The 57,007-nt window shown below is 54.9% G+C and carries 54 protein-coding genes (1 of these 54 running past the window's edge); 31 read left to right on the top strand and 23 right to left on the bottom strand.

Annotated features, from left to right (window positions below; all coding sequences use genetic code 11):
- The 3 genes from BCV73_RS21870 to BCV73_RS21860 all read right to left on the bottom strand — a co-directional run.
- A protein-coding gene (locus BCV73_RS21870) for an arsenite methyltransferase (RefSeq protein ID WP_076173624.1) crosses the window boundary here: on the bottom strand, nt 1-156 show its start. It extends 657 nt beyond the left edge of the window; the window shows 156 of its 813 coding nt (coding positions 1-156); its start codon is at nt 154-156; the stop codon falls past the left edge of the window.
- A gap of 52 nt (nt 157-208) precedes the next feature.
- Entirely contained in the window at nt 209-397 is a 189-nt protein-coding gene (locus tag BCV73_RS21865; protein WP_076173625.1) for a hypothetical protein, read from the bottom strand.
- 135 nt (nt 398-532) lie between these two features.
- A complete protein-coding gene (locus BCV73_RS21860; RefSeq protein ID WP_076173626.1) occupies nt 533-982 on the bottom strand; it encodes a MarR family winged helix-turn-helix transcriptional regulator in 450 nt (149 codons plus the stop codon).
- A 158-nt stretch (nt 983-1,140) separates the two neighbouring features.
- Here BCV73_RS21860 and BCV73_RS21855 point away from each other — a divergent pair, with 158 nt between their 5' ends.
- The 3 genes from BCV73_RS21855 (at nt 1,141) to arsC (ending at nt 3,300) form a co-directional block, all read left to right on the top strand.
- Nucleotides 1,141-1,467, top strand: a complete 327-nt coding sequence (locus tag BCV73_RS21855; protein WP_089548515.1) for an ArsR/SmtB family transcription factor — start codon at nt 1,141-1,143, stop codon at nt 1,465-1,467.
- Nucleotides 1,468-1,557: 90 nt separating this feature from the next.
- Nucleotides 1,558-2,853: an arsenic transporter gene (locus tag BCV73_RS21850; RefSeq protein ID WP_089548514.1), complete on the top strand. Its 1,296-nt coding sequence runs from the start codon at nt 1,558-1,560 to the stop codon at nt 2,851-2,853.
- 27 nt (nt 2,854-2,880) lie between these two features.
- A complete protein-coding gene (gene arsC, locus BCV73_RS21845) occupies nt 2,881-3,300 on the top strand; it encodes an arsenate reductase (thioredoxin) (protein WP_089548513.1) in 420 nt (139 codons plus the stop codon).
- A 143-nt stretch (nt 3,301-3,443) separates the two neighbouring features.
- Here arsC and BCV73_RS21840 read toward each other — a convergent pair whose 3' ends face one another.
- A complete protein-coding gene (locus tag BCV73_RS21840; RefSeq protein ID WP_256992944.1) occupies nt 3,444-4,943 on the bottom strand; it encodes an MDR family MFS transporter in 1,500 nt (499 codons plus the stop codon).
- An 81-nt stretch (nt 4,944-5,024) separates the two neighbouring features.
- Nucleotides 5,025-6,044, bottom strand: coding sequence for an aldo/keto reductase (locus BCV73_RS21835; protein ID WP_089548511.1), 1,020 nt, complete (start codon nt 6,042-6,044; stop codon nt 5,025-5,027).
- Between the two features lie 161 nt (nt 6,045-6,205).
- Here BCV73_RS21835 and BCV73_RS21830 point away from each other — a divergent pair, with 161 nt between their 5' ends.
- The gene (locus BCV73_RS21830; protein ID WP_218828168.1) at nt 6,206-7,120 is read left to right on the top strand and encodes a helix-turn-helix transcriptional regulator; all 915 of its coding nucleotides are present in this window, start codon (nt 6,206-6,208) and stop codon (nt 7,118-7,120) included.
- Nucleotides 7,121-7,176: 56 nt separating this feature from the next.
- Here the strand turns inward: BCV73_RS21830 and BCV73_RS21825 are convergent, their stop codons facing one another.
- Nucleotides 7,177-8,097, bottom strand: coding sequence for an AEC family transporter (locus tag BCV73_RS21825; protein ID WP_076173632.1), 921 nt, complete (start codon nt 8,095-8,097; stop codon nt 7,177-7,179).
- Between the two features lie 439 nt (nt 8,098-8,536).
- Here BCV73_RS21825 and BCV73_RS21815 point away from each other — a divergent pair, with 439 nt between their 5' ends.
- Complete coding sequence (locus tag BCV73_RS21815; RefSeq protein ID WP_089548509.1) at nt 8,537-9,001, top strand: hypothetical protein; 465 nt, start codon at nt 8,537-8,539, stop codon at nt 8,999-9,001.
- Between the two features lie 76 nt (nt 9,002-9,077).
- On the opposite strand, the gene BCV73_RS21810 is transcribed toward BCV73_RS21815, so the two are convergent.
- On the bottom strand, nt 9,078-9,716 hold the full coding sequence (locus BCV73_RS21810; protein WP_089548508.1) for an NAD(P)-dependent oxidoreductase: 639 nt from the start codon (nt 9,714-9,716) through the stop codon (nt 9,078-9,080).
- 143 nt (nt 9,717-9,859) lie between these two features.
- Nucleotides 9,860-10,288 (bottom strand): Rrf2 family transcriptional regulator, encoded by a 429-nt coding sequence (locus BCV73_RS21805; protein ID WP_076173635.1) that lies wholly within the window; start codon nt 10,286-10,288, stop codon nt 9,860-9,862.
- Between the two features lie 280 nt (nt 10,289-10,568).
- Between BCV73_RS21805 and BCV73_RS21800 the strand changes: the two genes are divergently transcribed.
- Both BCV73_RS21800 and BCV73_RS21795 read left to right on the top strand, forming a co-directional pair.
- Nucleotides 10,569-11,693, top strand: a complete 1,125-nt coding sequence (locus BCV73_RS21800; protein WP_256992943.1) for a glycosyltransferase family 2 protein — start codon at nt 10,569-10,571, stop codon at nt 11,691-11,693.
- Complete coding sequence (locus BCV73_RS21795; protein WP_343219917.1) at nt 11,690-12,307, top strand: glycerol-3-phosphate acyltransferase; 618 nt, start codon at nt 11,690-11,692, stop codon at nt 12,305-12,307. The genes BCV73_RS21800 and BCV73_RS21795 overlap by 4 nt, the downstream gene beginning before the upstream one ends.
- 135 nt (nt 12,308-12,442) lie before the next feature.
- On the opposite strand, the gene BCV73_RS21790 is transcribed toward BCV73_RS21795, so the two are convergent.
- Entirely contained in the window at nt 12,443-13,132 is a 690-nt protein-coding gene (locus tag BCV73_RS21790; RefSeq protein WP_256992942.1) for a FadR/GntR family transcriptional regulator, read from the bottom strand.
- Between the two features lie 244 nt (nt 13,133-13,376).
- Here BCV73_RS21790 and BCV73_RS21785 point away from each other — a divergent pair, with 244 nt between their 5' ends.
- The 4 genes from BCV73_RS21785 (at nt 13,377) to BCV73_RS21770 (ending at nt 19,404) form a co-directional block, all read left to right on the top strand.
- Complete coding sequence (locus BCV73_RS21785) at nt 13,377-14,792, top strand: FAD-binding oxidoreductase (RefSeq protein ID WP_076173638.1); 1,416 nt, start codon at nt 13,377-13,379, stop codon at nt 14,790-14,792.
- Nucleotides 14,785-16,152 carry a (Fe-S)-binding protein gene (locus BCV73_RS21780; protein ID WP_343219916.1) on the top strand — a complete coding sequence of 456 codons (1,368 nt, stop codon included), beginning with the start codon at nt 14,785-14,787 and terminating at the stop codon, nt 16,150-16,152. Before BCV73_RS21785 ends, BCV73_RS21780 begins: the two co-directional genes overlap by 8 nt.
- A gap of 208 nt (nt 16,153-16,360) precedes the next feature.
- Nucleotides 16,361-18,103 (top strand): beta-N-acetylhexosaminidase, encoded by a 1,743-nt coding sequence (gene nagZ / locus BCV73_RS21775; protein ID WP_089548506.1) that lies wholly within the window; start codon nt 16,361-16,363, stop codon nt 18,101-18,103.
- Between the two features lie 197 nt (nt 18,104-18,300).
- Nucleotides 18,301-19,404 carry a Leu/Phe/Val dehydrogenase gene (locus BCV73_RS21770; RefSeq protein WP_089548505.1) on the top strand — a complete coding sequence of 368 codons (1,104 nt, stop codon included), beginning with the start codon at nt 18,301-18,303 and terminating at the stop codon, nt 19,402-19,404.
- A gap of 207 nt (nt 19,405-19,611) precedes the next feature.
- On the opposite strand, the gene BCV73_RS21765 is transcribed toward BCV73_RS21770, so the two are convergent.
- The gene (locus BCV73_RS21765; protein ID WP_318672479.1) at nt 19,612-21,615 is read right to left on the bottom strand and encodes a methyl-accepting chemotaxis protein; all 2,004 of its coding nucleotides are present in this window, start codon (nt 21,613-21,615) and stop codon (nt 19,612-19,614) included.
- Between the two features lie 710 nt (nt 21,616-22,325).
- Here BCV73_RS21765 and BCV73_RS21760 point away from each other — a divergent pair.
- Nucleotides 22,326-22,973, top strand: a complete 648-nt coding sequence (locus BCV73_RS21760) for a GntR family transcriptional regulator (RefSeq protein WP_076173642.1) — start codon at nt 22,326-22,328, stop codon at nt 22,971-22,973.
- 46 nt (nt 22,974-23,019) lie between these two features.
- A complete protein-coding gene (locus BCV73_RS21755; RefSeq protein ID WP_089548504.1) occupies nt 23,020-24,189 on the top strand; it encodes a helix-turn-helix domain-containing protein in 1,170 nt (389 codons plus the stop codon).
- Nucleotides 24,190-24,249: 60 nt separating this feature from the next.
- Here BCV73_RS21755 and BCV73_RS21750 read toward each other — a convergent pair whose 3' ends face one another.
- Nucleotides 24,250-25,155 carry an RraA family protein gene (locus tag BCV73_RS21750; RefSeq protein ID WP_089548503.1) on the bottom strand — a complete coding sequence of 302 codons (906 nt, stop codon included), beginning with the start codon at nt 25,153-25,155 and terminating at the stop codon, nt 24,250-24,252.
- 960 nt (nt 25,156-26,115) lie between these two features.
- On the opposite strand from BCV73_RS21750, the gene BCV73_RS21745 reads away from it, so the two are divergent.
- The 4 genes from BCV73_RS21745 to BCV73_RS21730 all read left to right on the top strand — a co-directional run bounded on the left by BCV73_RS21745 (nt 26,116) and on the right by BCV73_RS21730 (nt 30,455).
- A complete protein-coding gene (locus tag BCV73_RS21745) occupies nt 26,116-27,081 on the top strand; it encodes a carbohydrate ABC transporter permease (RefSeq protein WP_084204072.1) in 966 nt (321 codons plus the stop codon).
- A 53-nt stretch (nt 27,082-27,134) separates the two neighbouring features.
- Nucleotides 27,135-27,905, top strand: coding sequence for a carbohydrate ABC transporter permease (locus BCV73_RS21740; RefSeq protein WP_076173753.1), 771 nt, complete (start codon nt 27,135-27,137; stop codon nt 27,903-27,905).
- Nucleotides 27,906-27,977: 72 nt separating this feature from the next.
- A complete protein-coding gene (locus tag BCV73_RS21735) occupies nt 27,978-29,246 on the top strand; it encodes an ABC transporter substrate-binding protein (RefSeq protein ID WP_256992941.1) in 1,269 nt (422 codons plus the stop codon).
- A 225-nt stretch (nt 29,247-29,471) separates the two neighbouring features.
- On the top strand, nt 29,472-30,455 hold the full coding sequence (locus BCV73_RS21730; protein ID WP_089548502.1) for a mannonate dehydratase: 984 nt from the start codon (nt 29,472-29,474) through the stop codon (nt 30,453-30,455).
- Nucleotides 30,456-30,676: 221 nt separating this feature from the next.
- Here BCV73_RS21730 and BCV73_RS21725 read toward each other — a convergent pair whose 3' ends face one another.
- The 4 genes from BCV73_RS21725 to BCV73_RS21710 form a co-directional block, all read right to left on the bottom strand.
- A complete protein-coding gene (locus tag BCV73_RS21725) occupies nt 30,677-32,065 on the bottom strand; it encodes a mandelate racemase/muconate lactonizing enzyme family protein (RefSeq protein ID WP_076173646.1) in 1,389 nt (462 codons plus the stop codon).
- A 28-nt stretch (nt 32,066-32,093) separates the two neighbouring features.
- The gene (locus BCV73_RS21720; RefSeq protein WP_089548501.1) at nt 32,094-32,870 is read right to left on the bottom strand and encodes an SDR family NAD(P)-dependent oxidoreductase; all 777 of its coding nucleotides are present in this window, start codon (nt 32,868-32,870) and stop codon (nt 32,094-32,096) included.
- Entirely contained in the window at nt 32,867-33,664 is a 798-nt protein-coding gene (locus BCV73_RS21715; protein WP_089548500.1) for an SDR family NAD(P)-dependent oxidoreductase, read from the bottom strand. The genes BCV73_RS21720 and BCV73_RS21715 overlap by 4 nt, the downstream gene beginning before the upstream one ends.
- 314 nt (nt 33,665-33,978) lie before the next feature.
- Nucleotides 33,979-35,175 (bottom strand): MalY/PatB family protein, encoded by a 1,197-nt coding sequence (locus tag BCV73_RS21710; protein ID WP_089548499.1) that lies wholly within the window; start codon nt 35,173-35,175, stop codon nt 33,979-33,981.
- Nucleotides 35,176-35,346: 171 nt separating this feature from the next.
- On the opposite strand from BCV73_RS21710, the gene BCV73_RS21705 reads away from it, so the two are divergent.
- The 4 genes from BCV73_RS21705 to BCV73_RS21690 all read left to right on the top strand — a co-directional run bounded on the left by BCV73_RS21705 (nt 35,347) and on the right by BCV73_RS21690 (nt 37,653).
- The gene (locus tag BCV73_RS21705) at nt 35,347-35,979 is read left to right on the top strand and encodes a TraX family protein (RefSeq protein WP_089548498.1); all 633 of its coding nucleotides are present in this window, start codon (nt 35,347-35,349) and stop codon (nt 35,977-35,979) included.
- Between the two features lie 104 nt (nt 35,980-36,083).
- Nucleotides 36,084-36,542 carry a DoxX family protein gene (locus BCV73_RS21700; RefSeq protein ID WP_089550351.1) on the top strand — a complete coding sequence of 153 codons (459 nt, stop codon included), beginning with the start codon at nt 36,084-36,086 and terminating at the stop codon, nt 36,540-36,542.
- Nucleotides 36,543-36,574: 32 nt separating this feature from the next.
- The gene (locus tag BCV73_RS21695) at nt 36,575-37,195 is read left to right on the top strand and encodes a TetR/AcrR family transcriptional regulator (protein WP_089548497.1); all 621 of its coding nucleotides are present in this window, start codon (nt 36,575-36,577) and stop codon (nt 37,193-37,195) included.
- Nucleotides 37,192-37,653 (top strand): DUF2269 family protein, encoded by a 462-nt coding sequence (locus tag BCV73_RS21690; protein ID WP_089548496.1) that lies wholly within the window; start codon nt 37,192-37,194, stop codon nt 37,651-37,653. Before BCV73_RS21695 ends, BCV73_RS21690 begins: the two co-directional genes overlap by 4 nt.
- Before the next feature lie 238 nt (nt 37,654-37,891).
- Here the strand turns inward: BCV73_RS21690 and BCV73_RS21685 are convergent, their stop codons facing one another.
- Nucleotides 37,892-38,263 (bottom strand): hypothetical protein, encoded by a 372-nt coding sequence (locus BCV73_RS21685; protein WP_076173757.1) that lies wholly within the window; start codon nt 38,261-38,263, stop codon nt 37,892-37,894.
- Nucleotides 38,264-38,406: 143 nt separating this feature from the next.
- Between BCV73_RS21685 and BCV73_RS21680 the strand changes: the two genes are divergently transcribed.
- A complete protein-coding gene (locus tag BCV73_RS21680; protein ID WP_089548495.1) occupies nt 38,407-39,780 on the top strand; it encodes an N-acyl-D-glucosamine 2-epimerase in 1,374 nt (457 codons plus the stop codon).
- 80 nt (nt 39,781-39,860) lie between these two features.
- Here the strand turns inward: BCV73_RS21680 and BCV73_RS21675 are convergent, their stop codons facing one another.
- Entirely contained in the window at nt 39,861-40,604 is a 744-nt protein-coding gene (locus BCV73_RS21675; RefSeq protein ID WP_089548494.1) for an SDR family NAD(P)-dependent oxidoreductase, read from the bottom strand.
- 314 nt (nt 40,605-40,918) lie between these two features.
- Here BCV73_RS21675 and BCV73_RS21670 point away from each other — a divergent pair, with 314 nt between their 5' ends.
- From BCV73_RS21670 to BCV73_RS21660, 3 genes are all read left to right on the top strand, one after another.
- On the top strand, nt 40,919-41,296 hold the full coding sequence (locus BCV73_RS21670; protein WP_089548493.1) for a MerR family transcriptional regulator: 378 nt from the start codon (nt 40,919-40,921) through the stop codon (nt 41,294-41,296).
- 280 nt (nt 41,297-41,576) lie between these two features.
- A complete protein-coding gene (locus BCV73_RS21665) occupies nt 41,577-42,320 on the top strand; it encodes an SDR family oxidoreductase (RefSeq protein WP_089548492.1) in 744 nt (247 codons plus the stop codon).
- 177 nt (nt 42,321-42,497) lie between these two features.
- Nucleotides 42,498-43,043 carry a glutathione peroxidase gene (locus BCV73_RS21660; protein WP_089548491.1) on the top strand — a complete coding sequence of 182 codons (546 nt, stop codon included), beginning with the start codon at nt 42,498-42,500 and terminating at the stop codon, nt 43,041-43,043.
- Nucleotides 43,044-43,326: 283 nt separating this feature from the next.
- On the opposite strand, the gene BCV73_RS21655 is transcribed toward BCV73_RS21660, so the two are convergent.
- The 3 genes from BCV73_RS21655 to fdhF all read right to left on the bottom strand — a co-directional run bounded on the left by BCV73_RS21655 (nt 43,327) and on the right by fdhF (nt 48,257).
- On the bottom strand, nt 43,327-44,244 hold the full coding sequence (locus BCV73_RS21655) for a polysaccharide deacetylase family protein (RefSeq protein ID WP_089548490.1): 918 nt from the start codon (nt 44,242-44,244) through the stop codon (nt 43,327-43,329).
- 557 nt (nt 44,245-44,801) lie between these two features.
- Entirely contained in the window at nt 44,802-45,296 is a 495-nt protein-coding gene (locus tag BCV73_RS21650; protein WP_089548489.1) for a helical membrane plugin domain-containing protein, read from the bottom strand.
- Between the two features lie 18 nt (nt 45,297-45,314).
- A complete protein-coding gene (gene fdhF, locus BCV73_RS21645; RefSeq protein WP_076173659.1) occupies nt 45,315-48,257 on the bottom strand; it encodes a formate dehydrogenase subunit alpha in 2,943 nt (980 codons plus the stop codon).
- A gap of 328 nt (nt 48,258-48,585) precedes the next feature.
- On the opposite strand from fdhF, the gene BCV73_RS21640 reads away from it, so the two are divergent.
- From BCV73_RS21640 to BCV73_RS21625, 4 genes are all read left to right on the top strand, one after another.
- On the top strand, nt 48,586-48,933 hold the full coding sequence (locus BCV73_RS21640; protein ID WP_076173660.1) for a Na-translocating system protein MpsC family protein: 348 nt from the start codon (nt 48,586-48,588) through the stop codon (nt 48,931-48,933).
- A gap of 7 nt (nt 48,934-48,940) precedes the next feature.
- Nucleotides 48,941-49,747 carry a formate dehydrogenase accessory sulfurtransferase FdhD gene (gene fdhD, locus BCV73_RS21635; protein ID WP_076173758.1) on the top strand — a complete coding sequence of 269 codons (807 nt, stop codon included), beginning with the start codon at nt 48,941-48,943 and terminating at the stop codon, nt 49,745-49,747.
- Between the two features lie 95 nt (nt 49,748-49,842).
- Nucleotides 49,843-50,856, top strand: coding sequence for a GTP 3',8-cyclase MoaA (gene moaA, locus BCV73_RS21630; protein ID WP_089548488.1), 1,014 nt, complete (start codon nt 49,843-49,845; stop codon nt 50,854-50,856).
- Between the two features lie 348 nt (nt 50,857-51,204).
- The gene (locus tag BCV73_RS21625; protein WP_089548487.1) at nt 51,205-52,020 is read left to right on the top strand and encodes a formate/nitrite transporter family protein; all 816 of its coding nucleotides are present in this window, start codon (nt 51,205-51,207) and stop codon (nt 52,018-52,020) included.
- Here the strand turns inward: BCV73_RS21625 and BCV73_RS21620 are convergent.
- A complete protein-coding gene (locus tag BCV73_RS21620; protein ID WP_089548486.1) occupies nt 52,005-52,907 on the bottom strand; it encodes a LysR family transcriptional regulator in 903 nt (300 codons plus the stop codon). The two genes, BCV73_RS21625 and BCV73_RS21620, sit on opposite strands and share 16 nt — an antisense overlap.
- Before the next feature lie 223 nt (nt 52,908-53,130).
- Between BCV73_RS21620 and BCV73_RS21615 the strand changes: the two genes are divergently transcribed.
- Nucleotides 53,131-54,165, top strand: a complete 1,035-nt coding sequence (locus BCV73_RS21615) for a YeiH family protein (RefSeq protein WP_089548485.1) — start codon at nt 53,131-53,133, stop codon at nt 54,163-54,165.
- Nucleotides 54,166-54,260: 95 nt separating this feature from the next.
- Here the strand turns inward: BCV73_RS21615 and BCV73_RS21610 are convergent, their stop codons facing one another.
- A complete protein-coding gene (locus tag BCV73_RS21610; protein WP_089548484.1) occupies nt 54,261-54,695 on the bottom strand; it encodes a hypothetical protein in 435 nt (144 codons plus the stop codon).
- 72 nt (nt 54,696-54,767) lie between these two features.
- Nucleotides 54,768-54,932 (bottom strand): hypothetical protein, encoded by a 165-nt coding sequence (locus BCV73_RS35130; protein WP_167372908.1) that lies wholly within the window; start codon nt 54,930-54,932, stop codon nt 54,768-54,770.
- Nucleotides 54,933-55,291: 359 nt separating this feature from the next.
- Here BCV73_RS35130 and BCV73_RS21605 point away from each other — a divergent pair.
- The coding region (locus tag BCV73_RS21605; RefSeq protein ID WP_256992940.1) for a sensor histidine kinase at nt 55,292-57,007 on the top strand (1,716 nt) is incomplete at its 3' end.

Below are 57,007 nucleotides of genomic sequence, written 5' to 3'. Positions count from 1 at the left end.
GCTCGAGATCGAATTAAAATCGGAAGGCGTGCTGCAGCAGCTGGCTTGGCTGTTGTCCGGTTGGCAGCAAGATCCAGCATTCATCTCAGCAACGGCAATCTGCTTATATCGGCTACGCACGTTTTGGCGGATTTCATCATTCGTTAACTTTGACATGGATAACACTCCTTAGAATAGGTTTGGATTCGATTCAATGGTCAGCAGCACTTTAGCAGCAAGCCTGAATGGGTGGAGAGCAGCAAGGAACTGTCTTCGCTTTACGGACAGAGTCCAGGAACTTATACCGGCCCATTTTTGGTTTTTCCGCGGACCATTTCCATGCCTGCCGAGCCGTTTTTTGCACTTGCTGTTCGTTCATTTTCATCAGGTACTCGGCGGTGTAAAAGTGATCGTACATCGAAGGACCTCCTTAAATGGTTGTGTATGTTGAATGACCCGCTGCTGGAAGCAGCAAAGCCATTTGACATCAGATCAAAGGATTGCACATGATGAAAATTGATTGCAAATTGCAAGTATTGAAAGGTAAAAAAAATTACCCTAGCATCGGTTTGCAGCAATAATCGGATTTGGCCATCGCTTCATTCATCAATTTAATGGACCGGAGAACGGTCTCTTTCTCAAACTCGGTCATAAAAGAAAATACATCATCCAAATAAGCGTTCATTTGATGGTCGATGGTGGCGGCGACGTACTTCCCTTCAACCGTTAGTGCGAGCGTTGAAACCCGGCGATCTGTGGGATCAGGCGTCTTTTTGATCAGGTTCATTTTGATCAGTGATTGTACCTGGCGGCTGAATGTTGTGATATCGGTGCCTAATGTTTCTGCGATCTGTTGGATCGAAGGATGATGCTGGCGGTCGACCTCAAACAAAATGTGGCTTTGAACCGGTGTGAGATCGTGCCCACCCACGGTACAGCAATTTTTATTGAGTAAGCCAAAGCGGCGGGTCATGATTTGGAATAGTTCGCGAGTGCTTTCCATGGCATTTTTTCACCTCGTGATTCATTTATACTGTATTTATTTGTAATATGCAAATGTTTTTTTGGGGGTAAGGATGCATTTCTATGGATTTGATATTTATTTCTCATCATCATATCATATAATCATCCGCTTATATATCACGAAAAGGAGGGACCCTTATGGAACAAATTCGCGAAATGTCGGATAAGCTAAAGCTGCTAAGCGATTACACCCGCCTTACCATATTATCCTTACTTAAGGAGCGGGAATTTTGCGTTTGTGAGCTTGTTGAGATCCTGGAGGTTTCCCAGCCTGCGGTAAGCCAGCATTTAAGAAAGCTGAAATCTCAGGGACTGGTGAAGGAAAGTAAGCGTGGACAATGGGTGTACTACTCCTTAAATGTAGATGATAAACCGTATATCAAGGCTGTATTGGATCACACGCCCGATTCCCAAAAGATATTATCCGCATTAAATAAACAGCATTTAACTTCCGCGTGCAAGTAAGTTTATCTGTTGATCATATAAGTACATAGTTATATAATGATTCGCGAATGTTTACAAACAAGATCAGCGACAGTTCGCACGGAGGTTGAAATGGTAACCGTTGTATTGGCTTGCGTCATATTTTTGATCACATTAGTTCTCGTCATCTGGCAGCCCAAAAACCTGTCGATCGGGTGGTCAGCCTGCGGAGGCGCAGTTCTTGCTCTGCTCCTTGGGGTGGTCCGGTTCCAGGACGTTTGGGATGTCACGCAAATCGTATGGAATGCTACGCTCGCTTTTGTAGCCATCATCCTTATTTCGCTTATTCTGGACAGCATCGGATTTTTCGAGTGGGCTGCGCTCCATATGGCAAGGGCCGCCCGCGGCAGCGGTCTGCGGATGTTTATTTATGTCTCGTTCCTCGGTGCTGTTGTGGCTGCATTTTTTGCAAATGACGGTGCTGCGCTGATCTTAACGCCGATCGTTCTCGCGATGATGCGGGCGCTCAGATTCGATGAAAAGAAGGTGTTCCCGTTCATTATCGCCAGCGGGTTTATTGCAGATACGACCTCACTGCCGCTGGTTGTCAGCAACCTCGTAAATATTGTGTCTGCGGACTTCTTCGGTATTTCCTTCATGGAATACGCCGGCCATATGATCATCCCGGATTTATTTGCTCTAGGAGCCAGCATCATCGTTCTCTACCTGTTCTTCCGAAAGAGCATCCCCGCGAAGTTTGATGCCGCCGATCTAAGGAACCCGGAGGATGCGATCAAGGATCCAGCAATGTTCAGATTGTCCTGGGTTGTGCTTGCCATTCTGCTGGCTGGATACTTTGCGAGCGAATTTTTAAACATACCGGTATCCATCGTCGCTGGTGTAATCGCGATCTTCTTTTTGCTAATGGCAAGAAAAAGTCCAATCGTTCCGGTCAAGGATGTGGTTAAGGGGGCCCCGTGGGCCATCGTCTTTTTCTCCATTGGCATGTACGTGGTGGTGTATGGCTTGCGGAATGCCGGGCTGACGGACTTATTAGCTCAAGTCATTCAGTCGGCAGCTGATCAGGGGTTGTTTGCGGCGACGATCTCAATGGGCTTTATATCTGCCGTGCTGTCATCTGTAATGAACAATTTGCCCACCGTCATGATTGATGCCCTGGCCATACAATCCACCCACACCACCGATGCCATCAAAGAGGCTCTGGCGTATGCCAATGTCATCGGTTCCGACTTAGGGCCGAAGATGACTCCCATTGGATCACTGGCGACGCTCCTATGGCTTCATGTGCTGTCCGCCAAAGGGGTCAAAATCTCCTGGGGGACGTATTTTAGAACCGGCATCATCCTGACAATTCCTACCCTTTTGATTACGCTGCTGGGCCTGTATTTGTGGTTAGCGATCTTATAATTTTCATATCTAAGGAGACATGCTCATATGAACAAGAAAACAATTTACTTTTTGTGCACAGGCAATTCCTGCCGGAGTCAAATGGCTGAAGGCTGGGCGAAAAAATACCTGGGTGACGACTGGAATGTGCACAGTGCGGGCATTGAAGCTCACGGGCTTAATCCCAATGCCGTCAAAGCCATGGAAGAAGCAGGGATTGATATTTCCGGTCAAACCTCTGATATCATTGATCCCACACTCCTTAACGAGGCTGATTTCGTGGTGACCCTCTGCGGCGATGCGGCTGACAAATGCCCCGTCACACCGCCGCAAGTCAGACGTGAGCATTGGGGATTTGACGATCCGGCGAAAGCCCAGGGTACAGAGGAAGAGAAGTGGGCCGTATTTCAACGTGTACGCGATCAGATTGGCGAAAGAATCGAGCGATTTGCCAAAACGGGGGAATAGAAGCAGGGGTTAGCTGGAAATGAAATAGCGACAGTCCGGGGAGATTTTTGATCCCAAGACTGTCGCTATTTATTTTGGATTGCCATGCATGACTAGAGAAGCGTTCAGCCACATTTATAAGTTTAGAACGACGGCCTGCCGGCTCAGCTGTGTCCCGACTCGGCCGTTGCTTCTTTGCTGGTGAGCACTCCCTTTTTCAAAAACCAGGTGATCACAAAGGAGACCAGGATAAACACGAACGCGATGCCGAACAAGTTTTGGAACGCGTCCACAAAGACGGTCTGCACCTTCAGCACCAAGTCCGGCGCCAGATTTGCCGGGATGCCTCCCGTAGCCAGGTGCTCTGCGCTTCCTTCAGGAAGCTGTCCGGCAATGGAGGAGACGCCATCCTTGATATGCTTGGCAAGCAGGCTGCCGAAGACGCTGAGACCGATCGTCGTGCCGAGCGACTGGATCAGCTGCACGGTGCCGAGCGCAATGCCGCTGTTTTCCTTGGACACCGATTCCTGCACGATCAGATTGTCGCCGCCGAACAGGGCGCCGAGGCCGAGGCCCAGAATAAAGAAGGAAGCGACGATATACACCACGGATGTGTGAATGCCAAGCTGCGTCAGCAGATAGATGCCGATGACCGGCAGGATGAAGCAGATGATAAACAGATTGCGGTATGGAACCCGGGTGATTAAAAATCCGTTAACGATGCTCGACGGGATGGCGCCGGCCATAAACGCCAACATCAGATACCCGGACTGCGTCGGTGTCAGCCCCATCACATTTTGGGCAAAGTACGGAAAGGTGGCGATGCCGCCCATCAGGCCCAGCATGAGAATAAAGACCAGCAGCGACAGCACGACCACATTGCGGTTACGGAACAAATGCAGCGGGATAATCGGCTCCTTGACCTTCGTCTCGATCCAGATAAACAGACCGAGCAGCAAGGCGCCGATAACCAGCAGCCCGATAATCGTTGGCGAAGACCAGGCCAGACCCTGGTTATCGACCAGAACCGGTGACATTAGCAGGGACAGCATGCTTAAGGTAAGCACCGATGAACCAAGCCAGTCGATCGGCTTCTTCTCGTCTCCGCGCGATTCCCGCATGCCGATTCCGAGCACCAGGGCGGCGATCAGGCCAACCGGAATGTTGATCAGGAACACCCAGTGCCAGTTGACGTGGCCGACCAAATATCCGCCCACCGTCGGACCCAGCAGCTGGGGAATGATCATCATGGGGCCGAACAGGCTCTGGATTTTGGCGCGTTTCTCCAGCGGGTACGAATCTCCGATGATGGCTAAGGCGATCGGCATGAGCCCCCCGGCTCCAATGCCCTGAATGCCCCGGCCGACAAGCAGCACCGTCATCGATGGGGCGAGGCCGCACACGATCGAGCCAGCGATAAAGAGTGCCATGCAGCTTAAATAAACGACTTTCCGGCCGTAAATGTCGGCCAGCTTGCCGAGGATCGGCATGAAAATGGTCGCAGCCAGCATATAAATGCCGGCGACCCAGCCGTACAGCGCCAGGCCGTGCAAATCGCGGATGATGGTAGGCATCGCCGTGGATACGACGGTTTCGTCCAGCTCCGCAAAAATCAGACCGATCATCAGTCCGATCAAAATCAGCGTGTTTCGATTTGATTTCACTCCAAACTCCCTCATTTCTCTATTTGCTTTTTTGGAATGAAACCAAAATACACGATGTTTATGAACTGAATATGAACGAACTTACCCCAGCACTTTCATGTGCTCCGCATCCAGCATCGAATCGGCAAACCAATTCGGGTAGAGCGGGCGCGGCTGTGTGGCTCGATCCAGCAGCAGCATCTCCTCAGCCGTCAGCTCCAGGTCGATGGCTTTCAAATTGTCCTCCAGCTGGCTCATTTTGCTGGCGCCCACCAGGACGCTGCTGACGCCGGCTTTGGACAGCAGCCAGGCAAGCGATACCTGTGCAGCCGTCACGCCATGCGCATCGGCGATGCTGTGAACGTGGTCCAGCACGGCAAAACCCCATTCCTTGTCAAACGGAATGATGTCAAAGCCGCTCAGCCGTCCGTCCGGATCCTGCAAATTGCTGCGGGAATACTTACCGCTTAGAAATCCGCCGGCCAGCGGGCTCCATACCGTCAGCCCGACGCCCGCGTCCTTCATGAACGGCAGGATATCGTACTCGACGTCCCTGCCGACCAGGGAATAATACATCTGTCCGCTAATGAAGGTGGCCCAGCCCCGTTCGCGCTGGATTTGCACCGCCTTGGCCGCCAGCCAGGCCGGCCAGTTGGAGAAGCCGATATAGCGGACTTTTCCCTGCCGGACCAAGTCGTTCAGCGCTTCGAGCGTTTCTTCCAGCGGCGTGAAGGGATCCGTCTTGTGAACGATGTACAAATCGATGTAATCGGTGCCGAGGCGTTTCAGGCTCGCCTCTGCGGCGGCAAACAAATGCTTGCGGGACAAGCCCGACTGAACAAGCGCAGGTCCCGCACGGAAGCCGCCTTTGGTGGCAATAACCACTTCCTGCCGCCTTGATCCTAGCAGCTGCCCCAGCATTTCCTCACTTTGCCCGTCGGCATAACCATCCGCGGTATCGAAGAAATTGATGCCTGCCGCCAGCGCCTCGTCCACAAGCTGCCGGGCAGCTGATGGGCCTACCTTATAGACGCTCGGGAGGTTTCCCGTGCCAAAAGTCATTGCTCCGAATGCCAGTTTGGACACGATCAGTCCCGAGTTTCCGAGTCTTGCATATTTCATGATTCAACGCCTCCATTCATGTTATAGGGTTGGTGCCCTTCTTGAACCCAAGTATACGGGGAATCCGGGGACGGTTTCTTGAACCGGTTGATCATCTTTTTTGAACAAAATGCTCATTTGGGCCGAAGTACCCTTTGTCAGGGAAGGAAGCAGCGTTTAGAATGGAAAAAAAAGCGTTTCATTTGCATCCAAGCGGCAGGGAGGAGAACGCATTGCCGATACGGCCAGCAGTGGGAAAGGGTGAAAACAGGATCGTGGAGAAGCCGGAGTATACGTTGTCCAGTCTGGAGCAAGTCCCCCCGCAGGAAGCCTTTGAGCCGGTATTAACGGGGCACCTCATGGTCATTCACCGTACCAAGGAGCCGGTCCGCGTGTTTGAGCGGTCCGACGGATACAGCGGGGAAGGGGTGGCCTGGCCGGGACATATCAACGTATTCTCTGCAGGCGACATGTCTCTGTGCCGGTGGGACAGGGAGCTGGATTTCTTCCGTCTCGACCTGAGCCCTGATCTGGTCCAAAAGGTAGCCGGTGAGCTGGAGCTCCCCGGAGGAGCCAGGCAGATCGATTTCGCCACACAGATCCGGCTGCAGGATGAACGGCTCGTCCAGCTGGTCCGCTGGCTCCACGAAGAGCAGCAGAGCGGGGGGGTGGGCGGCAGGCTCTACTCGGATTCCTTGATGCGCATGCTCACCGTCCATATGCTCGACCGCTACGGTTCAGGCACCAAAGCCGGGAGCCGGGCGGCCCCGCATAAGCTGGAGAAAAATCAGCTGGATCAAGCGCTGCAGTACATCGACGCATTTCTGGACCAGGATATCTCTCTCGAAGACCTGGCTGCAGCCGCTCATATCAGCTCGTCCCATCTGGTAAGGCTGTTTAAGCAGACTACAGGCCTGCCGCCGCACCAGTATATGATCCGGGAGCGGATCCGCAGGTCACAGCAGCTGCTGCTGTCCGGCCTTCCCGTTCACGAAGTGGCGGCAGTGCTTAACTTCAGCGACCAAAGCCATTTTCACCGGCATTTCAAGCGGGTGCTCGGCGTTACGCCGCGCCAATTCGTCCTTGGTTCCCGATAGGGCAGGAGCAGACTTGGCCGATATATACAAAAAAATAGAGGCATTTCGCCTCTATTTCAGAACATTTTCGCCAGTGAAATCAATCCCGTAATCGTAATAATGTTAAACAGCGTGGAAATCAGGACGGTTTGCGCCGCAAAATCGGGCTCGTTGTTGTACTCTTCCGCTAAAATCGACGTGTTGACCCCGGTCGGCATGCCGGATGCGATGAGCAACGCCTGGGCCGGAATCCCCTTCATTCCAAGCGCAAACACGAGTGTTACGCCGATGACCGGGCCGATGATGAGGCGGAGGAACAGGCTGATATATACGTCCACACGGTACAGTTTGAGCGGATACTTGACGATCTGGGCTCCCAGCGTGAGCAGGGCGACGGCCACCATCGACTGCTGGGCATAGGTGAGCGGCTGCGATACGAACAGGGGCAGCGGGGCATGCACAGCATGCAGCACGATTCCGAGCACGAGTGCATACGGGACCGGCATTTTCAGAAAGCCGATAATCATGCTGCGGTAATTGCCTTTCAGCTTGGCGCCCTGGATCGATATGACTCCATAAGTGAACGTCAGGAGGCTCTGCAGCGACATGATCAGCGCCTGCATGGAGCTGGCGAGGGGGTCTCCCTTGAACACCAGGGCATTGATCGGCATCCCGTAGTTGCCCGAGTTGTCCAGCATGATGCTGTTGTTGAACGCGGCGCGCATGCTTTTGGTGAATTTCAGCGGGCGGGCGACCAAGGTCCCTATCACGTATAGAATGAATACATATAATGCGTAAAAGAGTGTCACATTCCCGAGCAGCTCGCCCGACATATCCGAATGATACATGCTCATAAAGACGGCGGCAGGGGTTATGCAGTAAAAATTGATTTTGGCCAGTGTGTACAAATCCAGGCGGAACACGCGCTGCATCCATGAACCGATTCCAATCAGCACAAAGACGGGCAGCACCACTTCCAGAAGTATGTCTCCAATCATAGCTCAGCTTCCTTTTTCGAGATCATAGTCATGATGTATTTGAAACCAACCTCTTCATTATAGCACCGTACCCGGAGCCGTGATGAAAAAAATAGGGAGGAACCGGTGAGCGGGAGGGCATGCCTTGCCACTGCGTATCCCAAAACCGACAAATTGTTGGGGAAAACGTTTTAATATGGAAAACCCTTCATTTTGATGCAGAAAAAACCGAAATATACAACAAGGAGTGCCAGCAATTATCAAACCTAAAGCCCGCAGCGGTCAAGATGGGAACGTTCCCGTCTTGGATGGCCGATACAGGCGGCCGCAGGCGGCAAGCACTTTCGGCAGTCTATATGCCGACACTCAAGATGAGTATGCACCCCCTTACTTCGCGCCGGCAAGCCATACCGGCTTCAGTTCCTGCAGAAGTGCTGCTCCAAGGGAGGTATGAATGGGAATGAGTCCATACACAACAAACTCGAGCCTGGTGAAAGAAAGGGAACTTAACACGGATGGGGATTCCCTCCAGTCCGCCAAGACCCGCATTTGGAGTGAATTATCCAGGAGTCATATGAATCTGGCGATCCAGCTCAAAGACGAGGGACAGCTGCAGCCGGCACTGATTCTGGCCCATATGGCGGCGAAAACCAAGCTGAAGGAGATCGCTCTGCATCTTAGGCTCGATGTCCCTCCGGATCGCACGCCCTACGAGGATTTAATTGGCCGGGCACGGGAAATCGCGTTAATCGATTTGGAGACGGAGCTGTTCCTGAACACGCTCAGCTATATTGCCGAGCCGGAAAATATGTCGCTTCTCAAAGATATGCACGCCGAGCATGTGGACATGATGTTGGAGCGGGTTCGCGCCCTTTTGGAGGAGATGAGCTGGAAGGCCGCTCCTTCGATGATGGAATCGAAATAGCGTGAAACTGCCTTTTCCGGTAAATAAAAGAGACGGTCCCAAGGAAGGGGATCGTCTCTTTCGTCAATAAACCTAATTATTTGGCTTCGCCCACAACGGTGAACCGTTCGTTCCGATGCTGCGGATGTTCGATTTCATCAAGGACGGCAATCGCGTAGTCCGCGTAGCTGATATAGCTGCTGCCGGCTGAGTTGACAAGAAGCTGGTCCTTTCCGGCCTGGTAGGAGCCGGTTCTTGCCCCTTCGGGATCAAAAAAGGCCGACGGACTGATAAAGGTCCACTGAATCCCGCTGGACTGCTGCAGATCCTCGAGGTTTTTGCCCTGATTGGATGCCGTAGCGAAGTATTCCTTCGGAAAATCTGGCGTATCCATGACGCGGGTGGTCTGTGCTTCGTCGACAAACAGGCTGCCTGCGCCTCCCACGACGATCAGTCGGGTCGACGGTGCTTCCTTCAGGGCGGAAATCAGCGATCTTCCGGCTTCGACGTGAAGATGCTCGTCCCCGGGCTTGGCGCCGAAGGCGTTGACGACAACATCAAACGGCTTCACATCTTCAGCCGTCAGGTCAAACACATCTTTCTCCAGAACGCTGACGTTCCCCGTAACGCGGCCTGCATCACGAACGATCGCCGTTACCTGGTGTCCGCGGTTCAACGCTTCCTCTACAATAAGGCGTCCAGCCTTGCCGCTGGCTCCAATAACTCCGATATTCATAAAAAAGTTCCCTCCTGGTTATCATGTCTTTTTCCTGTAACTATTGTAGTTACATGTTGGGCGAATGTCAAATCAAAAAGGACGGCAAACCTTCAATACGAAAAAACCACGCCCCTCTTCCGGGTCGGGAGTCGGGGCGTGCGTTACATTTCAAGCGCTTCGATGTCTTGGATGATGTCCTGGAGCTTAACGGCAGCGAGCACGTTCTCCATCGCTTTCTGGGCGCTGGTGAACAACGGGACGATCACCCCCTGGATGTTGCGGCCCACCGTGCAATCCGGATTGGGAGAATCATGGACGCCGAACAGGCCGTTCTCCTCCACGACGTTAACCGCATTATAAATGTCCAGCAGCGTTATATCACTAGGATCCTTGGCCAGCTTGGCACCGGGGACCCCCGGCTTCACTTCGACCAATCCCGCCTTGCTGAGCATGCCTGTAATTCTCCGGATCACGACCGGGTTCGTGTTGACGCTTGAAGCTATAAAATCAGACGTATTGGTACCCGTCTTGTTGACTTCCAGAATCGAAAGGATATGAATAGCCACGGAAAACCGGCTGCTGATATTCATGGATTATGCCTCCTTGCCGCCGCCCTGTACTGGGAGTAATAAGATTATTTTATCATAAAAGGCGTTCTGCTGCGCAGCATGGCCCGAAGGGGCCAGAAAGTTTTCAGAAGGGATGGTACAATCCGCGAATCCTTGGCCAAGGGGCTGGAATATAATGTATTGAAAAGGGAGAAATGCTCGGCTACACTATGGTTGCATCATTCAGCGATAACGCTTCATGACAGATCCGTCAGACGCACGAAAGGCTCTAACCTTCCAAGGTTCCAGCTACTTTAGAGAGATGGGGTTGTTGGCTATGGGGCTTTACCTGTTTCTTTACCTGTTATTTGTTATCGGCATCCTTTCCGGGATTGTTTTGTTCCGCAAAAATCAGGTCCCTCGCAGCGATGGCGCAGGGCGGCAGGCGGGGGCTAAGCTCTCCGTGATCATTCCGGCAAGGAATGAGGAGAAGAATCTGGCTTTTCTCCTGGAATCGCTCCGGGCTCAAAGCTTGCAGCCGCATGAGATCATTGTCGTCGACGACGGCTCGCAGGACCGGACCCGGGACGTCGCCGCGGGCTTCGGGGTGACCATCGTGCAGAATCCGCCGCTTCCTCCCGGATGGACGGGAAAAACATGGGCCGTGTGGAACGGCTACCTTCATGCTTCCGGGGATACGTTCGTTTTTCTGGATGCCGACATCCGCTTGTCACCGCATGCGCTGGATTCGCTTCTGCAGCTTCGCTCCCGCACCGGTGGCGTCATTTCCGTCGTCCCCTTTCATCACACCGAGAAATTTTACGAACGCCTTGCACTCATTCCGAATATTTTGGGCGTATTTGCGTTTACCTCCCCTTTTGAACGCCGCAATCTCCGGAAAGGACTTTACGGCTCCTGCATTTTGACAACAAGGCAAGATTATGAGCAAGTCGGCGGCCACAGCAGCATCCGGTCGGAAATATTGGATGATTTAAACCTGGGCGCCAAGTACATGGAAGCCGGGATCGACGTAACGAATTTTATCGGCCGGGGGATGGTATCGTTCCGCATGTACCCGCACGGTATTAAAAGCGAGCTGCAGGGATTCGGCAAAGGGGCGGTGCTGAGCACGGCCAAGCTGAGTCCATGGACGATCGTACTGATTGCGCTCTGGTTTATCGGATTGGTCTGCTCCGCAGGGACGTACTTTCTATGGAACACGCCATGGGGAATCCCCTTGCTCGCGGGCTACTTGCTGTACATGGCACACATCGGCTATCTGATCAAAAATGTCGGCAAATTCGGCCTCGTGATGCCTGTTCTTCATATTTTATCCACGATCTTTTTCCTGGTGGTGATGCTGTATTCCGCTTACCAGGTCATGTTTCTGGGGCATGTCATGTGGAAGGACAGGGCCGTGGATGTTGGGGGGCATAGGGAACCATGATGATCCTGCTGCTGACGGCTGTGGAATTTCTGTGCGGCTCGCTGATGTTCTCGTATTGGCTGGGCCGGGCGGCGCACAAGGATTTGAAGGCGGTGGGAGACGGGAACCCGGGTGCGTTCAACCTCTGGAGCGCTGCGGGGTATAAGCTGGGTCTGGCGGGGGTGGCGCTGGACTTTTTGAAGGGATATGTGCCCCTGGTATGGATCGCCGGCAGCGGCACCGTGCACGGGTATGGCATGGTGGCTGTCGCCGCGGCCCCGGTTGCGGGGCATGCCTTCACGCCGTTCCTGAAGTTCAAGGGAGGCAAGGCGATCGCCGTCACCTTCGGGGTATGGAGCGCCTTGACCCGGTTTGAGGTATCGCTGGCGCTGGCCGTCATTCTCGCGCTGCTGCTGATCGCCTCCAAGCTGATGAGCCGGCGGCCCTTATCCACGGAAGCGAGCGGCTTCCAGGTGGTGGCCGGCTTCATGCTCGTCTCCGTCTATCTGATCGCCCGGGGCTTCCCGGGACCATATTTGTGCATATGGCTCGTAAATCTGCTGATTCTCGTCTATACGAATAAAAGGAAGCTGGAAGTATTTTTAAAAAGGTACGGCGGGCGGCGAGGAGGTTAACATGGTGTGCTGCCTATGCCTGGTAAATTGAAACGCGGGTGGGCAGGAGGCAAGGGCGGACGCTAAATGCGGGCTTGCCTCTTAGGGAGCGGCTTTGTACCTTCGCCGTCTGCAGATCCTGGCCAGGCCGTGAGGTCAAAGCGGCTGGTCGCCCGCGCCTTTTTCGCTGAGCACCTGCTCCACTTTGGTGATATGGGCCTCCATCCGGGCCAGGGCCTCCTTGGCATCCTGGGTCCGGATCGCCTCATAGATGGACGCATGCTCCTGCAGCAGCCGTTCGGCGGAGGAGCGCTCGGCATAGAACCACAAGGCGCGCATATCCTTCATGTTTTCATGCAGCTTGTTCGATAACGACTCCATCAAATCCAGCAGCAGCGGATTGTGCGTTGCCGCGGCGATTTGCTGATGGAATTTCACGTCCGCCTGCTCGCTGACCTGCTCATCGGCGGCGTTCTCCATTTCGCGCAGTATTTCCTCAAAAGCCGCCAGATCCGCCTCACTGCGGTTCGATGCGGCAACGGAGGCGCAGCCGGTCTCCAGCACGCGCCGGACCTCAAGCAGATGGCGCAGCGAAGCCGCGCGTCCCTCCCACAAGTCCGCGTAGAGCTGTCCGGGATGTACCGGCAGCGGATCGGCGGGCGGTGTACGCACAAACGTCCCTCCGCCCTGGCGGATATCCAGCAGCCCCATCGCTTTCAGAGCGCTGAGCGCCTCGCGGATGGTCGATCTGCCCACATTGTACTGGAGCGCCAGGTCAACGACCGAGGAGAGGCGGTCCCCCGGCTGAAGCGAGCCCTCGTCCATCTGCCGCTTCAAATCATTCATTACCCACTCATATTGTTTCAACGGCCGCTGCGGATTCATCGTTCAAGCGTCCCTCCGTTTAATTTTTTACTAGTCATTCCTTGATCTACGGGGAATAAATTGTGTCTAAAATGTGACTTTCTTGAATTCAATCTATATAGATTCATTTATTTTAGTGTATACTTGATCACAATAAAAGTCATCAGATGACCTGACTAATTTCTTCGCACTGATATCGATTATGGAATGTAAAGGAGTGTTTTCCTTGCTGCAGGAAGACGTAAAACGCGAGCTTGTTGCCATTTTGGGCAGCTCTTATGTAAAGGATGATCCCCAGTCGCTGGTCACGCATTCGTATGACGGCACGCCGATGCTGCAGTCGCTGCCGGATGCGGTCGTATACCCGGAAAATACCGGCCAGGTCTCCGAAGTGATGAAGGTGCTGAGCCGGCATAAAATCCCTGTCGTCGGCCGGGGTTCGGGAACGAACCTGTGCGGCGGCACGGTGCCCGTTCAAGGCGGCGTCGTCATGGTCATGCACCGGATGAACCGGATCCTCGAGATCGATATGGAAAATTTAACGGCAATCGTTCAGCCTGGGCTAAATACGAAACAGTTTATTACGCATGTGGAGGAGCTCGGCCTGTTCTACCCGCCGGACCCGAGCAGCATGTCGATCTCGACCCTCGGCGGCAATATCGCTGAATGCTCGGGCGGCCTGCGCGGGCTGAAATACGGAACGACCAAAGATTACGTGATCGGTTTGGAGGCGGTCTTGGCGAGCGGCGACATCATTCGAACCGGCGGCAAGCTGATGAAGGATGTGGCCGGTTACGATCTGACGAAACTGCTGGTCGGTTCGGAAGGCACGCTGGCCATCATCACGGAGGCGACGCTGAAGCTGATTCCGCCGCCGAAGTACAAGAAGACGATGCTGGCGATGTATAAGGATTTGTACGGCGCGGCCCGTACGGTATCCAAAATCATCGAGAACCGGATCATCCCGGCTACCCTGGAAATTCTCGACCGCTCCACGATCCGGGTCGTGGACGATTATGCGAAGCTGGGGCTGCCGCTCGACATGGAAGCAATCCTGCTGATCGAACAGGACGGCGACATGGAAACCGTGGAGCGGGATATTGCGCTTATCACGGACATCTGCCGCAGCGAGCAGGCCGATCAAGTGAGTATCGCGGCGAGCGCGGAGGAGGCCGAGAAGCTGCTGACCGCCCGGCGCAGCGCGTTTACCGCGCTGGCAAGACTGAAGCCGACGACGATTCTCGAGGACGCGACGGTGCCGCGTTCCAAGATCGCGGATATGGTGCTTGAGATCAACCGCATCGCGAAGAAATACGACGTCCAGATCTGCACCTTCGGCCATGCGGGAGACGGCAACCTTCATCCGACGGCAACGACCGATGCGCGCAATCAGGAGGAAATTCACCGGGTGGACGAAGCGTTCGAGGAAATCTTCGAAGCAGCGATCCGGCTCGGGGGAACGATTACCGGCGAGCATGGGGTCGGATTGGTGAAATCGCCGTTCCTCGAATGGAAAGTCGGGGCAGCGGGGATGGAGGTCATGAAGGCGATCAAGCAGTCCTTTGATCCGCAAAACCTGCTGAATCCGGGGAAAATGTTCGCAAAAGAAACAAGAAAACGGGTGGTGATCGATCGTGGGTAACACGGTGAACGTGAAGGAGCGGGCGAATCCGCTCGCCGAGACGCTCCGGCTGCGCCTCGATGAGGACCAGCTGACCAACTGCATGCGCTGCGGCTTCTGCCTTCCGGCGTGTCCAACCTTTGCCGAGACGGGCATCGAGGCCGAGTCGCCGCGGGGCCGGATCGCCCTGATGAAGGCCGTTGCAGATGGCATTATGGAGCCGGATGGGGCGTTCGAGGAGCAGATGAACCACTGCCTCGGCTGCCGCGCCTGCGAGCCGGCCTGTCCGGCGGGCGTCAAATACGGGCAGCTTATTGAACAGGCAAGGGACGCGATCGAGGATCACAAGCAGCATAAACCGCTGGTGAAGGCTGCCCGTCATGCGGCGTTCAAAACGGTATTTCCGCATCAGAAGCGGATGAAGCTGGTGGGCCGAGGCCTCGAGCTGTACCAGAAGTCGGGGCTGCGGAAGGCAGCGCGGTCCACCGGCATCATGAAGCTGTTTCCGAAGCATATCAGCGATATGGAGAAAATATTGCCCGAAGCTTCGGGCAAGGGCGTGCTGGAGAAGATCGGCGCGTATCACCCGGCAAAAGGCGAGAAAATCGCAACTGCAGCGCTCTTCAGAGGCTGCATTATGGATGTGCTGTTCACGGACACGAACATTCATACCGTGGATCTGCTTACCGCAGCCGGCTTCGATGTAGTGATTCCGGCGGCACAGAACTGCTGCGGCGCCCTGCATGCGCACAGCGGCGAGGCGGAAGGAGCGCGGGAGCTCGCCCGCAGCAACATCCGCGCCTTCAAGGAGGCGAATGTGGATTATATCGTCTCCAATGCGGGCGGCTGCGGGGCAATCCTGACCGAATACGACCATCTGCTGCATGAAGATCCGCAGTGGCGGGATGATGCAGCCTGGTTCGCCGGGCGTGTCGTCGACGTCAGCGAGCTGCTTGTCCGTGCGGGCCGAAGCTTAAACTTCGGCGTCCCTTCGGCAGTACCTGCTTCAGAAGGGGATTCGAAGGTGAGAATCACCTACCAGGATTCCTGCCATCTGCGCAATGTGATGAGATCGGCGGACGCCCCGCGCGTTTTGATGCGCCAAGTGGAGGGCGCCGAGTTTATCGAAATGAAAAACGCCGATCGCTGCTGCGGCTCAGCAGGCATCTACAACGTGACACAGCCGGAAATGGCCGGCAGCATTCTGGATCACAAGATGGAGCATGTGGAAGCGACGCAAGCCCAGTATCTGCTGACCAGCAATCCCGGCTGCCTGCTCCAGATGAAGCACGGCATAGAGAAGGAAGGCCTCAGCGGCAGCATGAAGGCCGTCCATATCGTCGATTTTCTGCATGAGCGGCTGCAGGAGCGGACGGAATAGGGAGAAGGAATCGCAGGGGGAACCGGATCCGGTATACCGAAATTGAAATCAGAGTGATGGATCATTGAAGATTCGAATCCTATCAGAATCGATATTTTAAATCATGCTGTCATGGATTTGGGAGCGATGATGGTATTTCGCAGATATTGGAATCAGATCGGAATCAGCAGCGCAATTGATACAGCATATGAGCTAGGGGGATATCACGATGAATCAGGAACGGAAGATCGATCAGCTGATCAAGAGCATGAGCCTGCGGCAAAAAATCGGGCAGATGTTCGTTTGCGGCTTTTGGGGGACGGAAATCAGCGAGGAGCTGCGGCAGTTCATCAGCACGCATCAGATCGGCGGCGTCATTTATTTCGCCCGCAACGTGAAGACGACGGAGCAGGTGGGTAGGCTGAGCCGGGATCTGCAGCAGGCGGCCGCAGCGTCGGGGACGCTGCCTCTGTGGATTTCCATTGATCAGGAAGGCGGAATGGTCGCCCGGATCACGGAAGGCGTCGCTCTGATGCCGGGAAATATGGCGCTGGCCGCCGCGGGCTCGGCGGACTGGGTGTACGAGTCCGCGCGCGTCAGCGGGGAGGAACTGCGTTCCCTTGGCATCAACCTGAACTTTGCGCCGGTGCTCGACGTGAACAACAATCCGCTGAATCCGGTCATCGGCGTCCGTTCCTATGGGGAGTCCCCGGAAGCGGTGGCGGAGTACGGGACGCTTGCTTTCCGCGGTCTGCAGGACGCGGGCGTCGCGGCCACGGCGAAGCATTTTCCCGGGCACGGGGATACCGCCGTGGACTCCCATCTGGACCTGCCGACGATTACACACGACCGGGAGCGGATGGATGAGGTGGAGCTCGTTCCGTTCAAAAAGGCGATCGCCGAAGGCATCGACGCGGTCATGTCGGCGCATATTTATTTTCCGGCGCTAGAGCCGTCCAAGCTGCCGGTAACGCTGTCGCATGCCGTGCTGACCGGCCTGCTGCGCGAGGAGCTCGGCTACGATGGCGTCGTCATGACCGACTGCATGGAAATGAAAGCGATCGCCGAGCATTACGGCACCGTCAAGGCTGCGGTGATGGCGGTCGAAGCGGGAGCGGACACCGTCCTGATTAGCCAGACCCCGCAGCTGCAGGTGGAGGCGATGGAGGCACTGGAGCAGGCGGTCCGCTCCGGCCGGATCGCGGAGAGCCGAATCGACGCCTCCGTGCGGAGGCTGCTTGCGCTGAAGGCGAAGCGCGGACTGCTCGGGAGCCCGGCGGAGCTGGGGACGCTGCGGCCGGAGCTGGACGGGCAGGTTGTCGAAGACTTGCATGGGCTGCATGACGAGCTGGCCCAGAATGGCAAACAGGCAGCGCCCGGACTGCGGGACAAGCTCCCCGGGAGCGCAGCCCACATGGATCTGGCCCGACGGATCAGCGAGGCAAGCATTACGCTGGTGCAAGCAAGGGATGGCATCCTGCCGCTGAAACGGGAGCGCACACTGGTCATCTCGGTCGCGGCTGCCGCGCTGACGATCGCCGACGAAGCGATCGCGAGGACGGAAAGCCTGGGCAGCGCCCTGGCCGCACAGGGGATCGACGTGAGCGACCGTCAGGTGCCGCTGGCCGAAGTGGCGGAACAGGCGGGCCGCCTTATGGAGGAAGCCGAAGGCGGGGAGGTGCGGCAGATCGTCGTGGGCACGTACAATGCGCAGTTTGACCCGGCGCAGATCAAGCTGGTCCAGGATTTGCTCGCGCTTGGCAAACCGGTCGTGGTGGCCGCGCTTCGCAATCCGTACGACCTGATGTGTTTTCCGGAAGCGTCTGCACTGGTTGCGGCCTACGAGAGCCGCCCGCTGGCGCTTGTGAGCACCGCCAAGGCGATAGCCGGCGCTATCCCTTTCAAAGGGAGCCTGCCGGTATCGCTCGGCGCATCGTATCCCGCCGGTTGGGGGTTGCAGACGAAAGCGTGAGAAGCAGGGACAAAGCATTTTAAGACGGCGTCAGCCGTCTTTTTTGTATTCATGCGTGCCTAGTCGGGTAAAGCCCGGAAAGTCGGATAACACGGGTGAAAACTTTACTTTCAAGTCAAATCATTACTATAATGATCCTGTTACGCTTATAAGCGTGAGTAGCATGAGGCATGAAGCACAATGGAGGGAACACCGATATGGAACTGTTTAGCGCAATGGAACAGTACGATTATGAGCAGCTGCTTTTTTGTCAGGACAAGTCATCCGGACTCAAAGCGATCATTGCGATTCACGATACGACGCTCGGGCCGGCACTGGGCGGGACCCGGATGTGGACTTACGCTTCCGAGGAAGCCGCAATCGAAGACGCATTGCGCCTGGCTAAGGGCATGACCTATAAGAACGCCATTTCAGGCCTGAACCTGGGCGGAGGCAAGACCGTCATCATCGGCGATCCGAAAAAGGACAAGAACGAAGCGATGTTCCGGGCTTTCGGAAGATACATACAAGGATTGAACGGCCGCTATATTACGGCAGAGGATGTCGGAACAACGGTGGCCGACATGGATATCATTCATCAGGAGACGGATTATGTGACCGGGATTTCCCCGACCTACGGCTCGTCCGGCAATCCGTCGCCGGCGACGGCCTACGGCGTATATCAAGGCATGAAGGCCGCCGCCAAGGAAGCCTTCGGCTCGGATTCGCTGGAAGGCCGGACGATTGCGGTGCAGGGCGTCGGCAGTGTGGCTTTCCACCTGTGCGAGTATTTGCATCAGGAGGGAGCCCGGCTGATCGTGACGGATATCAACGAGGAGGCAGTCAGCCGCGCGGTGGAGAAGTATAACGCCACTGCGGTGGCGCCAGGAGATATTGTCGGCGTTGATTGCGATATTTTCTCCCCCTGTGCGCTGGGCGCCATCATCAATGATGAGAGTATTCCGAAGCTGAAGGCAAAGGTTATTGCCGGCTCGGCCAATAACCAGCTGAAGGAAGCCCGGCACGGAGACCTGATTCACGAGCTGGGCATCGTCTACGCGCCGGATTACGTCATTAACGCCGGCGGCGTCATCAATATTGCCGACGAGCTAAACGGCTATAACAAGGACCGCGCCTGGAAGCAAATCAGCGGGATCTATAACAGCATCTCCCGCATCTTCGACATCTCCCGGGAAGCCGGCATCCCGACGTATGCCGCCGCGGACCGGCTAGCGCTTGAGCGCATTGAAACGCTCAAAAATACGCGCAGCCCGTTCCTGCAAAACCCGCATCATGTGCTGAGCCGCCGCTTTGGGCATTAAGCGAGCACTTGCTGGAATTGTGACTGGGAACCGCTCAGGTTAATGGGGAAACACATCAACCTGCAAGCACTAAAAGGCATACCGACGGGGACACACCCGTATACACACCAAAAAGCGTACCGCTCGGACTTAAACCGTACGGTACGCTTTTTAACATTTCTTAAACCTCCGGGGCCGGGAAATCAAGCGGGCTGCTGCCCGCCCCCATCAGCCCTCCAGCTTGAAGCGGTCGATTTTCTCCTGCATGTCCACCGCCATCTTCGACAGGCTGTTCGCCGAAGAGGAGATTTCTTCCATGGACGCCAGCTGCTCCTGGTTTGCGGCGCTTACGCGCTCGAACGATGCGACCGTGTTGCGCGAAATGCTGGCCACTTCCTGCACGGAGGCGGACACTTCTTCGCTGCTCGCGGACATCTGCTCGGTGACGGCGGAAATGTCCTGGATCTGGTCGGTAATCTGCTTGGCGGACTTTTCGATATTGGCAAAAGCTTCGAGCGCCTCTGCCGTAACTTCCATCCCCTGATCCACATCGGACTGCACTTTATGACGCATCACGTTATACGCGTCAGTGATCAGCATCGTCATCTCCTGGATCGTGTGCTGGATTTCCTCCGCCGTGAGATTCGACTGATCCGCCAGCTTGCGGACTTCCTCGGCGACGACGGCGAAGCCGCGTCCATGCTCGCCGGCCCGCGCCGCTTCGATCGCGGCGTTCAGGGAGAGCAGGTTGGTCTGCTTAGCCACTTCGGAGATCGCCGTGCTCATTGCGGCGATGCTTGCGCTGTGGTCGTTCAGCTTCTCGATCAGCGCAGCAGACTCGTGCGTGGACTTCTTGATCGTGTCCATTTGCGTGCTGACCAGCTGAACCTTCCGGCTGCCGGCGTGCACGTCTTCTTCCGTACGGTTCGACGAATCGACGATGGTGCTGGCCGATTCGGCAATACGCTGGATACCGCTGGCCATTTCCTCCATCGTGCGCGCGCTTTCCTGCGCGGCGATGGCCTGGTTGTTGGCCTCCTGGGCTGAATCCGTCATCAGATTGGAGACGAATTCGACGCTCTGCGCGTTCTGCTCCGTACTGGCGGTCAGCTCTTCGCTCGAGGCCGCCAGCTGGCTGGAGGTTTCCGACATGTCCAGTACCATCCGGCGCAGCGAGTCGACCATGGCGTTGTAGTTATGCGCCAGGTCTCCGATTTCGTCTCGCCGCTTCGTCACGACGCGATCGTTCAGATATCCTTCGCTCACGCGCTTCGCCGAACGGTTCAGCTGCTCGATCGGACGCGTCATACTGCGGATGATGAAGAACATCACGATCAGCGCGGCAATAACGGCGATCACAAGAACGATGGCCGATGTCCAGAAGATTGGCGTCGTCGCCTTTGTATATTCGCTCTCCGGAAGGATGCCGACGATTTTGAAGCCGGTCAGCTCGTTGGTCACGAAATAGCCGCGCTGGCCAACGCCATTGATCGGATTGGTGTAGTCGAGCAGCCCTTCATTTTTACCCTGCATCGTTTTGAGCTGGTCGCCGACAAACTTGGCACCCACCTTTTCGGTCGGGTGCGACATCAGCAGGCCATTGCGGTCCACTAAGTAGATGTAGCCCTCGTTGCCAAGGTGAACCTGCTTCACGATGTTGTTGATGTTCCCGATGCTCAGGCTGATGTTGATGACCCCTTTGCCGTCGGGCAGCGTTTTGGAAATGGCGACCGCATAGTTTTTCGTCGTAGCCGAAATCGCCGGATCGTCGACAACGGCCTGCCCCTTGTTGTTCATGGCCAGCTTGTACCAGTTGCGGGTCCGGGGATCGAACTGCTGCTGACCGGGGTCAGGAGATTTCATCCAGGACCCGTTGTCGGTGCCGATCGAGACGATTTCGATTTCCGGATGCTGCGCTTTAAAATCGTCAATCAGGATTCGGGTCTCCACCGAGTGGTTTTCGATGTCGGCATACGTAATCTGATTGCTGAGCTGTTTCACGTTGGACAGCTGCATTTCAACCATCGTGTTGATCAGTTTGTCGAGCAGCATGACGCTTGATTTCGTAGTGTCCTCCATTTTGTCCTGAAGCTGTGCTTTGGCGCTGTTCACGGCGAAGACGGCAAGCACAACGGTCGGGATAATGAGCATCAGACAGATGAAGAGCATCAGTCTGCTTCTGAGCTTTTTAATGTTGAAAAGCCCGGATATTTGCTTGAGTAGCTTGTTCAAACGAGATTCCCCCTGCAGTCGATATAGGTCTAAAGTTCCGGCAGCACCTGTGTGAACAGGCGCAGCGCTTAAAAGAGCAGCTCCGGGCGGGCCGTATGTGCCGATCCGTGAGAATCCGTCAATAGGTATGTAATATATTTGAATGGATTCATCCGTTTCGGCGGACGGCATGCCTGAGCGGAAAGGATTCCGACCGGTTTTAGTTCCTATTCTATATTTCGACAAGTACCCCCGATATTTTCATATCTTTATTTCATAAACCGGCATTTTTTTCTGAAAAAATGAAAGGAAGAACCATTCATTTCCTGTTTTTTTCCTGAATAGGTAGGACGAACTATACGGGTTACACCGAAAATAGGGTGCATGGGATTGGCTTTTATTGGATAACATTCGATTGTCCGATGGCGGATAGGGCTTGCGGCGGGAAGGGGCAGGGATGGAAGCCCCACGGAAACGGATTGTCGATATACGCGAAAAGATCATAAAAAATCAAACCCTTTTCGTCAAAATTCTCCGTTGTCAGAAGGCATCTGGCCCCCATATAATGATGGAAACAAATTATCGATAATCGATAATAGCGGGAGGGATGATGGAACGTAAGTCAGCGAACCTATCGACCGACCGTTTTGAAAACGGTTACCTGACTGCCGTTTCGTACGTGTTGGTCAAATCTGCGGTCATGGATGATCGGCGAATGGAGACTGAGAGTCATGTCAAACAGCAGTTACATCCCTTTGGGGAATTCCATCAGCGAACAGATTTATTTGACGCTTAAGCGGGAAATTATCGCAGGCGAGCTGCAGCCGGGAACGCGGCTCATCGTGCTGGACATCGCGGGTAAATTTCAGGTCAGTCAGGCGCCTGTGCGCGAAGCGTTGGAGAGGATGAAGCAGGAAGGATTAATTAACGGCATTCCGAATAAAGGGTCGGTCGTTTCCAATATTACGTCGAAGGAGATCAGAGATATTTTCGTGCTTCGCGAAATTATTGAGGGTTACGCCGTGCGAACGTCTATGCCAACTTTGTCGGAGGATGATTACGAGCAATTGGAAATGATTATCCGGTCGATGGAGGAAGCCGTCGAGCGCGATGACACGCTGGGCATCCTCGAGCTGGATATGGATTTTCACGGATTTTTCTACAAACGCTGCGACAATCAGGCTATTCTGGAGCTCTGGAACCAAATGAGGACGAAGGTGATGCGCTTTATGGCCATCTCCAATCGTCATCACACGACGGATTTGCTGGCCGAGTGGCATCGGCGGCTGATCACCGTCCTCCAGACAGGGGACGGGGATGCGGTTGAGGAGGCTTTTATCGAGCATATGCATGCCTATAAGTTCATCCATATGGACTAGAACCATGCCTCTCGTTCGTTATCCTTTCACAAAGGGGAAATGAAGCATGTTAAATGAACGTTTCTTGTTCGATGACCAGGATGTTATGACTTGGATGAGGGACCGCCTGCTAAGGCACCTCATTTCCGGCAAAGCGAATATGAAGGGGGAACTGAAGGAAAGCCTGTCCCGGCTTCGCCTGAACCCGTACTATACGTTTCCCGCCATTGCGTTATTGGAGCCGACCGCTCCTTATGACCATGAGCATGACCGCTTGGCATATCTTGAGAACATGCGCGCCGATCTTCAGGAGCGTGTGCCGGAAGGGAGCGTTGTCTTTCTGGACGAGGAAGGGAGGATCGGACTGCTGTTCTCCTGGGTTTCCAAAGAGGTGCTGGTCCGGGTGCAAGCGATGCTTCAACAGCGGTTTCCCCATCCGGTGAACATTGGAGTAGGGAAGCCATGCAGCCACTTGAGCGACATCCATCTTTCTTACCGGCAGGCTTCGGCTGCACTGAATAACAAGTTTTACCGCGGGACGGGCCAAATCATCCATTACAGCGAAATCCGCCGGATGGAGCCGGTCGGGCGCTACCCGGCCGAGAAGGAGAGAAAGCTGTACGCCGGCTTCCGCTCGGCCGCTACGGAGGCGGAGATCGCAGAAGCGGTGGACCAGTTTTATGCCGCGCTGCTGGAGAAAGGCCCGATCGACGTGACGAGCATGTATGAGCTGACAATCCGGATGCTGGTCGGTATCGAAAAAAGGGTGATTGCCGACGAAGGGAATGGAGGCGCTTACAAGCCGTTTGAAGCGACGTCGCTGGTGAAGATCGGCACGCTGGATGAACTGAAGCGCTACGTCACCCGGTTTCTGACCGGCCTGTGGGAAGTCTTTTCGCCCACGCTCAAAGAGAGCCACCGCAGCCTTATTAAAAAGACCATTCATTACATGGAGCAGGAATGCCAGTATGCTTCGCTGCAGAGTGTCGCACAGAAGGTGTTCATTACGCCGACTTATTTGAGCCTGCTCTTCAAGACGAACACCGGCAAGACGTTCATTGAGCACTTGACCGAAATCCGGATCGACAAGGCCAAGGATATGCTTCGGACCACTCATTACAAAAACTATGAGGTCGCCGAAAAGGTCGGATACCAGGATTCCCGCTACTTTAGCCAAATTTTTAAAAAGAAGGTCGGTGTCTCCCCCAGCGAGTATCGGGAGTCGATCTGCAAATAGGCAGCGAAAAAAAGGAAGCAGGCCATTCAGCCCGCTTCCTTTTTTGTTGTTGTGAGCCCGCTACAGCCGCACGTCGCTCCGCGGACCGTCGAGCTCGTTTTTTCGAGCCTCCTCAAGCTCGGCCTCCCAGGTCAGATGCCGATACTCGGCGGCAGCCTCGTCGCTCTCAAACCACTGGGTGAAGTCCTCCCACAGCGCCGTGGTCCAGGAGGCGTCGATCTGCGCAGTGGAGTAGACGCCTTCTTTGAGCCGGACGAAGCCGAAGATGTCCCGCACCTGCGATTTCTCCGCCTGCACGGCCGTCAGTTCGGCCAGATGGGGAGGGATGAAGATGACGCCGGCCGGCGTGCCCAGCACCACGTCACCCGGCAGGCAAATTGCCTTGCCGATCCGGGTCGGCACGTTCATGCCTACCATGGTGACTTCACCGATGGCCGTCGGGTCGCTTCCGCGGTAATAGACGTTGATGTTCTTGATTTCGGACACCTGCTGATTGTCGCGGATGCCGCCCCAGATCACGGCTCCGCCGCGCTTGGTGCGGGTGGAGATGGCCGTCGAGAGGTTGCCGCCGACATAGGTGCCGAGGTGGACCTTGTCGAACATATCGACCACGACGACGTCATCTTCAACGAGAGAATCGATCACCCACTGGTTAAAGAAACCGCTGCGACCTTCCTGTTCATGACCGTAGTTCAGCAGCGTCTCATGCAGATCCGGCCGCTGCGGTACCATGACCGCGGTGACCGCGCGTCCCACCATGACCTGGTCGGGATGCACGATTCTGAAGTCGCCTTCAAACTGGAATTTGTAACCCCGGTGCCAGAGCGGCCCCCACGCTTCTTCCAGCGTAATTTTGCGGATTCTTCTCAGCACGTCTTCGGGCACCTTCGGCCGTCCGTTCTCGAACCGCTCGCCCTTCCACTGCGGCGTCAACTGAATGATATCTTCCGGATTGTCAAATTTCATTCCAAAATCCCTCCTCGATCAATGGATGCTTTCGAACCTAGTGCTTGATTCCATTGTTAAGGACGGATTCCGATTTGTCGATGCGACTTTCTTAAGATGATCGACTTTATAAATTTTCAGCAGAGCTGATCCATCTGATCATCACACAGCCTATCTATGACACTCTCCAGATCTCAAACCAAACGGCTTATCTATGACACTCTCCAGTCTCAAACCAAACGGCCTTTCTATGACACTCTCCGGATCTTAAACCAATCAACTGCTCCCCGGCACTCCGTAAATCTCAAATCAATTGGTCTTTTCCCCGCACTGCCCATTTTTGAAATAGCCCTCGTACAACCTTCTCTGTCCTTATCCAATGGACATATTCTTGTTTTGTTTTATAAAAGATGGACACGGCACTATATCCTTCTACGGGCGGCTAAAATGCAGATGTCTCTACATCTTGTACTAACATATAGATTCCAACCTATATATGGGATGGAGATTGAGAGTAAAGATAGGGTGCGTTTGTCCACCTTTTGAAAGACAAAATCACAATCTGTTCGTTGTCAGTGAACAAACTCCTGGAACGACAAATCTAAAGTTTTATTCGTTATAAGTGAACAAACTCCTGGAACGACAAATCTAAAGTTTTATTCGTTATAAGTGAACAAACTCCTGGAACGATGCACATCTAAAGTTTTGTTCGTTATATGTGAACAAACTCCTGGAACGATACAAATCTAAATTTTGTCGTTATAAGTAACCCAACATCATTGAAATGTACATCGAAAGTTATTGGCGTAATGGAGCATATCTCATTTTTACCACCTGAAGTTGAAGGAGCGGGGGGAGACGCAGACGGATTTTAAAAAAACAAACATTATCGTAAAATCGTCGCCTTTAATCATGAAACCGCTTTCGAATAAAGTAGTACTACAATCATTTTTATGATGATGGAATGCAAGAGGGGAGGAAATGAAAAGGATGGTTGCAGAAACGAAAACGACAGCCGAAGCGGAAAAGACCCGACGCGCCGTCCGAAAGCGCGCAAAGACCGGGGACACCCATTTGGCGGGTTACATCTTTATTTCCCCGTGGCTCATCGGCTTTTTACTGCTTACGCTGTGGCCTATCGCCCAATCGTTTTATTTGTCCTTTACCGACTACTCGCTGCTGGAAGACCCGGTCTGGGTCGGAACCGAAAACTACGTCAACATTTTTACGAATGATTCGACCTTTACCAAATCGCTTGGCGTCACCTTTTTGTTCGTCCTGTTCTCCGTGCCGCTGAAGCTGTTCTTCTCGCTCCTCGTGGCTATGGCGCTGAACCAGAAGTTAAAAGGCATGAACCTGTACCGGACGGCCATCTATTTTCCTTCGCTGATCGGCGGAAGCATTGCGGTGGCAGCCCTGTGGCGCAACATGTTCGGCCTCGACGGCTATATCAACCAGGTGCTCGCCTGGTTCGGTATCCAGGGCGTAGGGTGGATTTCCAATCCCGACACTTCGCTGGGCACGCTCATTCTCCTGAACACCTGGCAGTTTGGCTCGACGATGGTTATTTTCCTGGCCGGCCTGAAGCAGATCCCGCAGGAACTGTACGAATCCGCAGCCGTGGACGGCGCCGCGAAGATCCGCCGGTTCATCAGCATTACGCTGCCGATGCTGTCTCCCGTCATGTTTTTTAACCTGATCCTCGGCGTCATCGGCTCCTTTCAGACCTTTACCTCCGCGTTTATCATTACGAAGGGCGGTCCGGTTAACTCCACTTACGTGTATGCCTTGTATTTATACGAGAAGGCGTTCAAGCATTACCAGATGGGATATGCCTCGGCGCTGGCCTGGATCCTGCTCGCCATTGTCGCACTCCTGACCATCGTGAACTTCGCCGCATCCCGCTACTGGGTATTCTACGAATCGGAAGGAGGGGGAACGAAGTGAAGCTGAAGTCCAAGGTAACGAGTCATCTGTTTCTCTCCTTGTTCTCGCTTCTTATGCTGTACCCGGTCATCTGGTGGGTCGGCGCTTCCCTGAAAAAGACCGAAGAGCTCAGCCTGCCGACGATCTGGCCCAAGACGCCGATGTGGGAAAATTACAGCAAAGGCTGGCATTTCTCCAGCGAGTACACGTTCGCCCACTTCTTCGGCAATTCGCTCCTGATGGAGGTCGGCAACGTCTTCGGCGGGGTGCTGACCGCCGCCATTGTCGCTTACGGCTTCGGCCGGCTGAGCTTCAAGCTGCGGGGCTTCTGGTTTTCCATCCTGCTGCTGACGATGATGCTGCCCGGACAGGTAACGATCGTTCCGCAGTATATCCTCTTTAACAAGCTGGGCTTTGTGGACAGTTACGTGCCGCTGGTGCTGCCGCATTTTTTTGGCGGCGGAGCGTTCTTCATCTTCCTGCTGGTCCAGTTTATCCGGGGCATTCCCCGGGACCTCGACGAGGCGGCGAAAATCGACGGCGCGTCGGTGTACGGCATCTTCCTCCGGATCATTTTCCCGCTGATCAAGCCGGCGCTCATGACGGTCGCGATATTTACCTTTATCTGGAGCTGGGACGATTTCTTCGCGCAGGTGCTGTACATCAGCTCGGTCGAAAAGTTTACGGTCGGCCTGGCGCTGCGGATGTTCATCGACCAGTTCGATATCCAATGGGGACAGCTGCTCGCCATGTCGCTGTTGTCCGTCCTCCCGTCCATGCTTATCTTTTTGTTTGCGCAAAAACATTTTGTCGAGGGGATTGCGACGACCGGCCTCAAAGGGTAGCTTGGCTGCGTAATAAGATTTCACGAAAAAATGGCTGATATAAAACGAAAGGGGAAACGGAAGATGATGAACATGAGACGAATGAGCCTGGTCTCGCTCCTGCTGGCGCTGCTCTTCGCGATCACGGCCTGCAGCGGCGGCGGAAAAGGAAGCGGCAGCGGAAAGACGCTGAGCATCATGTGGTGGGGACCAGACGAACGGCACGAAGCGACCAAAAAAGCGCTGGACCTGTACACGCAGCAGCATCCTGACGTAAAATTCAAGCCGGAATACATGGCTTGGGATGCCTATTGGCAAAAGCTGCCGACACTGGCGGCATCGAAAACGATTACCGATGTTCTTCAAATGGACGCCGCCTATTTGCAGGAGTACGTTAGCCGGGGGCAGCTGGAGGATTTGTCCGATATCGACTTGACCGGTATCGTGGATCCCGGCGTTCTCGAGAATTTGAAGATCGGCGGCAAGCTGTACGGCATTCCGCTCAGCCAGAACGCGCAGGGGATCGCCTTCAACAAGGAGGATCTGGCGAAATACGGCATCCCGCTGCCGCATAAAGACTGGACGTACGACGAGTTTTTCCAATGGGCGAAGGATGCGCGTGCCAAGCTGCCGGAAGGCAAGTATCCGATCGGCGACACGACGACATGGGACGGCTTCAACTACTACCAGACGGCGATGGGCAAGCCGCCGATCATGGCTGACGGAGGCAAGACGTTCACGCTGGATAAAGACCTGTTCATGAAGTTCTACCAAACCTATGAACAGTTCCGCAAGGACAAAATCGTGCCTCCGGCGGACCAGGCGGCCTCGTTCCTGGAGAACGACCCGCAGGCGGACCCGATGGCTTCCGGCGTCGTCATGACCCGGGGTGCGACGACCGGCTCGGTCAGCGCGCTGGAGCAGCTGATGCCGGGCAAAGTGGGTGTCGTCAATATGCCGACCGGTCCGGCCGGCGGGGGCTGGGCACAGTCGACTATTTTCCTCAGCGTCAGCGCCAATTCGAAGAACAAGGAAGAGGCAAAAAATTTCGTCAAATGGTTCGTGACGGATAAGGATGCGGGAAAAACACTCGGACTGACCCGCGGCATTCCGATCAACCCGGAAATTTACAAGGAGCTCGAGCCGAATTTGGAAGCGAAGGATAAGCTCGGCAAGGAAATTTACGATCAGTCCGTCGACAAAGCGCTGCCGTTCTACTCGCCGGCTCCCGGATTCACGGAATGGGTGGACGCCTACAAGAAAGAGATGGACGCGGTCACGTTCGGCCAGCAGAGCCTGGAGCAGGCCTTCGACAAGATCGACAAGCTCGGCAAGGAGCTGGCAGCCAAAGCAGGAAGCTGAGCCGGGGAAGCAGCGCCTTTCGGGAAGCGGAGCTCCCGAAAGGCGACCCTTGTGACGAATCTTCCTAATGTACCGTTAAGCCGGAAACAGCACGGGGCGGTGGCAATATCAATCGGCGGGGAGCCGCATGAAAAAGCTTCTCTGTTCATGAGACGGTGCTGCTGTTATCCTGAATTGATATCCTAATGTTTATGAGTAAGCTAATGAGAAAGAGGTGTTCATTCCATGCAATTGGCGGAATTTTTCTCTTCGCAGCCGAACCGGCTGTGGCATTTGGCGAAGCAGATGAACGTGAACTATGCGGTTGGCGGCCTGCCGTGGGAAGAGAAGTCGGAGAAGCCGTGGGATCTGATGCCGCTGATCCGGATGAAGCAGCGGTACGCCGACTTCGGACTGACGCTGTCCGTCATCGAATCGATGCCGCCGAGCAACAACATCAAGCTCGGGACGCCCGGCCGCGACGAGGAGATCGAGATTTTTCAGCAGTTCATCGTCAACATGGGCGCCGCCGGCATTCCTGTGCTCTGCTACAACTTCATGGCACAGTTTAACTGGTTCCGCACCTCGACGACAACCCGCACGCGCGGCGGGGCGCTCGTATCAAGCTACGATCACAGCCTGATGGCGGATGCCCCGCTGACGGAGGCCGGCATCGTCACTGAGGCGCAGCTGTGGGAGAACCTGCACTATTTCCTGGAAAAAATCGTGCCCGTCGCCGAATCCGCGCAGGTGAAGCTGGCGCTCCATCCGGACGATCCGCCGATCTCGCCGATCCGCGGCGTGTCGCGGATTCTGACGAGCGCGGCCGCGCTGCAGCGGGCAATCGATCTGGTGCCGAGCGCATACAGCGGCATGACGATGTGCCAAGGAACGCTGGCGACGGCGGGCGAGGACATTCCTGCGGTCATCCGCCAGTTCGCCGGCCAGAAGAAGCTGTTCTTCGTCCACTTCCGTGACGTGAAGGGCACGCCGGAGAAGTTCGAGGAGACCTTCCACGACGACGGCAAGACGGATATGCTCGAAGCGATGAAGACCTATTACGAGGTCGGCTTCGACGGGCCGGCGAGACCGGACCATGTCCCGACGATGGAAGGCGAGGACAATACGAACCCGGGATATGAGCTGCTCGGCCGCCTGTACGGCGTCGGCTATATCACCGGACTGATGGAAGCGGCGGCCAAGATGAGCCGGGCTTCGGTGACGTCTTAAGCTTCGTTAATTTCGAAACAGAAAGATCAATAAAAGGTACGGATCCCTCCTATCCGTGCCTTTTCGTTTTGACGAGGCATGCCTTTCGTCGACAAAGGGGGATCAAAAGAAAGGGGGGCGGAGATCAGCGCCCTATCACGCGTCTACCTGTCGTCATCCATACGAGAAAAAACCACCCGCACAGCGTTCCTCCGTGCGGGTGGTTCGTATTGCCGCAGCCGTCAGCTCCACAGCCGGTCGTTGGAATAAAACTTGTTCCACTGGTCGGTCGACTCCCAGATTCCGCCGATCTCCGGGTGGACATGTTCGGCCAGCACTTCGTCATTCAGATCGTCGATGCCGAGACCGGGCGCATCCGTCAGCGTGATGTACCCGTTCTGGACGAGTTTGTCCGGCAGCCTGCTGCCGATGACGATGTCATCCCACCAATCCACTTCGCAGGAATGGTATTCGAGCGCAAGGAAGTTTTCGGTCGCGGCGGCGACATGGGCGGCCGCAAGGCAGGCGATCGGACTCTCCGCCATATGGATCGCCATTGCGACGCCGTAGTCCTGGGCCATGTCGCCGATTTTCTTCGTCTCCAGAATGCCGCCGGTAGTCAGGACGTCGGGATGGATAACGGAGACGCCGCCCGCTTCGAGCAGCGGCTTGAAATTCTCCTTCAGATAGATGTCCTCGCCTGTGCAGATCGGAGTAGTGACGGCCCGGGACAGCTGGGCGTACTGCTGCGTGTACTGCCAAGGAATCATGTCTTCCATCCAGGCCAGGTTGAACTTGTCGATGCGCCGGCCCAGCTTGATGCAGTCCTGAAGCCCGATATGGCCGAAATGGTCGATGGCGAGGGGCACCTGGTAGCCGATGACGGAACGGACGTCCGCGACGTACTGCTCGAGCATGTCGAGTCCTTTTTCCGTGACATGAATGCCGGTTAAGGGATGGGGGATGTTGTAGATATCGTAGTGGCGGTTCGTAATTTCCCGCAGCTCGTCTTCCGACAATCCGTCGAAGTTCTGATTGTAGCGGCGCTTCGATTTTTCCCTCATCTCCTCCAGGAAACCGAGCGGGGCGCTCAGCGTGCCTGGCTCATTGATGATCTGTCCGATGCCGAGGTCCATCTTCAGGAAGGTGAAGCCGGCGTCCATCCGTTTCTTCAGCGCTTCGCCCATTGCCTTGCCGGTATCCTTGCCGACGACCTCCGTATCGCAGTACATGCGGATTTTATCGCGGAATTTGCCGCCAAGCATTTGATAGACCGGCACCCCGTAGGCTTTGCCGGCCAGGTCCCACAGCGCGAGTTCGATTCCGCTGACGCCGCCGCCCTGGCGGGCATGGCCGCCGAACTGCTTGATCCGCCGGAACAGCTTGTCGATGTTGCAGGGATTTTCGCCGAGCAGACGGCTCTTCAGCATGAGGGCATATACCTTGTCCGCACCGTCGCGGACCTCCCCGAAGCCGACGAGCCCCTGGTTGGTATACACCTTGATCAGGCTGCTGTGAAAAGGCCCCCCGACGATATCGGTGAAGCGGATGTCCGTAATCTTCAGCTCCGAGGGTCTCGAAGCGGTGCTTACATGGGCCAAAGTTTGCTCGTAAGACTCTTTGTTAATCATGAAATCACTCCCCCTATTGGATGGTTCGTTACAGCAGCATGCTCCCGCCGTCCAGACGGATGGCGGAGCCCGTCAAATATTCGCTCTCGTCCGAGGCGATGAAGGCGGCGAGCCTGGCGACATCGAGCGGGACGCCGACGCGGCCCATCGGGAATTTGGCCAGCTGGCGCTTGCGCCGCTCCTCGAGCTTCTTCTGCGCATCGGGATCGTCCGCTAATATGCGCTCATATTTGCCGACGTCGACGGCTCCCGGCTCGATCATGTTCACCGTGATGCCGTACGGGGCCAGCTCGATGGCGCTTTCCCTTCCCAGCATCCGGATCGCGCCTTTCGTCATCGCGTAGACGGGATCGAAATCGGTCGGCCGCTTCGCATGCACCGAAGAGATGAGAATGATGCGGCCGGCGCCTTTCTGCTTCATGGCCGGAACGACGGCCTGAATGCACTGCCAGTAGCCCTTCACGTTCGTATTCATCATGCGGCTGAACGTCTCCTCATCATGCTTGAACAGGTCGTAGTTCAGCTGCACGGCGGCATTGTTGACCAGAATGTCGATGCCCCCGCCGCGCTGCTCGACCTCCCTTACCATCGCGATAATCTCGTCCTGCCTGGCGACGTCCGCCTGAACGATGAAGCAGTCCCCGCCGGCCTCGTCGATCCGCCGCTTCGTTTCAAGGGCGCCTGCCTCGCTGCGGTTATAGTGGACCGCTACGCTTGCGCCTCTGCGTGCGAACTCCTGCGCAATCCCCTGGCCGATGCCGGTTCCCGCTCCCGTCACCAGGGCGACTTTGCCTGCCATGCTCATGGCGAATCGCCTCCCTTTGGCCGTTTCATTTTATGGTCCATGTAGTGCAGCAGGAAACCGCCGTCCAGCCGGAGATCTGCGCCGTTCAAGTAGCGGGCTTCCGCGGAGGCGAGAAAGCCTGCGGCATGGGCGATATCCTCAGCGCTTCCCAGCTGCCCGCTCGGCACCTTGGTTTCGTAGCTGTGATAGAGCGTCGTAAGCCTGCTGTGGAAGCGTTCATCATCGCCTTCTACCGGCCCCGCCTCAATCGTATTGACGCGGATGCCGTGCCGGCCGAGCTCCAGTGCCGCTTCCTTCGCCAGCATTTTGACGGCTCCCTTGGACGCGCTGTAGACAAAGGAAGATCCGGTCGGCTTCTCGGCATGGATCGACGAAACAAAGACGATGCAGCCCGACTGCCGGGATGCCATCGCCTTTCCTGCGGCCTGTGCGCACAGAAAGGCGGACTTCGCATTCGCATGCATCACTTCTTGAAACAGCGCCTCCGAACAGGTCTCGACGGAAGCGGGGGCGAGCAGATCGTTATTGTGGACCAGGACGTCCAGTCCGCCGAGTTCCCGCTCCGCGGTCTCGACCAACTGGTTCGCGTTAGCTCCGACGCTCAGGTCGAGGCTCGCCACGATGACGTTCGAGCCTGCGGCCCGGGCTGCAGCGATATCAGCCGCCGCCTCGGCGCCGCCGGATGCGCTGTTCAGCACGAGATGGGCGCCGCCGGCCGAAAAACGCCGGATCATGGCTCTGCCAACAGGAGTGTCTGCGTCCGTGATCAGGACAACTTGTGCAGAATGATTCATAAATCACCTCCGGATAGAGCGGTACTTATGGCTGTCGGTACGTTCAACTTCATCATAAAAGGTTGGCGCTGCCGGCTTCGAGATGTGAATCTTACGATTTTGTTTGATTTTTTTCAAAAGGGGAGGGAAGAGGGGATTGCGAAGCAGCCTGAGCGGCGGTTCTAAACCGGAAGCATGAAAAAAGCGGCTCCCGGAGCGAATGCTGCCCTGTACGGGAAGCCTACGCAAGCCGGTTGCCGCTTGTTCGGACCATGCTTTTAGCCTAGTCTAATGCCTAATTTGGGGAAGCATGACGCTTCTATTACACCAGTTGCTTATACCGGCTGCTGCTGTTGCTGCTCCTTGCGCCATTCCTGGACCGCCTGGTCAAGACGCTTCATCGCTTCCTCGACCAGGGAGCGGGAGCAGGCAATGTTCAGGCGCATGAAGCCTTCGCCTTCCTTGCCAAAAGCAGAACCCTTGTTCAGGGCAAGCTTGGCTTTGTTCAGCAGAAATTGTTCCAGGTCGTCGGGCGACATCTGCAGTGCGCGGAAATCGAGCCACATCAAGTACGTCGCTTCAGGCACCCGGGTTTTGATTTCCGGAATATGTTCACCCAAATATTCACTCACATACTCCATGTTCGCTTTCATGTACACTAGCGCTTCGTCCAGCCAAGCCTTGCCGTCATTGTAGGCGGCTTGGGTAGCTGCGCTGCCGAGCGTACTGATCGAATTGACATGATAGAGCTCAAGCGTCTTTTTGAACCGGCGCCGGATGGAATCGTTCGGAATGATGATATTGGAAGTATTCAGCCCGGCGATATTAAACGTTTTGCTCGGCGCAGTACAAATGATGCAGTTCTCCTGAATCTCCTTGGACAAGCTGGCGAACGGAATATGGGTCCCTTCTTCATAAACCAGGTCCGCATGGATTTCGTCGGACACCATCAGAATGCCGCGCTCCATGCAGAGCTTCGCAACCGCCTCCAGCTCTTCGCGCCGCCATACTCTGCCGACTGGATTGTGCGGGCTGCACAGGATGAACAGCTTGACCTGATCGTCCAGGCTCTGCTCAAGCGCTTCGAGGTCCATCGTGTAATACCCGTCTTGCTCCTTCAGCGGGTTCTGCACCAGCTCCCGGCCGTGATCGGTGACGACGCTGTAAAAAGGAGGGTACACCGGCGTCTGGATGGCAACCTTGTCTCCCGGCTCGGTAAAAGCCTGCACGATGAAGCTGAGGGCGGGCACGACGCCTGGGCAGAAGACGATCCATTCCTTGTCGATGGACCACCGATGGCGGCTCTTCATCCAGTCCGCGACGGCCTGATTATACGCATCAGACTGCATCGTATAACCGAATACCCCGTGTTCTACGCGGCTGTTCAGCGCGGAAATGACCGAGTCGGGTGCGGCAAAATCCATGTCAGCTACCCACATCGGAAGGACGTCGGACACGCCGAAGATCCGCTTCAGGTCGTCCCATTTAAAACTATCTGTATTTATACGTTCGATTGGTTGATGAAAGTTCAAGCTGTTCTCCTCCTTGGAAGGTCATTCAAAAGTTCGTCTATCCACGAATATAATCATAACAGATACAGGCAAGTTTTTGGGTACACATCAGCTTTGAAAACCATCCTGCATCTCAAGTACAATTAACGCATGAGGAATGAAGCCTACGGGTTATCCGAAAGGAGGAAGAACATGCAGCTGATCGCCATGCTGACCATGCTAATCGATCATGCAGGGATCGTGTTTTTTCCGGATCAAATTTGGCTGAGGGTGATCGGAAGGATCGCATTTCCGATTTACGCCTATGCACTCGTACAGGGACATTATTTTACCCGAAGCCGGACCAAATATTTATTCAGGCTGTTTATTCTGGCTCTGCTCTCCCAAATTCCATACCAGCTGGCTCTGGACCCGGACGGGCTGAACGTGGTCGTCACGCTGTTTGTGGCAGCCGCCGTCCTGCAAATTCTGGAGCGCAATCTGTCCATGGCAGCCAAAGCCGGGATCATTCTGGCCTTTTGCGTTCTGATGGAAGGGTTCCCGTTTGATTACGGAGCATACGGCCTGCTGCTGGTGCTTGCCTTCCGGTATGCTTCCTCCGAGAAACTGCTGGGTGCCCATCTGCTGCTGAACATACTGTATTTGATAGCATTCGGAGCAGGGGCTGTTCTGCAGATGCTGAGCATCGTACCGACCCTGATGATTGTATACGGGCCTTATTTATGGAAAAAGATCGAGCAGGCCAGAGTTAGGGCGTGGGTGTGGCGGTCGTTTTATCCGCTGCATCTGACCGTGCTGGCTGTGCTGCAGCGGCTGGATGCTTAATGCACCAGCCTTTTTTCGTTGAAAATATTTACAGTAACTCTATTTACAAACCGATGGTCGGTATTTATAATGGAGCTAACAAAACAAGAAAAAAGGTGAGGAAAATGGCTCCTTTGATTGGATTAATCGTTTCGCTGTTAGGGTTTCGCTTGATGGGATGGCTGGGCTGGGAGTATATGAATGACTGGATCATCAGTCTGCGGTTTGCGGTAGCCTTCATGTTTTTGCTGACCGCCTCGGCCCATTGGGGCAAACGCCGCGCGCAGCTGGTCGCCATGGTACCGCCGCGGTTCGCGCAGCCGGGTGCGTTGGTTACGCTGACGGGTTGGCTGGAAATCGCCGGCGCCGTCGGCATGATGATTCCGATCATGGCCGGGGCGGCATCCACCGGGCTCGCCCTGATGCTGCTGGCTATGTTTCCGGCCAACGTATACGCGGCGAATAACCGTCTGACTCTGGACGGCAGAGCGGTGATGCCGCTTGTCCCGCGAACCGTGCTTCAGGTCGTTTTTTTGGCTGCCGTACTCGCTGCGGGCTGGTTCCCTCCGGGAGCATGGGCATGACGGATTGGAACTAAATCAGGAGGAGGATGGAGATGAAACAGGAAGAAAGACGCGAGCAGACGATGAAACTGCTGCTGGATACAACTGAAGAGCTCATTTTGGAGAAGGGCTGCACCAAGACGACGCTCAGCGATATTATGGCAAGAACCGGCTTGTCCAAGGGGGCCATATTCCACTACGTATCCGGCAAGGATGAACTGTTTGTGAAGGTGCTCGAGGCTAAGCTGGAGGAGACGAATACGAGCTTCATGGACGCGGTGGATGCCCCTGCCGTAAAGGAATTTGACGGGCCCATGAATGCGATCGCGCAGAGTCTGCCCAAGCTGGAGAGCCGGGAAGATGTGAGCAACCTCATCATGATGTATTTGATCGGGAAAAGCGATCAGCCGGAAGCGGCCGGCATCGTCGCGGACTTTTACCGTCAGGCGGTCGCCACGTCCAAGAGGTGGATCGTCACAGGCCAGGAGTCCGGAGTCATCCCTTCATCGGTCAATGCCGACCAGGCGGCGGAGCTGTTTGAGCTGCTCTCCTTCGGGCTGCGGATGCGCAGCCTGATCGGAGTTCGCAGCACAGGGTTCGGCATTCAGGAGTTTTCGGAGCTGATTATGCGGACGCTGCTGCCGGACCGTCAAGGAGGTGCTCCGACGTCATGACGCTGCTCCTGTTTCTGCATATTGCCGGAAGCGTGCTTTTCTTGGGTAACATCATTACGGCTGCTTTTTGGAAAGTCCGCGCCGACGTCCGGGGCGATGCCGCGGAGATTCACCGCACCGCGAACAACGTGATGATCGCCGATTATGCGTTTACGCTGCCCGGGCTGCTGCTCTTGATCGTCACCGGGAGCCTGATGGCCGCCAAAGGCGGCTATTCGCTGGCAGGTCTGAACTGGCTTACGGCTTCGCTAATCCTGTTCGGGATCACCGGCGTGCTGTGGCTGGCCGTACTGATCCCGCTGCAGCGGGGAATGATCCGGCTCAGCCGGCAGGCGCTCGAAAACGGCGCGGTCTCCGCAGCTTACAAGAAGTTGTCGGCGTATTGGGCGGTTTTCGGCATCCTTGCCACCTTGCTGCCGCTTTTCATATTGTACTTCATGGTCAGCAAGCCTTTTTAAAATGAGGCGCAAACGACCGGCCGTTATGTATAACGGCCGGTTTTTGGTTTGCTGATAAGGGGAGTCAAGAGGCCGTCGTCTGCAGCTGCAGGGTCTGTAAAAATGAGGGTATAGGTGCGGTTTTTATGGAAAGAAATAGAGCATACCTTAAATAAAACGCCAAAATGGCTGGGCAGAACCCAAAGCGCAGTGTCTGGGCATTTTCCGGTTCAAAGATGTACAATAAGGTAAGCGCGGATCAGACCGGAAAGATTCCTTCGACTTGATTCAGGGGAAATAAAATTCGGGATGGCGATTTCCCTTTGGCCTGCACCTCGATGAAGTCGGAACCGATGAGCACCAGCTTCATGTTGGAAAAGGCTTTGCCGGACTGGAATACCGTCCGGATTCCGACGCGGCGGAATACCGCCGGCGGCTTAACGTCAAAGACGCGGATGGTCTGCAGGCTGAGCGGAACGAACAGCTCCCCCTGAACGCGGATAAAGCTGCTTTTATACACATGCTGCAGCCGCCCCGGCTCCAGACCCAGGCCTGCGCCGTTGATTTCCACCAGATGCCCGGTGAATTTGGCAAGACGCTCCTGCAGGGTTATATTTCTTTTAAACTTCATGAGCAGCACTTGGATCCCTCCGATGAACGTTTACTGCATTGTATGCCCTGAGCTGGGCGGGTGCTTCGATTTTTTGAAGAGAATCACAGGCCGTTTTACGCAGGTACAGCAAAGACGGCTTTAGATTTGCGAAAGGAGGAACCATGAACGAGAGCAGGGTGATATCAAGACCATGGGCGCTGGAAGGGCCCAGCATTCAAATCGACCCGCTGTTTCCTTATTATGCGGACCGCTCTGCCGAGAGCATCGCCGAAGAGATCGAGCTGTCCGGCTACCGGACGGTGCATTATTTTGTCGTGAACGAGAGCAGGGTACGAACGGACATCATTGAGGCTTTTCACGCCCGGGATATTGCCGTATGGGCGCTTGTAATCGGGAACGGAACGTTCGCCACTGAACATCTCCCACGGGAATGGCGTTCCTGGCGGATGGGGCTGTTGAAGGAGCTCAATGACGGCTTTGAACGGTTTTCTCCGTTCTCGGCATCTTACGTGGAATGGAAAAAGGAAGCGGTCGCCCGGGTCCTACTGGACCATCCGTTTGACGGCATTGAGATCGCCGAGCCCTATTTTCCGGAATGGGACGGCATCCGCAGAGGGGTATACGGCGACGTCGGCCCCCACGCGAAGCAAGCGTTCCGGGACAAGTACGGCCATGATATTCCTGAATTTCTGAACAAACGGGCGGCTAACTATTATAAAAAGATACCTGACATCTACGGCAAATGGATTACTTTCCGCGTGGACGCCGTGAACGGACTCATCGATGAAATTATAAACGGCAGCGGAGGCGCAAGAAGTGTCCGCCCGGATATTGCCGTAGCGACCTGGTCGCTGGCGGTTGACGGCGGAGCGGTATCCACCCTCCGGCTGAAGGAATGGCAGGGGCTTGATGCGATTTCGATGATCGGGAAGGTCCGGCCGAATATGCACGTGCTTCAAACCCACTGGCCGGACTGGATGAAGCGCCATTTGCCTCCGCAGTACGCGGGCGGATACGAGAGCTTCGCCGCACCGATCCGGGCCGCCTATCCCGGACTTCCCCTTGGCATTCAGGCTGACATCGGCTCCCGGAGCAGCATGGTGAAGAACCGGCGCTGGCTCAATGACTTCCAGAACACGGTTTACGAGCTCGGCTACGATACGTGGACGGCGTACGAATACCATCTCGGCGGGTATATGTATGACGAACCGCCTGTCCCTGTGAAAGCCGTCATGCGCGGAGAACAGGAGCTGACGGTTTCGTTCAACAAACGGATTGATCCGGATACGCTGGGAACGGTGCTGTTCTTTGCGGAGGAGAACACGGAGGCTGGACCGCTGGCCGGCATCACCATCGAGCAGAGGGCCGTCGACGGCAACCGTTTATGGCTGCGGGTGAGCGGGTTTCCCCGGCGGCCTGTGCTGGTCGAAGTCAGCGGGATGCGGGATACTCCGGGACTATGGCATGTGAAAGGCAAAAAGTCGGGCGAAACCCCGATCGGCCACAGGCTGAAAGTAGAGCAGGATCGTGGGTAATAGAGGAAGCTGAGCATGAAAAAAAGCGTCCCGGCGGCAGCGATGCCGCCAGGGCGCTTCTTTTATACATGCTGTAGTCATTATTGGGCGGTATATCCGCCGTCTACCATCAGGCTCGTTCCGATCACGAACGAGGAGTCGTCGCTGGCCAGGAACAGGACGGATTTGGCCACCTCTTCCGCGGTGCCGAGTCGTCCTATCGGGTGCAGCTCCACGAGCTGCTGCTTGGCTTCCGGCGGAAGCGCCTTTAGCAGCGGCGTATCGATATAACCCGGGCAGACGGCATTCACCCGGATGCCGTGCTTGGCGTATTCAATGCCGAGCGTCTGGGTGAGCAGCACGACGCCGCCTTTGGCCGAGCCGTAAGCGGTAACTCCCGCCTTGGCCGCATGGCCGTGGATCGAAGCGGAATTGATGATCGCACCCCCGGTGCCCTGTCTCAGCATTTGGACCACGGCGTGTTTATCCGACAGGAAGACGCCTGTCAGATTGACGTCGATCGTGCGCTGCCATTTGTCCAGCGACAGCTGATCGGCCGGCTCATCGTTGGCCACGCCCGCATTGGCAAACATAATGTCCAGTTTTCCGTATTCCTTCACGGTCCGTTCCACCAGCGCCTGGACTTCCTCCTCCTTGGTCACATCCACCCGGACGTAAATCGAGTCGTACCCTTTTTCTTTCAAATGGTCGGACACTTCCTGGCCCGCTTCCGAGCGGTCGGCCACGACGACCTTGGCGCCTTCCTGGGCAAACAGACGTGCGGTGGCTTGTCCGATCCCGCTGGCACCGCCCGTAATGATCGCTACTTTACCGGAAAGTTTCATACCTCGCGTCACTCCTTCTCACAGCAATTGTCCGTATCCGTCACCGGAATCGGGTTCATCTTTGTTAATTTACCCATTTTTCTGAAAATATTAGCCGAACGGCCCAAGCTTGTGAGATCGAAGCGCGGAATCTCCGTACTCCGGGATGAGGTTAAGGAGCTGGCTTGATCCTATCTTAAGTGGTACAGTAAACTCTAAATCAAAGCGTTCATGACATCTGCAACTCCAGAAAATTCATGAATGATAACGGGAATGTGGATGAGAACTACGGATAAATCATTATTTTTCAAATCGATCTCTAGGAGGAGAAAGACATGTCTACGATTAAAGAAATTTCGGAAGAAACCGGAATTAGCACATATACTCTCCGTTATTATGAACGGGAAGGAATTTTGCCGGGCGTCAAGCGCGATTCGAGTGGCAATCGGTTGTACGATGAAGAAAGTATGGAGTGGCTGAATTTTGTTTTGGCGCTGCGATCGACAGGCATGCCGCTTGCGGAGATCAAGCATTATGTAGACTTATATTGGGAAGGCGAGAGCACATTGAAGATCCGCAAACAAATGATGCTCAAGCATAAGGAAAAAGTAGAAAGGGATCTTAGAGAGACCTATAAAAATTTGGAACAGATCAATTACAAGCTGGCTTTGTACGACTTACAAGAAAAAGGGCTCAGCAAAATGCTGCCCTAAGGGGATAGACGGTTGCAGCAGATCTCTCTAAGCCGAGCGCGTTCTACGGAATGCGCTTTTTTGCCGTTTGCATTAGAGTGTACTAAAAGGATTTTCTCGTATTTTTACTGCTTCCTGTGGTGTTTGTATACTTGTTCCTTTCATAAAAGCCTGTAAATTCAGTGTTCTTTTGGCTTGTGTACTATTTTTTTATCGAGACTTGACTTACAGCAAACTCCACTTGTTACCCTGTTATCAAGCCAAAAATGACTGGCTAAAAACGGACAAAGGGGAATTCCATATGAATAAGAAAGTAGCGATCATCACAGGCGCGAGCAGCGGAATGGGAGCGGCGACAGCCAAGCTTCTCGCTCAAAATGGCATTCAAGTCATGCTTGCCGCTCGCCGGGAAGAACGTTTGCATCAGCTGCAGGAAGCCATTCGAAAGGCAGGAGGCGAAGCCAGCTACAAAGTGACTGACGTCACCTCGCGTTCCGACGTGGAAGCATTGGCAGATGAAACCATCAGAACCTTTGGACAAATCGACATCTTGATTAACAATGCCGGGATCATGCCGCTTTCGTTCTTCAGGAATTTAAAAGTTGATGAGTGGGAACGAATGATTGATGTGAACATTAAAGGCGTACTCTATGGGATGGCAGCAGTGTACAAGCATATGGAAGAACGCAATGAGGGGCATATTATTAACTTCTCCTCCATTGCAGGGCATATCCTCTTTCCATCGAGCTCCATTTATAGTGCAACCAAGCATGCCGTAAGGGTGTTAACAGAAGGCATGCGAACCGAACTGGGGGCCAAACAAAATATTCGGACGACCCTTATTTCTCCTGGAGCTGTGGAAACCGAGCTGTACGATACCATTACAGATCACACGATTTATCCCGCGCTCGAGAAATTGGGCAGTCAGGAATGGAACCAACTTGACCCGAACGATATTGCCCAAACCGTATTGTTTGCTATCCAGCAGCCGACTCACGTGACGATTAACGAGTTGATTGTCCGTCCTACGTCGCAAAGCTTGTAAAGCGGTCGCCGCCCAACTTCCCCAGTGGAACAGTTGGACGGCGATTTTATTTAAGAGATCAGAAAGTATAAATTTCGCAAAAAGAGCTTGCTTTCCGGAAAAGATGGTGGTACATTCGATATATAAATTGTGTACAATTTAATTTTATAAAATATAATTAAGGTGGAGGATGGGACCATGAGTATTTATTCTTTTACAGCAAACAGCATTCGCGGCGCGGAAAAGGAACTTTCGGAATATAGGGGGGACGTGCTTCTCATTGTGAACACGGCGAGCAAATGCGGGTTCACCCCGCAGTATGCCGACCTGCAGAAGCTGTACGAGAAATACGGTGACAAGGGATTCAAGGTGCTCGGATTTCCAAGCAACCAGTTCGCCGAGCAGGAGCCTGGAAGCAATGAGGAAGTCGATACGTTCTGCCAAATTAACTATGGCGTGAGCTTTCCGATGTTTGAGAAGGTGGATGTGCGCGGAGAAGACAAGCATCCGCTGTTTGCTTACTTGACGGAGAAGGCTCCGTTTAAGGGGATCAGTACGGACAATTCCGAAGGGAAAATGCTGCAATCGTTCCTTGAGAAGGAACAGCCTGAGCTGCTGGAAGGGGACGATATCAAGTGGAACTTCACCAAGTTCCTGATTGACCGGGAAGGACGGGTGGTGGAGCGGTTTGAGACACCGGTCGGTCCGCTGGAGCTGGAATCGGCCATTGATGCGCTGATCTAAAACTTAAGGATTGTTAGCGGCTATCCATTCCAGTGGCGGCGCCAGACGGCCATTTGGATAGAATTGCCTTGAATTTTAATGTATTCTGAAGGTAATTTTCAGGTGTTTTTAAGAAAACTCTCATATAATGCACTCATACCCCTTTTATATATGAATTGACCCTAGGCACGGGACTAGGGTCTATTTTTTTGTCCATTTTTCGTAAAAGGCTTCGTCCGGGGCGGATGAACGCCGTTTGTACGTCCCGTCTCCGCATAAACGCAAAGACAGCATCGCCCCGGACTTACGGATTCTGGCGCTGCCTGTGCAGCTGAAGCTGCTGCAGATTGCGCCAGGAGATTTGCCGGATGCGCTGGCTTCGCATCACTTCGCGGATCCAGGGATCGCGGAAAACTTGCAGCTCCATGCCGCGCTTCAGCCACTCATGATGGATGGCCATCAGCTCATCCGTAATGACGGCCGGATGGATATACAGCTCGCTGACTCCGGCCTGGAGCGAGCACAGCGCATCCGCCACGCTTTCCCTGAAGGCTTCGTAGGTTTCTCCCGGGCGCAGAGAAAAGGGCAGCTGGATTAAGTGATCCGGAATGACGACCCCTAAAGAGTCCGCTTCACGGACCCGTGCCTTATGGATGCGCCGGGCGGCGGAAGGCAGTTGGAGTGAAGAGGGAATATGCCTTGGCAGCCGAAACGGAAGACCGTTTCCCGCACAGACGCCAAGGACGAGTGAGAGGAAATCCCGTCCCGTTTCCAACCCGTACAGGCTACCCATATGATTATCGAGATGGGTCGGATTCAGCCCCATGCGCCGGGCGAGCCGGATTTGGCCAATGATTTCGGCGTGCACCTCGGTCGCCTGGGCTCTGGTCTCCACTGTGCGGCAGTCGCGAGGAAAGTACCCCTCATCCGTAATGAGGGAGGGCACCGTCTGCCGGCGGGTGACCGGTCCCCAGCGGTAGGTGTTCCACTCGCTGGTAAAGGTCAAGTGGACACCGACGTCCACGTCCGGGCGCGCCGCCGCCCACTGGGCAGCCTCCTTGGCCCAAGGGCACGGCATCATGATCGTTGCCGAGGAAATGGCCCTTTCGGCAAGCAGCAGCTGGATGCCCACGTTGGCCGAGTGGCACATGCCGTAGTCATCCGCATTGATGATCAGCAGCCGCTCATCCGGCGGGAAGCCCAAAGCTTGAGCGAGGTTCAAGGGACGTCACCTCCTAATTGAATACGTATTTCCATGCAGGGAGAGGATCATTATCGAACGAAGAGGGAACCAGCGGTTCAAGTTTAGGAGAATCAAGGCCGAGGGATTCGAATCACAATAAATAACAGCGAAGAAAAGAATAAAAACTGTGAAATTTTAACTACCAGTTTCATTTCTTCACCTAAATCTGCTAATCCAAATAAAATATGAACTACGGACACTAAATCGGTAATGATTAATATAATCCATGCGAGTAAATACACAATTTCCCCTCTTTTTATATGATGTGAACAATGGCTCTGGGTTGACGATCCTGTAGATCACGCACGCCATCAAGCATTTTTGGCAAAGGCGTTAAAACACTTATATTATCAATGATGTATTTATATTTGTAAATATATGTAATATTATACGAATGGCAAGATTAAGCTCGGCAACGAAAGAATTATCCTTTGAATTATTGAAACTTCAAAAACGAAAAGGACCCTTTGCGGTACTCCCGCAAAGGGTCTATTTCATCTTGCTACTTCTATCCGTTTGTTTTTATCGGCTTACGATCATCGATTGTTCTCACTTGACTCATTCCCCAGGCCTTTGCCCATGCCTTTCAGAAACCGCAGCCCGAAGCCGATCGCCCGGTTCACGTCAGGATCTTTCAGCGCATTCATGAGGGAGAAGACCGTCACCTTTTTGTCCTGCGGCTGATTGGCTTCCTCCAGGCCCTTGGCCACGCTGCCGAGCACCTTCGCCGTATGCTCCGGATCGATAGCGGCGAGGGCGCCGGCGGCGGCCATGCCGTTGTTGATCATGTTCGTCACTTCCGGCCGCGTGGCCTGGCCCAGGACGATTTCGGCCACTTTGGCTTTGGCCTTCAGCAGCGACTCAGCCGCTTCCAGAATGCCGCTGCCGTGCAGCTCGCTGAGCACCCCGATGGCTTTTTCCAGCGCCTGCTCATGCTCGGCGATCGAATCCGTCAGCTGGTCCAGCGACTGCTGCTTCAGCTCTTCTTCCGTCAGCTCGCGTTTTTTAATGTATGAAATCGGTTGTGCCATATGGATTCCACCTTTCCTTTAATCGACGAGCGATACATAATCCGGCCGGCTCCATTTCCGGTGCACTTCGACGCCATCCTGCGGGTAGCGCTTCTTGTTGCGCGGATTGGTTAGCGGCAGCGGATTGGTACCCTTCACGTTCAGAATCTGCATCCGCACGCGCGTCTGCTTATAAGCCGGCGTGTGCGTGCGCACATCGACCGCATTGCCGGTGAGCAGGTTGACCGCGTTTTCGTGGCTGACCGAGTGCATCGGCACGTACAGCTCGTTGCGGTGGACGCGGTCGGTAATGACCGCCTTCAGCTTGATCGCGCCGTAAGGCGATTCGAGCCGCACCAGGGACCCGTTCTCGACGCCCCGTTCGGCGGCCAGCTCAGGCGATACTTCCACGAACACTTCCGGCAGCTTCAGATTGATTCCGTGCGATTTGTTGGTCAGGTTGCCTTCATGGAACTGCTCCAGCAGGCGTCCGTTGTTCAGGACGAGATCGAATTCGGCCGGGTATTCCACCGGCGGCACGTAGCCGACCAGCGAGAAGCGCGCCTTTTTGTCGGGGAAGAAGAAGCCGTCCGTATAGAGCAGCGGCGTGTGTTCCCCGCTCGCCGAGCCCCAGATGAAGCTGCCCCAGCCTTCCAGCACCTCATAGCTGCATTGGGAGAAGAACGGGGTCAGGCTGGCCATTTCGGCGAAAATTTCGCTCGGATGGGTATAACCCCAGTCATACCCGAGACGCTTGGCGATCTGGGTCGTGATCCACCAGTCCGGCTTAGAGTCGCCGAGCGGCTCCAGCACCTGATACAGGCGCTGAACGCGCCGCTCCGTATTGGTAAAGGTGCCTTCTTTCTCCAGTGACGGCGCGGCAGGCAGAATGACGTCGGCGAACTGGGCCGTCTGCGACAGAAATACGTCCTGCACGACGAAGAAGTCGAGCTTCGCCAGCACCTCGTGCACGTGGTTGGCGTTGGAGTCGACCCAGGCCATATCCTCGCCGACGAGGTACATCGCCTTCATGTCGCCGCGGTCGATCGCATCGATCATCTGGATGTTGTCCATACCCGGCTGCGGCGAAATCGCCACGCCGTAAGCTTTTTCGAACCGCGTCCGCGCCTCGTCGTTCGAGACGTGCTGGTATCCCGGCAGCCAAGGCGGCAGCGTGCCCATGTCGCAAGCTCCTTGCACGTTGTTATGTCCGCGCAGCGGGTAAGCCCCGGCGCCGGGACGCATGTAGTTGCCCGTAGCGAGCAGCAGGTTGGAGATGGCCGCCGACGTGTGCGATCCGGCGATGTTTTGGGTGACGCCCATGCCCCAGCAGATGACAGTGCCGTCGGCGTCGCGGATCATCTCGGCGATCGAGATGAGCGTCTCCTTGGCAATGCCGGTTTCCTGCTCGGCGTACTCGAGCGTGAAGGTGTCCAGCAACTGCTGGTATTCGGCAAATTGATTGACATACTGGTCGATAAACGCCTGCTTGTGCCACCCTTGGTCAATCATGTATTTCGTGACCGCCGTCAGCCATACGAAGTCCGTACCCTGCTTCGGACGGATGAACAGGTCCGAGCGCTCGGCCATCTCATGCTTGCGCAGGTCGGCGACGATCAGCTTCTGGCCGTGCAGCTTGTGGGCCCGCTTGATCCGGGTCGCCAGGACCGGATGGCCTTCGGCCGGCGCGCAGCCGATCAAGATGACGAGGCCGGCTGCCGCGATGTCCTGGATCGTGCCGGCGTCGCCGCCGATGCCGACCGTGGACATCAGTCCGTCCGATGCCGGAGACTGGCAGTAGCGGGAGCAGTTGTCCACGTCATTGGTTTCAAACACCTGGCGGGCCAGCTTTTGGATCACATAGTTTTCTTCGTTCGTAATTTTCGAGGAAGAAATAAAGCCGACCGAATGGTTGCCGTACTCCTTACGGATGCCTCCGAGGCGTTCGGCAACCAGGTTCAGCGCCTCATCCCAGGTAGCTTCGACGAAGGCGTCTCCCTGCCGGATCAGCGGGGTCGTAATCCGCTCTTCGCTGTTGACGAAATCCCAGCCGAATTTGCCTTTGACGCAGGTGGAAATCGCGTTAACCGGCGCGTCGTGGGATGGCTGTACCTTCAAAATTTTCCGGCCTTTGGTCCACACCTCGAAGGAGCAGCCGACGCCGCAGAACGTGCATACCGTTTTGGTCTTGCGCGTGCGTGTGTCCCGCATCGCCGCTTCGATTTCCGAAACGGCGAAGATGCCGCTGTATCCCGGCTCCACTTCCTTGACGAGGTCGATCATCGGATTCAGCACTTCCTCGTTGATGCCTGTCATGAAGCCGGCCTCGCCCAGCATTGATTTTTCCATGAGGGCGTTGCACGGGCAGATGGTGACGCATTGGCCGCAGCTGACGCAGGACGAGTCGTTGATATCGACCCCGTTGTCCCACTTGACCCGCGGGATGTCCGCTTCCCAATCGATGGAAAGGGTTTCATTCACCTGCAGATTTTGGCAGACCTCGACACACTGTCCGCAGGCAATGCATTGATTCGGGTCATAACGGTAGAAAGGATGGGACATATCGACTTCCGAAGGTTCGACCTTCGGCCGGTACGGGTACTTCTGGTGCTCGATTTCCATCATTTCGGCGGTATTGTGCAGCTTGCAATTGCCGTTGTTGTTGTCGCATACGGTGCAGTAGAGCAGATGGTTTTCGAGAATCCGGTCCATCGCTTCCGTCTGTGCAGCCTTGGCGGATGCGGAAGACAGCTTGACGTTCATTCCCGAAACGGCAATGGTCGAGCAGGCGCGCGCAAGCTTCCCGTCGATTTCCACAATACATGTGTCGCACGTCTGGATCGGGTCTACCTCAGGGACATAACAAATTTGCGGATGCGACAGGCCGGCAAGATTGATCGCCTCGAGCACGGTCATGCCCGATGTGACTTCCACCGCCTGTCCGTCGAGCGTAATGTTAACAAGATTTTGGTTCACGAACATAAAACCCCTTTTCACCCCAATGTTAAATGGAGCCGCCAAGCGTCCAGGTGATTGCAGCGCTTCGGCGGGTGTCCATAAGCTAAAGAGCAGGCCATAAAAACAAAAAAACTCCACTAAACCCGTCTCCGCTAATCATTGTGCGCGGCAGGTTGTAGTGGAGTAACCGATTAGCATTGGCCTACTAATGGATCATTCCGGCGCCTGTATGGCATAAATGTATTCTCGTCATGATTATACTACGCCCGGACAGAAAAACAAGGTTGAATTATTCTGTACAATCCTACTAAGATTTAGTATAGTGTTAAACTTGTGATGAGGTGAGAATGGGATGAAGAAGGAAGTTGCGTTTAACGATATCATTCGCAAAGTGAGGAAAGATACGTTCGGAAAAGGTCCGGAACGCATTCATACCACGTTTGTCGAGAACATGGCGATCACCCGGATGCACGGCAATTTCACACCTACTGAAAAGTTTATCGCACAGTCCGAAGACGGCAAGAAGATGGTGCACAGCGCGAGAACACACATGATCAAGGAGCTGTACAAATCCCAGGTCCCGGAAGGGCTGGAGGAGCTGTGCGGATCGAAGCTGATCCATCTGTTTACGGATATCAAGGTGGAAGAAGACATGGCCGTTTCGGTCTTTATGTTCGAGAAAAATATAGAGCAGGGATGAAGCGATGATGGAGGCTGTGACGAGCAGGCCGGGCATGATCCGGTACGAGCAGGGAAAAATGGAGGAAAAGACCGACTTGGTCGTGAACGAGCATCCGGTAACGATCAAAATCAACGGCGAGGAATTTGCGACCCTCGTCTGTACGCCCGAATACATTGAAGATATGGCTGTCGGTTATCTCGCATCGGAAGGCGTCATTTCAAGCATTGAGGAAATCAAGGACTTATGGGTTCAGGAAGAGGAGGGGTTCGTTCACGCGTCTGTAAGCAAGTGGAGTCCTCTCCATCGCCAGCTATACAGCAAAAGGTACGTCACGTCCTGCTGCGGCGCCAGCCGGCAGGGCTTTGTATTTTTCAATGACGCGAAAACGGCCAAGGTGCTGGACCAGGCTCCGGTGGAGCTGTCCTTTGACGATTGCTTCCGGCTCGTGCGGGAGATGCAGGAGGGAGCCGAGACGTTTAACCGTACAGGCGGTGTGCATAACGCCGCTTTGTGCGACCGAAACGGGATTCTTCTGTCGAGAATGGATATCGGGCGGCATAACGCACTGGATAAAATTTATGGTTACTGCCTGAAGAACGACATCGCGGTGGATGATAAAATTATCGTGTTCAGCGGCAGAATTTCCTCGGAAATATTGCTGAAGGTGGCGAAAATCGGCTGTGCCGTCATCCTGTCCAAATCGGCGCCAACTGAGCTTGCGCTGGAGCTGGCGGACAATTTGGGCATTACCGCCGTCGGCTTTATCCGCGGCCAATCCTGCAACGTGTATACCCACCCGCACCGCATTGTGGAGTGCAGGCCGCAATCCTGAGCGGCCCCAGGCGCACCTGCTGCAGCAGCACGAATTGTTTTGGGCACCAGCCCACATCAAGGGAATTTGCAGCTTCAAATGAAGGAGGGATCATCATGGAAACCCATGATCAATACAACCGTATACTCAGAGATTTGAGGCTTTCCGTGACGGACCGCTGCAATTTCCGCTGCCGGTATTGCATGCCCGAGGAAATCTTCGGCAAGGATTACGCTTTTTTGTCCAGGGAACATATTCTCAGCGTCGAGGAAACGGTGCGGATTACGCGGATATTCACCCGCCTCGGGGCCCGCAAAATCCGCATCACCGGCGGCGAACCGCTGCTGCGCAAGGAGCTTCCGGATATTATTCGGGAGGTGTCCCGGATCCCTGGCGTGGAGGACGTTGCCTTGACGACGAACGGCAGCCTGCTCGCCCGGCACGCCCGGACGCTGCGTGAGGCGGGCTTGATGCGCGTCGCCGTCAGCCTGGATGCGCTCGATGACGACACTTTTTTGGCGATGAACGGCGGAAAGGCCAGGGTGGCGCAGGTGCTGGAGGGCATTGACGCCGCCGCCGAAGCAGGCCTGGCCGTGAAGGTTAACATGGTGGTGCAGAAGGGCGTCAACGAGCATGCCCTGCTGCCTATGGTCCGCTATTTCCGCGAGCGGGGCCATATTTTGCGCATGATCGAATATATGGATGTCGGCAATACGAACGGTTGGAACTGGGATCAGGTCGTCAGCAAGCGCGAGATGCTGGAGCGGATTCACGCCGAATTTCCGCTGGCGCCTGCCGATCCCAATTATGAGGGAGAGGTGGCTTCCCGCTTCCGGTTTCTTGACGGCCAAGGCGAAATCGGCGTCATTTCATCCGTCAGCGACGCCTTCTGCTCCACCTGTACGCGGGGCCGATTATCGGCGGACGGCATGTTCTACACCTGCCTGTTCGCGACGAAGGGGCATGACCTGAGGGAATGGCTGCGTTCAGGTGCAACCGACGACGAGATCGCGGAGCATATCATAGCCATTTGGGAAGGACGGCATGACCGGTATTCGCTGGACCGCGGTAAAGCCGGCACCGGTACGGGCCGGGAAGCCAAGGTGGAAATGTCCCGGATCGGCGGATGACGGCTTGTTCCGGTCTGGCTTCCTAGAATGTACATCGATCAACGTTTTCTTTAAAATTGTTGACAAATTTATGAACAGGTGTTTATCATATGTATGAAATGTCATAGACAAATGGGGTGGTTGTAGGGACTGCACCTGCCCTATTCGTTACGTGTCATGTGTGTTTGATCTCCCTATAGGAATCGGGTAGGGGAATTAACCGCTGTCAATCAACTTTCGGCTTCAGAGCCGGGGTTTGATTTGTGGCGGTTTTTTTGTTGTTGGAAAGAGCAAGGGAAAGTGGATCTGGTTGCGAATCACAGGCTTTTATCGAAGAAAGTTACGAAGAAAAATGGAAGGAATGGTACGATGTCGTCTTTTTATTCACCGCAGCAAATTCGTGATATTGCCATTGAAACAGGGGAGAAGAAAGCCAGACTGCCGCTGCCTGCGGTTCTCATTCTAGGCTTCCTGGCGGGTGCTTTTATTGCGCTTGGTTTTTTGCTGGATATCCGTGTCATCGGAACGGCTCCGAAGGAATGGGGCTCGGTCGCCGGATTTCTGGGTGCAGCGGTCTTCCCGGTAGGGCTGATCCTGACCGTCCTGGCCGGAGGGGAACTATTGACGGGGAACATGATGACGCTTCCAATGGCGTGGTTTTCCCGTAAAATCGGCTTTGGCGCCGTCCTCAAAAACTGGATTCTCGTTACGGTCGCCAACTTTATCGGGGCGGTGTTCGTCGCCTATTTCTTCGGGCATGTCGCCGGGCTGACGGAAGGGGCGTTTCTGGCCAAAACGGTAGCTGTGGCCGAAGCAAAGGTGCATGATTCGTTCCTGCAGGCTTTTGTCTCGGCCATCGGCTGCAATTGGCTCGTCTGCCTTGCAGTCTGGCTCGGTTACGGTGCGAAGGATGTTACCGGAAAAATCATCGGGATCTGGTTTCCGGTCATGGCGTTTGTCGCCATCGGCTTTCAGCACGTGGTCGCGAACATGTTCGTCATTCCGGCTGCGATCTTTGCCGGACAGATGAGCTGGAGCCAATACTTCCCGAACTTCGCGGCGGTGTTCCTGGGCAACCTGATCGGCGGAGCCGTCTTTGTGGCCCTCGCGTATTTCGCCGCTTACCGCCAGCCCGCCGGCTCCATGCTGCCTCTGGCCGAGAAGGCGAATCATAAATCGGCGTAATGCCGCTTGGCGTACTGCTCTAAAATATGCACGAATTTGAGCAGCGCCATGCCGGCTGGCTGATCTTTGCCTTGAACCATCAGCAGGTCCCGGCCGAGCTTCATTCCTTTCAGCTTGACCTCGCACAGCTCGCCGCTGCCAAGCTCCTTGCGGACGACCCAGCGGGACAGGACAGCGATGCCAAGGCCCGCGGCGGCCGCTTCCTTGACACCCTGGCTGCTGCTGAAGACGAAGCTACGCTTGACAGCAAGTCCTCCCTCCTCAATCAGCCGGTCGCTGTAGGCCCGCGTGCCCGAACCGCTTTCGCGCAAGACCCACACCTGGTCCTGCAGCATGCCGGGATCAATCGATTTGTAGGCGGTGAGGGGATGGTCAGGCGACATCACCAGCACCATTTCATCCTCCATGAACGTGGTCAGCTGCACGTCCCTGGCGGTCGTGCTGCCTTCAACCAGACCGATGTGAAACCGCCCTTCGCGGATATCATGCACGATGTTGTCGGTGTTGCTGATGTGAACCTGCACATCGACGTCGGGGTACTGGTGCGCGTATTCGGCGAGAACGGCCGGAAGGATGTATTCGCCGATCGTAAAGCTTGCACCGATGCTCAAGGAGCCGGTCACGACATCCCGCAGCAGATGGATCTCCTGCTGGGCCTCCTCGTACAGCGCCAGCATCTGCTTGGCCTTCCGGAATAAGATTTCGCCAGCCTCGGTCAATCTGACCTGCTTCGGGGACCGGAGCATCAGCTTCGCGCCCAGCTCATCTTCCAAGTTCCGGATGTGCAAGCTAACCCCCGGCTGGGATAGATGGAGCAGCTTGGCGGCGCGGGAGAAATTGCGCTCTTCGGCGACGGTGACGAAGACCTTTAGTGTGTCTGTGATCATGGCGTGGACTCCTGTTTATCGTTTTTTCAGCGGCAAGCGAGCTAAGGCTAAGGCGGCGCTGAAGATTACACTCAGTGTAACGTGGGGGAGGACCGCAATCAATCATAAGTTATCCTGATGATTGGGATAGCAAATCGGTATTTCCCTTCCGGAGCCGGACATTCTATAGTGAGCGTATCGATAGCCGCTTGAATGACCAGGCTACGGACGGGAGGAATGAATCATGATTGCATCTCAGGGATCGGCCCTGCCGCGCAAAAAGCGCAATTTGAACGCTTATATGCTGGGGCTCTGCCTCACGTTTGTATTATCACTGCTGGCCAAGGGGCTGGCGCTGCTGCCTTTTCTGGGCATCATGGGGCAGCTGGTGCTGGCCATCCTGCTTGGCATGGTTTACCGGGCATTCGCCGGCGTGCCGGAGTACGCGATGCCCGGCATCGCCTTTTCCAATAAAAAGCTGCTCAGGCTGGGCATTATTTTGCTCGGCATGCGGCTGAACCTGGCGGACATCGTTCATGCCGGGCCAAAGGTTCTGCTGCTGGCTGCGGTCAATATCAGCGTGACGCTGCTTGCGGTATACGGCATCGCCCGGCTGATGAAGGTCGATCCGGTCATGTCGCTGCTGGCCGCCTGCGGTTCGGCCATTTGCGGGGCGGCCGCTGTGGCCGCCATCGCGCCGCAGGTTCGGGCGAACGAGCAGGAGACGGCGGTCAGCGCCGCGGTAGTTGCCCTGCTCGGCACCTTGTTTACGCTGCTGTACGTCGGCCTGTATCCGCTGCTCGGCCTGTCGCCGGCCGGATACGGCGTGTTTGCGGGCGGCACGCTCCATGAAGTCGCCCATGCCATCGCGGCAGCAGCGCCAGGGGGCAAGGAGGCCGAAGATATGGCCGTCATCGTCAAGCTGACCCGGGTGGCGCTGCTCGTGCCCGTCGCCGTTCTCGTCGGCCTCTGGAGCAGCCGCAAGGGCGGGCGCACCGCACCGGGGGAAAGTAGCCGTATTCCCATCCCCTGGTTTGTGCTTGGCTTCCTAGTGATGAGCGGCATCCATACGCTGGGCATCCTGCCCGAATCGGCTGCCTCGCAGATCGTCACGGCAGCTTATATGCTGATGGCGATGGCCATGGCCGGTCTTGGCCTGAACGTCGACTTTGCCGTGTTCGGGCGCAAAGGGGGCCGTCCGTTCGCCGCAGCGCTGCTCGGCTCCTGCCTGCTTGCCGGCGTCGGATATGTGCTGGTCAAGGCGCTGGGATTAGCATAAACGCCGGAACGTACCGGCCAACACCTAAAGAAGGACTCCGGCCGGTAACGGCGGAGTCCTCCTCTTTTTTTTACAATCTTAAATGAACGTACCGGCTACAGTTCTTCGGAATCATCGCCGTCATATCCATTGATCAGGTCCGTTCCGTGCATATCCTCCACCATGGCGATCGCGGAAGGATCGACCGGACTGTTCGCCGAAATGTCGTCCGCATCCGGAACATCCGGCAGCTCTTCGTCCTCCGTCAGTTCGTTCACGGCCGAGGATTCACCGGCGTACGCGCCGGACGTCCCGGCAGAGGCTGGAGCCGAGTCCCGGCCCCCAAGCTCGGGACTCATGTCGGACCGGACATAGAATTCCACGTCCTCCGCTTCCGGCTCACGGCTGATGCTTTGCTTGGTGTATGTTCCCGTATCCTTGAAGTCATCCCGGGGCAGCTCAAACTCGGGCGGAAGCTCGCGCTGCTGGTCGTACCGTTCATAGGTCAAATCGGCATCGCTTTTCATATTCTTATTATACTCATCAGCCATGTCATCCATCTCCTTTGGCGTATTTTCTTTCCTTACCGTTACCCGAAATGAGCCCGTATATCCGCTCCCGGATTAAAACTTAGGAAATACGTATCGGATCAAGAAATAGAGGAAACCGAAAAAAATAATAATGTACGCGGCATATTTGATAAAAGTGGCTGCTACAAGACTGGAATCGGACTTCTGCTGAACTTCCTTATGCTCAACCTCAACGTTGTTCCGGCGGAATTCACTCATGGGTAATCCTCCTTTCAGCGCAGATCGGGAAGTCTGTGTCGTTTGCTACTTTAATAAACGTACCCGCTCAAGGTGAAACATCGTTACCATACTTAGGAAAAAGTGGTATGATTAAATAAGTCCCGGCTTGTATAGCCCCGAAGGCAGTTGTGCTAAGGTTGATGTCAACCCGGGGATTCTTATGTTTTCGAATGCATAAATATAAAGAATGGCGGCAGTATGCTCGAGGTTGTATGTATATTTATGCAAATGATATATTTTTTGACGATGCCCGAAAGAACAGGAAGGAGTGGACGATGATGATAGCGAATCTACATAGCAGTTGAAAATTTTACAAATATTAACTTTTGAGGTGTTTTATGAAGGGTTTCCCCAAATCCGTAATCACGAAGCTGGCTCTGATCGCTTGCCTGACCCTGCTGTTTGTGACGGTACCGGTATTTGCTGGAGCGATGCAGACGGGTGGAGAGCGTTGGATTACCGAGTGGGAGGTCAAATGGGCGGACAGCGCGGATCTTGCGGCAGTTCCCGGATCCGTAACGGCAAGCGAAGGCTGGAGCCCGAATCCATCCGGCATGGCTTTGCCGAAGAGGCCCGGAACATCATCGACATTATGGATCAGAACGAAGCTCCCTGCCTTGAACTGGGACATCCCCTCCATGCTTATCCCTAAGATATACGGACAGAACATTGCGATTTTTATCGGCACGACCCCCATCTACGAATCAAACCGCGACTATATTTACGATAACAACAAAGTGTTAACTCCCCTTCAGAGAAATGATTCCGATAAAATACTGTACATAGGCGTTCAATCCGCCAAGGACCGCATCGGACTGCGCCACGGCATTGAACTGGGCAACTATCCGGAATTGCTGGACAACTACGTCAAGAGAGATCTGATCGATATCATACTGGGCTGCGCGTTTGTCTTTATTGCGCTCGTCATGCTCATTTGCTCGGTTTTTTTGAAAAAGGAGCAGAACGCCTCCTGGATTTCACTGAGTCTGGTGATCGCCTCCGCCGGAGTGCTGGTCATCACGTATTCCCCGTTTCTTTATACCTTTTACAAGGATTACGGCAAGCTCTACACCCGCCTATGGGATGTCGCGCTGTTCGTGCTGCTTCCGTCACTAACCTATTTTATCGAACGGATCTTCGGCAGCGGGTACCGTTCGGTGATTAAGAAGCTGTTGTATTTTCAAATCGGATATTCGGCATTCTGCCTGCTCTTCATGCTGGCGAACATCGTGCTAAACGATAAATTATTCGGTATCCATTACTTTCTGTCGGTCCGTGTTTTGGGAATCGTTATGATCGTACAAGCCGTGCTGCTCGTCAGCAATTCGATCATCCATGCCGTGAAAGGGAACCGGAGCGCCGAGATTCTCACCATCGGCTTTGCGGTGTTCGGCCTGACGGTCATTGGCGAAATGGTCTGGTTCTATTTGAAGGACGGCAACTATGACCTGTTTCTGTGGAAGTGGGGGGCGGCTGTATTTATCATATCCCTGATGCTGATCCTCGGCCGGAACTATACCATCAATCACGAACAGATTGTAAAATATTCAAGGGAGCTGGAAATGTTCAACAACGAGCTGCAGCGCTCCGAGAAAATGGCCATCATCAGCGAATTGGCGGCATCCGTCGCCCATGAGGTCCGGAACCCGCTTCAGGTGACACGCGGTTTCCTGCAGGTGCTGACCAAGAAGTACAGAAACCAGGATAAACTCTATATGACGATGGCCCTGGAGGAGCTGGACCGGGCCGCAGGCATCATCACCGACTTCCTGACCTTTGCCAAGCCGCAGTTTGAACGAATTTCCGTTCTGAACGTCAAAGAGGAGCTGGGGCATGTAGAGGGCGTCATCGTACCGCTTGCGAACCTTCAGGGCGCCCAGATCGATATGCGTGTTCCGGACCATCTGCAGGTGAAAGGGAACTCTTCAAAATTTAAGCAGGCTTTTATCAATATGGTGAAGAACAGCATCGAGGCGCTTAACGGAGACGGTCAGATTAACGTATGGGCTTACGAAATGGACGAACGGGTTGTCATCCATATTCAGGACAATGGG

Source organism: Paenibacillus sp. SSG-1 (genome assembly GCF_002224835.1).
In the GTDB taxonomy this organism is placed as follows: domain Bacteria; phylum Bacillota; class Bacilli; order Paenibacillales; family Paenibacillaceae; genus Paenibacillus_AQ; species Paenibacillus_AQ favisporus.
The sequence above is the reverse complement of the archived record's forward strand: the minus strand, read 5'-3'. Positions and strand labels throughout refer to the sequence as shown.

What these genes read in the sequence shown, in the direction of transcription:
- BCV73_RS21735 (WP_256992941.1), top strand. Translation starts at nt 27,978, where the DNA reads ATGAGACGAATGAGCCTGGTCTCGCTCCTGCTGGCGCTGCTCTTCGCG.
- BCV73_RS21750 (WP_089548503.1), bottom strand. Translation starts at nt 25,155, where the DNA reads ATGAAATTTGACAATCCGGAAGATATCATTCAGTTGACGCCGCAGTGG.
- BCV73_RS35130 (WP_167372908.1), bottom strand. Translation starts at nt 54,932, where the DNA reads ATGAGTGAATTCCGCCGGAACAACGTTGAGGTTGAGCATAAGGAAGTT.
- arsC (WP_089548513.1), top strand. Translation starts at nt 2,881, where the DNA reads ATGAACAAGAAAACAATTTACTTTTTGTGCACAGGCAATTCCTGCCGG.
- BCV73_RS21790 (WP_256992942.1), bottom strand. Translation starts at nt 13,132, where the DNA reads ATGAATGATTTGAAGCGGCAGATGGACGAGGGCTCGCTTCAGCCGGGG.
- BCV73_RS21755 (WP_089548504.1), top strand. Translation starts at nt 23,020, where the DNA reads ATGTTAAATGAACGTTTCTTGTTCGATGACCAGGATGTTATGACTTGG.
- BCV73_RS21730 (WP_089548502.1), top strand. Translation starts at nt 29,472, where the DNA reads ATGCAATTGGCGGAATTTTTCTCTTCGCAGCCGAACCGGCTGTGGCAT.
- BCV73_RS21625 (WP_089548487.1), top strand. Translation starts at nt 51,205, where the DNA reads ATGTCGTCTTTTTATTCACCGCAGCAAATTCGTGATATTGCCATTGAA.
- BCV73_RS21650 (WP_089548489.1), bottom strand. Translation starts at nt 45,296, where the DNA reads ATGGCACAACCGATTTCATACATTAAAAAACGCGAGCTGACGGAAGAA.
- BCV73_RS21660 (WP_089548491.1), top strand. Translation starts at nt 42,498, where the DNA reads ATGAGTATTTATTCTTTTACAGCAAACAGCATTCGCGGCGCGGAAAAG.
- nagZ (WP_089548506.1), top strand. Translation starts at nt 16,361, where the DNA reads ATGAATCAGGAACGGAAGATCGATCAGCTGATCAAGAGCATGAGCCTG.
- moaA (WP_089548488.1), top strand. Translation starts at nt 49,843, where the DNA reads ATGGAAACCCATGATCAATACAACCGTATACTCAGAGATTTGAGGCTT.
- fdhF (WP_076173659.1), bottom strand. Translation starts at nt 48,257, where the DNA reads ATGTTCGTGAACCAAAATCTTGTTAACATTACGCTCGACGGACAGGCG.
- BCV73_RS21805 (WP_076173635.1), bottom strand. Translation starts at nt 10,288, where the DNA reads ATGAATATCAGCAGCCGGTTTTCCGTGGCTATTCATATCCTTTCGATT.
- BCV73_RS21685 (WP_076173757.1), bottom strand. Translation starts at nt 38,263, where the DNA reads ATGAAGTTTAAAAGAAATATAACCCTGCAGGAGCGTCTTGCCAAATTC.
- BCV73_RS21665 (WP_089548492.1), top strand. Translation starts at nt 41,577, where the DNA reads ATGAATAAGAAAGTAGCGATCATCACAGGCGCGAGCAGCGGAATGGGA.
- BCV73_RS21620 (WP_089548486.1), bottom strand. Translation starts at nt 52,907, where the DNA reads ATGATCACAGACACACTAAAGGTCTTCGTCACCGTCGCCGAAGAGCGC.
- BCV73_RS21610 (WP_089548484.1), bottom strand. Translation starts at nt 54,695, where the DNA reads ATGGCTGATGAGTATAATAAGAATATGAAAAGCGATGCCGATTTGACC.
- BCV73_RS21715 (WP_089548500.1), bottom strand. Translation starts at nt 33,664, where the DNA reads ATGAATCATTCTGCACAAGTTGTCCTGATCACGGACGCAGACACTCCT.
- BCV73_RS21795 (WP_343219917.1), top strand. Translation starts at nt 11,690, where the DNA reads ATGATGATCCTGCTGCTGACGGCTGTGGAATTTCTGTGCGGCTCGCTG.
- BCV73_RS21855 (WP_089548515.1), top strand. Translation starts at nt 1,141, where the DNA reads ATGGAACAAATTCGCGAAATGTCGGATAAGCTAAAGCTGCTAAGCGAT.
- BCV73_RS21680 (WP_089548495.1), top strand. Translation starts at nt 38,407, where the DNA reads ATGAACGAGAGCAGGGTGATATCAAGACCATGGGCGCTGGAAGGGCCC.
- BCV73_RS21675 (WP_089548494.1), bottom strand. Translation starts at nt 40,604, where the DNA reads ATGAAACTTTCCGGTAAAGTAGCGATCATTACGGGCGGTGCCAGCGGG.
- BCV73_RS21830 (WP_218828168.1), top strand. Translation starts at nt 6,206, where the DNA reads ATGGAAAAAAAAGCGTTTCATTTGCATCCAAGCGGCAGGGAGGAGAAC.
- BCV73_RS21760 (WP_076173642.1), top strand. Translation starts at nt 22,326, where the DNA reads ATGTCAAACAGCAGTTACATCCCTTTGGGGAATTCCATCAGCGAACAG.
- BCV73_RS21825 (WP_076173632.1), bottom strand. Translation starts at nt 8,097, where the DNA reads ATGATTGGAGACATACTTCTGGAAGTGGTGCTGCCCGTCTTTGTGCTG.
- BCV73_RS21810 (WP_089548508.1), bottom strand. Translation starts at nt 9,716, where the DNA reads ATGAATATCGGAGTTATTGGAGCCAGCGGCAAGGCTGGACGCCTTATT.
- BCV73_RS21690 (WP_089548496.1), top strand. Translation starts at nt 37,192, where the DNA reads ATGACGCTGCTCCTGTTTCTGCATATTGCCGGAAGCGTGCTTTTCTTG.
- BCV73_RS21640 (WP_076173660.1), top strand. Translation starts at nt 48,586, where the DNA reads ATGAAGAAGGAAGTTGCGTTTAACGATATCATTCGCAAAGTGAGGAAA.
- fdhD (WP_076173758.1), top strand. Translation starts at nt 48,941, where the DNA reads ATGGAGGCTGTGACGAGCAGGCCGGGCATGATCCGGTACGAGCAGGGA.
- BCV73_RS21815 (WP_089548509.1), top strand. Translation starts at nt 8,537, where the DNA reads ATGAGTCCATACACAACAAACTCGAGCCTGGTGAAAGAAAGGGAACTT.
- BCV73_RS21800 (WP_256992943.1), top strand. Translation starts at nt 10,569, where the DNA reads ATGGGGTTGTTGGCTATGGGGCTTTACCTGTTTCTTTACCTGTTATTT.
- BCV73_RS21615 (WP_089548485.1), top strand. Translation starts at nt 53,131, where the DNA reads ATGATTGCATCTCAGGGATCGGCCCTGCCGCGCAAAAAGCGCAATTTG.
- BCV73_RS21865 (WP_076173625.1), bottom strand. Translation starts at nt 397, where the DNA reads ATGTACGATCACTTTTACACCGCCGAGTACCTGATGAAAATGAACGAA.
- BCV73_RS21860 (WP_076173626.1), bottom strand. Translation starts at nt 982, where the DNA reads ATGGAAAGCACTCGCGAACTATTCCAAATCATGACCCGCCGCTTTGGC.
- BCV73_RS21770 (WP_089548505.1), top strand. Translation starts at nt 18,301, where the DNA reads ATGGAACTGTTTAGCGCAATGGAACAGTACGATTATGAGCAGCTGCTT.
- BCV73_RS21835 (WP_089548511.1), bottom strand. Translation starts at nt 6,044, where the DNA reads ATGAAATATGCAAGACTCGGAAACTCGGGACTGATCGTGTCCAAACTG.
- BCV73_RS21700 (WP_089550351.1), top strand. Translation starts at nt 36,084, where the DNA reads ATGGCTCCTTTGATTGGATTAATCGTTTCGCTGTTAGGGTTTCGCTTG.
- BCV73_RS21705 (WP_089548498.1), top strand. Translation starts at nt 35,347, where the DNA reads ATGCAGCTGATCGCCATGCTGACCATGCTAATCGATCATGCAGGGATC.
- BCV73_RS21670 (WP_089548493.1), top strand. Translation starts at nt 40,919, where the DNA reads ATGTCTACGATTAAAGAAATTTCGGAAGAAACCGGAATTAGCACATAT.
- BCV73_RS21720 (WP_089548501.1), bottom strand. Translation starts at nt 32,870, where the DNA reads ATGAGCATGGCAGGCAAAGTCGCCCTGGTGACGGGAGCGGGAACCGGC.
- BCV73_RS21850 (WP_089548514.1), top strand. Translation starts at nt 1,558, where the DNA reads ATGGTAACCGTTGTATTGGCTTGCGTCATATTTTTGATCACATTAGTT.
- BCV73_RS21745 (WP_084204072.1), top strand. Translation starts at nt 26,116, where the DNA reads ATGAAAAGGATGGTTGCAGAAACGAAAACGACAGCCGAAGCGGAAAAG.
- BCV73_RS21695 (WP_089548497.1), top strand. Translation starts at nt 36,575, where the DNA reads ATGAAACAGGAAGAAAGACGCGAGCAGACGATGAAACTGCTGCTGGAT.
- BCV73_RS21740 (WP_076173753.1), top strand. Translation starts at nt 27,135, where the DNA reads ATGCTGTACCCGGTCATCTGGTGGGTCGGCGCTTCCCTGAAAAAGACC.
- BCV73_RS21725 (WP_076173646.1), bottom strand. Translation starts at nt 32,065, where the DNA reads ATGATTAACAAAGAGTCTTACGAGCAAACTTTGGCCCATGTAAGCACC.